At 53.1% G+C, this 56,566-nt stretch carries 55 protein-coding genes and 2 tRNA genes (1 of these 57 cut by a window edge); 25 read left to right on the top strand and 32 right to left on the bottom strand.

Annotated features, from left to right (window positions below; genetic code table 11):
• A partial coding sequence (gene cysC / locus WBP50_RS09710; RefSeq protein WP_423933942.1) for an adenylyl-sulfate kinase occupies positions 1-1,803 on the top strand: 1,803 nt, incomplete at its 5' end.
• 46 nt (positions 1,804-1,849) lie between these two features.
• Here the strand turns inward: cysC and add are convergent.
• The 3 genes from add to WBP50_RS09725 all read right to left on the bottom strand — a co-directional run bounded on the left by add (position 1,850) and on the right by WBP50_RS09725 (position 5,827).
• Positions 1,850-2,911 (bottom strand): adenosine deaminase, encoded by a 1,062-nt coding sequence (gene add, locus WBP50_RS09715; protein ID WP_423933944.1) that lies wholly within the window; start codon positions 2,909-2,911, stop codon positions 1,850-1,852.
• A 91-nt stretch (positions 2,912-3,002) separates the two neighbouring features.
• Positions 3,003-3,776 (bottom strand): class I SAM-dependent methyltransferase, encoded by a 774-nt coding sequence (locus tag WBP50_RS09720; protein WP_423933947.1) that lies wholly within the window; start codon positions 3,774-3,776, stop codon positions 3,003-3,005.
• 98 nt (positions 3,777-3,874) lie between these two features.
• Complete coding sequence (locus WBP50_RS09725; RefSeq protein WP_423933949.1) at positions 3,875-5,827, bottom strand: acetate--CoA ligase family protein; 1,953 nt, start codon at positions 5,825-5,827, stop codon at positions 3,875-3,877.
• Positions 5,828-6,255: 428 nt separating this feature from the next.
• Here WBP50_RS09725 and WBP50_RS09730 point away from each other — a divergent pair, with 428 nt between their 5' ends.
• The 3 genes from WBP50_RS09730 to WBP50_RS09740 all read left to right on the top strand — a co-directional run bounded on the left by WBP50_RS09730 (position 6,256) and on the right by WBP50_RS09740 (position 8,627).
• Positions 6,256-6,885 carry an outer membrane protein gene (locus WBP50_RS09730; protein WP_423933951.1) on the top strand — a complete coding sequence of 210 codons (630 nt, stop codon included), beginning with the start codon at positions 6,256-6,258 and terminating at the stop codon, positions 6,883-6,885.
• A gap of 255 nt (positions 6,886-7,140) precedes the next feature.
• Positions 7,141-7,770, top strand: coding sequence for an outer membrane protein (locus WBP50_RS09735; protein WP_423933952.1), 630 nt, complete (start codon positions 7,141-7,143; stop codon positions 7,768-7,770).
• 191 nt (positions 7,771-7,961) lie between these two features.
• Positions 7,962-8,627, top strand: a complete 666-nt coding sequence (locus tag WBP50_RS09740; protein WP_423933954.1) for an outer membrane protein — start codon at positions 7,962-7,964, stop codon at positions 8,625-8,627.
• 87 nt (positions 8,628-8,714) lie between these two features.
• On the opposite strand, the gene WBP50_RS09745 is transcribed toward WBP50_RS09740, so the two are convergent.
• From WBP50_RS09745 to rpsT, 9 genes are all read right to left on the bottom strand, one after another.
• Positions 8,715-9,311 (bottom strand): bifunctional nuclease domain-containing protein, encoded by a 597-nt coding sequence (locus tag WBP50_RS09745; RefSeq protein ID WP_423933956.1) that lies wholly within the window; start codon positions 9,309-9,311, stop codon positions 8,715-8,717.
• 162 nt (positions 9,312-9,473) lie between these two features.
• Positions 9,474-10,442 (bottom strand): electron transfer flavoprotein subunit alpha/FixB family protein, encoded by a 969-nt coding sequence (locus tag WBP50_RS09750; RefSeq protein ID WP_423933957.1) that lies wholly within the window; start codon positions 10,440-10,442, stop codon positions 9,474-9,476.
• On the bottom strand, positions 10,442-11,209 hold the full coding sequence (locus WBP50_RS09755) for an electron transfer flavoprotein subunit beta/FixA family protein (protein WP_423933960.1): 768 nt from the start codon (positions 11,207-11,209) through the stop codon (positions 10,442-10,444). Before WBP50_RS09755 ends, WBP50_RS09750 begins: the two co-directional genes overlap by 1 nt.
• Positions 11,210-11,282: 73 nt before the next feature.
• Positions 11,283-11,364 (bottom strand) — tRNA-Leu (locus WBP50_RS09760).
• Between the two features lie 29 nt (positions 11,365-11,393).
• Positions 11,394-11,466, bottom strand: a tRNA-Lys gene (locus tag WBP50_RS09765).
• Positions 11,467-11,695: 229 nt separating this feature from the next.
• Complete coding sequence (gene rho / locus WBP50_RS09770) at positions 11,696-12,985, bottom strand: transcription termination factor Rho (RefSeq protein WP_423933963.1); 1,290 nt, start codon at positions 12,983-12,985, stop codon at positions 11,696-11,698.
• Positions 12,986-13,310: 325 nt separating this feature from the next.
• A complete protein-coding gene (locus tag WBP50_RS09775; RefSeq protein ID WP_423933965.1) occupies positions 13,311-14,591 on the bottom strand; it encodes a bifunctional folylpolyglutamate synthase/dihydrofolate synthase in 1,281 nt (426 codons plus the stop codon).
• Between the two features lie 12 nt (positions 14,592-14,603).
• On the bottom strand, positions 14,604-15,209 hold the full coding sequence (ruvA, locus tag WBP50_RS09780; RefSeq protein WP_423933968.1) for a Holliday junction branch migration protein RuvA: 606 nt from the start codon (positions 15,207-15,209) through the stop codon (positions 14,604-14,606).
• Positions 15,210-15,317: 108 nt separating this feature from the next.
• Positions 15,318-15,593 (bottom strand): 30S ribosomal protein S20, encoded by a 276-nt coding sequence (gene rpsT / locus WBP50_RS09785; protein WP_292003476.1) that lies wholly within the window; start codon positions 15,591-15,593, stop codon positions 15,318-15,320.
• Between the two features lie 274 nt (positions 15,594-15,867).
• Here rpsT and glmM point away from each other — a divergent pair, with 274 nt between their 5' ends.
• Both glmM and WBP50_RS09795 read left to right on the top strand, forming a co-directional pair.
• Complete coding sequence (gene glmM / locus WBP50_RS09790) at positions 15,868-17,304, top strand: phosphoglucosamine mutase (RefSeq protein ID WP_423933971.1); 1,437 nt, start codon at positions 15,868-15,870, stop codon at positions 17,302-17,304.
• Between the two features lie 28 nt (positions 17,305-17,332).
• Positions 17,333-19,153, top strand: a complete 1,821-nt coding sequence (locus tag WBP50_RS09795) for an ABC transporter ATP-binding protein (RefSeq protein ID WP_423933973.1) — start codon at positions 17,333-17,335, stop codon at positions 19,151-19,153.
• A 137-nt stretch (positions 19,154-19,290) separates the two neighbouring features.
• On the opposite strand, the gene WBP50_RS09800 is transcribed toward WBP50_RS09795, so the two are convergent.
• On the bottom strand, positions 19,291-20,559 hold the full coding sequence (locus WBP50_RS09800; protein ID WP_423933975.1) for an ABC transporter permease: 1,269 nt from the start codon (positions 20,557-20,559) through the stop codon (positions 19,291-19,293).
• 102 nt (positions 20,560-20,661) lie between these two features.
• On the opposite strand from WBP50_RS09800, the gene fni reads away from it, so the two are divergent.
• The 7 genes from fni (at position 20,662) to WBP50_RS09835 (ending at position 26,340) form a co-directional block, all read left to right on the top strand.
• On the top strand, positions 20,662-21,744 hold the full coding sequence (gene fni, locus WBP50_RS09805) for a type 2 isopentenyl-diphosphate Delta-isomerase (RefSeq protein WP_423933977.1): 1,083 nt from the start codon (positions 20,662-20,664) through the stop codon (positions 21,742-21,744).
• Positions 21,744-22,742 carry a polyprenyl synthetase family protein gene (locus WBP50_RS09810; RefSeq protein ID WP_423933980.1) on the top strand — a complete coding sequence of 333 codons (999 nt, stop codon included), beginning with the start codon at positions 21,744-21,746 and terminating at the stop codon, positions 22,740-22,742. The genes fni and WBP50_RS09810 overlap by 1 nt, the downstream gene beginning before the upstream one ends.
• A gap of 10 nt (positions 22,743-22,752) precedes the next feature.
• Entirely contained in the window at positions 22,753-23,907 is a 1,155-nt protein-coding gene (dprA, locus tag WBP50_RS09815; protein ID WP_423933981.1) for a DNA-processing protein DprA, read from the top strand.
• A gap of 185 nt (positions 23,908-24,092) precedes the next feature.
• The gene (locus WBP50_RS09820) at positions 24,093-24,602 is read left to right on the top strand and encodes an OmpH family outer membrane protein (protein ID WP_423933983.1); all 510 of its coding nucleotides are present in this window, start codon (positions 24,093-24,095) and stop codon (positions 24,600-24,602) included.
• A gap of 18 nt (positions 24,603-24,620) precedes the next feature.
• Complete coding sequence (gene lptC / locus WBP50_RS09825; protein ID WP_423933984.1) at positions 24,621-25,166, top strand: LPS export ABC transporter periplasmic protein LptC; 546 nt, start codon at positions 24,621-24,623, stop codon at positions 25,164-25,166.
• Between the two features lie 16 nt (positions 25,167-25,182).
• Positions 25,183-25,569 carry an aspartate 1-decarboxylase gene (panD, locus tag WBP50_RS09830; RefSeq protein WP_423933986.1) on the top strand — a complete coding sequence of 129 codons (387 nt, stop codon included), beginning with the start codon at positions 25,183-25,185 and terminating at the stop codon, positions 25,567-25,569.
• Positions 25,570-25,602: 33 nt separating this feature from the next.
• Entirely contained in the window at positions 25,603-26,340 is a 738-nt protein-coding gene (locus tag WBP50_RS09835) for a sugar phosphate nucleotidyltransferase (protein ID WP_423933987.1), read from the top strand.
• 18 nt (positions 26,341-26,358) lie between these two features.
• Here WBP50_RS09835 and WBP50_RS09840 read toward each other — a convergent pair whose 3' ends face one another.
• From WBP50_RS09840 to WBP50_RS09920, 17 genes are all read right to left on the bottom strand, one after another.
• Complete coding sequence (locus tag WBP50_RS09840) at positions 26,359-26,856, bottom strand: VOC family protein (RefSeq protein ID WP_423934065.1); 498 nt, start codon at positions 26,854-26,856, stop codon at positions 26,359-26,361.
• Positions 26,834-27,187 carry a DNA-directed RNA polymerase subunit omega gene (locus WBP50_RS09845; RefSeq protein ID WP_423933989.1) on the bottom strand — a complete coding sequence of 118 codons (354 nt, stop codon included), beginning with the start codon at positions 27,185-27,187 and terminating at the stop codon, positions 26,834-26,836. Before WBP50_RS09845 ends, WBP50_RS09840 begins: the two co-directional genes overlap by 23 nt.
• A gap of 12 nt (positions 27,188-27,199) precedes the next feature.
• Positions 27,200-27,781: a guanylate kinase gene (gene gmk / locus WBP50_RS09850; protein ID WP_423934067.1), complete on the bottom strand. Its 582-nt coding sequence runs from the start codon at positions 27,779-27,781 to the stop codon at positions 27,200-27,202.
• Positions 27,782-27,788: 7 nt separating this feature from the next.
• Positions 27,789-28,676, bottom strand: coding sequence for a YicC/YloC family endoribonuclease (locus WBP50_RS09855; RefSeq protein WP_423933992.1), 888 nt, complete (start codon positions 28,674-28,676; stop codon positions 27,789-27,791).
• An 81-nt stretch (positions 28,677-28,757) separates the two neighbouring features.
• Entirely contained in the window at positions 28,758-29,027 is a 270-nt protein-coding gene (gene rpsO, locus WBP50_RS09860; protein ID WP_423933994.1) for a 30S ribosomal protein S15, read from the bottom strand.
• Positions 29,028-29,072: 45 nt separating this feature from the next.
• Complete coding sequence (locus tag WBP50_RS09865; RefSeq protein WP_423933996.1) at positions 29,073-30,038, bottom strand: bifunctional riboflavin kinase/FAD synthetase; 966 nt, start codon at positions 30,036-30,038, stop codon at positions 29,073-29,075.
• Positions 30,039-30,045: 7 nt separating this feature from the next.
• Positions 30,046-30,777 carry a tRNA pseudouridine(55) synthase TruB gene (truB, locus tag WBP50_RS09870; protein ID WP_423933998.1) on the bottom strand — a complete coding sequence of 244 codons (732 nt, stop codon included), beginning with the start codon at positions 30,775-30,777 and terminating at the stop codon, positions 30,046-30,048.
• 25 nt (positions 30,778-30,802) lie between these two features.
• Complete coding sequence (gene rbfA, locus WBP50_RS09875) at positions 30,803-31,162, bottom strand: 30S ribosome-binding factor RbfA (RefSeq protein ID WP_423933999.1); 360 nt, start codon at positions 31,160-31,162, stop codon at positions 30,803-30,805.
• Positions 31,163-31,180: 18 nt separating this feature from the next.
• Positions 31,181-33,952, bottom strand: a complete 2,772-nt coding sequence (infB, locus tag WBP50_RS09880; protein ID WP_423934000.1) for a translation initiation factor IF-2 — start codon at positions 33,950-33,952, stop codon at positions 31,181-31,183.
• A 65-nt stretch (positions 33,953-34,017) separates the two neighbouring features.
• Complete coding sequence (nusA, locus tag WBP50_RS09885; protein WP_423934002.1) at positions 34,018-35,562, bottom strand: transcription termination factor NusA; 1,545 nt, start codon at positions 35,560-35,562, stop codon at positions 34,018-34,020.
• 63 nt (positions 35,563-35,625) lie between these two features.
• A complete protein-coding gene (rimP, locus tag WBP50_RS09890; RefSeq protein WP_423934003.1) occupies positions 35,626-36,147 on the bottom strand; it encodes a ribosome maturation factor RimP in 522 nt (173 codons plus the stop codon).
• Positions 36,148-36,280: 133 nt separating this feature from the next.
• A complete protein-coding gene (locus WBP50_RS09895) occupies positions 36,281-36,493 on the bottom strand; it encodes a hypothetical protein (RefSeq protein ID WP_423934004.1) in 213 nt (70 codons plus the stop codon).
• 44 nt (positions 36,494-36,537) lie between these two features.
• Positions 36,538-36,792 (bottom strand): glutaredoxin family protein, encoded by a 255-nt coding sequence (locus WBP50_RS09900; RefSeq protein WP_423934006.1) that lies wholly within the window; start codon positions 36,790-36,792, stop codon positions 36,538-36,540.
• Complete coding sequence (gene hisS / locus WBP50_RS09905; protein WP_423934008.1) at positions 36,792-38,081, bottom strand: histidine--tRNA ligase; 1,290 nt, start codon at positions 38,079-38,081, stop codon at positions 36,792-36,794. Before hisS ends, WBP50_RS09900 begins: the two co-directional genes overlap by 1 nt.
• A gap of 36 nt (positions 38,082-38,117) precedes the next feature.
• Positions 38,118-38,588 carry a PTS sugar transporter subunit IIA gene (locus WBP50_RS09910; protein ID WP_423934010.1) on the bottom strand — a complete coding sequence of 157 codons (471 nt, stop codon included), beginning with the start codon at positions 38,586-38,588 and terminating at the stop codon, positions 38,118-38,120.
• Between the two features lie 286 nt (positions 38,589-38,874).
• A complete protein-coding gene (locus WBP50_RS09915; RefSeq protein ID WP_423934012.1) occupies positions 38,875-39,696 on the bottom strand; it encodes a phosphatidate cytidylyltransferase in 822 nt (273 codons plus the stop codon).
• Between the two features lie 36 nt (positions 39,697-39,732).
• A complete protein-coding gene (locus WBP50_RS09920; RefSeq protein WP_423934015.1) occupies positions 39,733-40,572 on the bottom strand; it encodes a CPBP family glutamic-type intramembrane protease in 840 nt (279 codons plus the stop codon).
• On the opposite strand from WBP50_RS09920, the gene WBP50_RS09925 reads away from it, so the two are divergent.
• The 3 genes from WBP50_RS09925 to WBP50_RS09935 all read left to right on the top strand — a co-directional run bounded on the left by WBP50_RS09925 (position 40,571) and on the right by WBP50_RS09935 (position 43,096).
• The gene (locus tag WBP50_RS09925; RefSeq protein ID WP_423934017.1) at positions 40,571-40,693 is read left to right on the top strand and encodes a hypothetical protein; all 123 of its coding nucleotides are present in this window, start codon (positions 40,571-40,573) and stop codon (positions 40,691-40,693) included. The genes WBP50_RS09920 and WBP50_RS09925 overlap by 2 nt on opposite strands.
• Before the next feature lie 244 nt (positions 40,694-40,937).
• Positions 40,938-42,020 carry a glycosyltransferase gene (locus WBP50_RS09930; protein WP_423934018.1) on the top strand — a complete coding sequence of 361 codons (1,083 nt, stop codon included), beginning with the start codon at positions 40,938-40,940 and terminating at the stop codon, positions 42,018-42,020.
• Entirely contained in the window at positions 42,017-43,096 is a 1,080-nt protein-coding gene (locus WBP50_RS09935) for a glycosyltransferase family 9 protein (protein ID WP_423934020.1), read from the top strand. Before WBP50_RS09930 ends, WBP50_RS09935 begins: the two co-directional genes overlap by 4 nt.
• Positions 43,097-43,235: 139 nt before the next feature.
• Here the strand turns inward: WBP50_RS09935 and WBP50_RS09940 are convergent, their stop codons facing one another.
• On the bottom strand, positions 43,236-44,006 hold the full coding sequence (locus tag WBP50_RS09940; protein ID WP_423934023.1) for a hypothetical protein: 771 nt from the start codon (positions 44,004-44,006) through the stop codon (positions 43,236-43,238).
• A 370-nt stretch (positions 44,007-44,376) separates the two neighbouring features.
• Here WBP50_RS09940 and WBP50_RS09945 point away from each other — a divergent pair, with 370 nt between their 5' ends.
• Positions 44,377-46,314 carry an ABC transporter ATP-binding protein gene (locus WBP50_RS09945; protein ID WP_423934026.1) on the top strand — a complete coding sequence of 646 codons (1,938 nt, stop codon included), beginning with the start codon at positions 44,377-44,379 and terminating at the stop codon, positions 46,312-46,314.
• 214 nt (positions 46,315-46,528) lie between these two features.
• On the opposite strand, the gene yrbL is transcribed toward WBP50_RS09945, so the two are convergent.
• Positions 46,529-47,083, bottom strand: coding sequence for a PhoP regulatory network protein YrbL (yrbL, locus tag WBP50_RS09950; RefSeq protein WP_423934029.1), 555 nt, complete (start codon positions 47,081-47,083; stop codon positions 46,529-46,531).
• 248 nt (positions 47,084-47,331) lie between these two features.
• On the opposite strand from yrbL, the gene WBP50_RS09955 reads away from it, so the two are divergent.
• The 8 genes from WBP50_RS09955 to WBP50_RS09990 all read left to right on the top strand — a co-directional run.
• Positions 47,332-48,414, top strand: coding sequence for a glycosyltransferase (locus WBP50_RS09955; RefSeq protein ID WP_423934032.1), 1,083 nt, complete (start codon positions 47,332-47,334; stop codon positions 48,412-48,414).
• Positions 48,411-49,523: a glycosyltransferase gene (locus tag WBP50_RS09960; protein ID WP_423934034.1), complete on the top strand. Its 1,113-nt coding sequence runs from the start codon at positions 48,411-48,413 to the stop codon at positions 49,521-49,523. Before WBP50_RS09955 ends, WBP50_RS09960 begins: the two co-directional genes overlap by 4 nt.
• The gene (locus WBP50_RS09965; RefSeq protein ID WP_423934037.1) at positions 49,520-50,752 is read left to right on the top strand and encodes a glycosyltransferase family 4 protein; all 1,233 of its coding nucleotides are present in this window, start codon (positions 49,520-49,522) and stop codon (positions 50,750-50,752) included. The genes WBP50_RS09960 and WBP50_RS09965 overlap by 4 nt, the downstream gene beginning before the upstream one ends.
• Positions 50,753-50,756: 4 nt before the next feature.
• Complete coding sequence (locus WBP50_RS09970) at positions 50,757-51,770, top strand: glycosyltransferase family 2 protein (RefSeq protein ID WP_423934039.1); 1,014 nt, start codon at positions 50,757-50,759, stop codon at positions 51,768-51,770.
• A gap of 9 nt (positions 51,771-51,779) precedes the next feature.
• Positions 51,780-52,820, top strand: a complete 1,041-nt coding sequence (locus WBP50_RS09975; protein ID WP_423934041.1) for a glycosyltransferase — start codon at positions 51,780-51,782, stop codon at positions 52,818-52,820.
• Between the two features lie 16 nt (positions 52,821-52,836).
• Entirely contained in the window at positions 52,837-53,895 is a 1,059-nt protein-coding gene (locus tag WBP50_RS09980) for a glycosyltransferase family 4 protein (RefSeq protein WP_423934043.1), read from the top strand.
• A 374-nt stretch (positions 53,896-54,269) separates the two neighbouring features.
• Complete coding sequence (locus WBP50_RS09985) at positions 54,270-55,262, top strand: glycosyltransferase (protein WP_423934045.1); 993 nt, start codon at positions 54,270-54,272, stop codon at positions 55,260-55,262.
• Positions 55,263-55,651: 389 nt separating this feature from the next.
• A protein-coding gene (locus WBP50_RS09990) for a hypothetical protein (RefSeq protein ID WP_423934048.1) crosses the window boundary here: on the top strand, positions 55,652-56,566 show its 5' portion. The gene runs 42 nt beyond the window's last position; 915 of the gene's 957 nt are visible here — the first part of the coding sequence; it begins with the start codon at positions 55,652-55,654; the stop codon falls past the right edge of the window.

Consider the following 56,566-nt stretch of genomic DNA (forward strand, 5'->3'; position numbering starts at 1 on the left):
GTTGACGATGGAAAGAGCACCCTGATCGGTCGACTGCTTTTTGAAAGCAAAAACATTTATGACGACCAGCTCTGTTCACTTGAAAGCGATTCCCGCCAGTACGGAACCCAGGGCGAGAAAATCGATCTGGCTCTTCTGGTTGACGGGCTGCAGGCGGAACGTGAGCAGGGCATCACGATAGACGTCGCCTACAGGTTTTTTGCGACCGACAGGCGACGCTTCATTGTGGCAGACACTCCCGGCCATGAACAGTATACCCGCAATATGGCAACCGGAGCCTCGACAGCCGATCTGGCTGTCATTCTTGTCGATGCGCGCAAGGGAGTTCTGAGGCAAACCCGCCGCCACAGCAGGATTGTGGCCATGATGGGAATCCGGCAGGTGGTGCTTGCCATAAACAAGATGGATCTGGTCGGTTTCGAAAAGAGGGTGTTCGATGAAATCGGGCAGGATTACCGGAAATTTGCAGAAGGCTTTGCGTTTCATGCCATTCAGGCCATTCCCCTTTCAGGGCTGGATGGCGACAATGTCGTCAGCATAAGCTCCCGTACACCCTGGTATAACGGGCCCAGCCTGATGGAGCATCTTGAAGGTGTACAGGTGGACGAGGCAACCGGCCGCAGTGTTTTCCGCATGCCGCTGCAATGGATCAACCGACCCAATCTTGATTTCAGGGGATATTGCGGACGAATTGCCGAAGGGGAAATCCGGCCGGGAGATTCTGTACATATCCTGCCTTCGGGCGTAAGGACAACGGTCAAATCGGTAATCAGGGGATTCGAGGAGGTCCCCTGTGCCGCACAAAGCGACAGCATCACCCTGACGCTTGTCGACGAAGTGGATGCAAGCCGGGGCGATGTGCTTGCGACATCCCTGAATCTTCCCGAATCCGCAGACCAGTTCGAGGCTCGCCTCCTGTGGATGGCCGAACACTCGATGAAGCCCGGCAGAGCATACCTGATAAGGCACGCCTGCCATGAAACAAGCGTAACCGTTACCGATATAAAATATCGTGAAGATGTCAATACCGGAGCGCATCTGGCAGCCAAAACACTCGGCATGAACGAAATCGGCACAGTCAATCTCTCGACAGCTGCTCCGCTCGTATTCGAACCGTACGGGCTCAACCGCATTCTGGGCAGTTTTGTCATGATAGACAAACTGACCTATGAGACGGTTGGTGCGGGAATGATCAATTTTGCGCTGCGCAGGGCCGACAACATCCACTGGCAGGCTCTCGAGATCGATAAAACGGCGCGCTCCGCACAAAAGCATCAGAAACCGCAGTGTATATGGTTTACAGGCCTGTCCGGATCGGGAAAATCCACGATAGCCAATCTTCTTGAAAAACAGCTCCATGCGGAAGGACGTCATACCTACCTGCTCGACGGCGATAATGTCCGTCATGGGCTGAACAGGGACCTGGGCTTTACCGAAGCGGACCGTGTGGAAAACATCCGGCGCGTGGCCGAGGTGGCCCGACTGATGGTCGATGCCGGTCTGATCGTTCTGGTCAGCTTTATCTCTCCATTCAAAAGCGAACGGACGATGGCCAGAAACCTCTTTGAGGAAGGTGATTTTGTGGAGGTATTCATCGATACGCCGCTGGCCGAATGCGAAAAACGGGATACGAAGGGGCTCTATGCAAAAGCCAGACGGGGCGAACTGAAAAATTTCACCGGAATCGACAGCCCCTATGAACCGCCTGAATCACCGGACATTCACATTGAGAATTCACTGGTCACGCCGGAATGCGCCCTCGATATGATCCTGAAATCGCTTGAAAAAGCTTCTGCGCCGTAACCCCGATACTCACTGCTCATAACCTTCAGGGCGGTGTCGTTTGGAGTTACTTCAAAAACCGGCTGTCCAGCTCTTCGAACGTTGCAGTAAAACTCCCCGTCATGCGGATTTTTTCGAAGTCCGGAAGATAGCTGACACGCAGGGCATTGAGAATCGCGGCCTTGATATCGTCGGGGCCGAGGCCGCACTCCCGGATAGCCACAGCATATTCATTCGTGAGCGAGGTCTGGAAAAGTACCGGATCGTCGGTGTTGATGGTCACGACACATCCGGCGTCGATGAGCCGTTTTAGAGGATGCGAAGCGTAGGATTTACAGACCCCGAGCCGGACATTACTTGTAGGACAAACCTCAAGAGGCAGTGCATCCCGAACCAGATGAGCGACAAGTTCCTGATCGTCAATGGCACTGACGCCGTGGCCGATGCGCACCGGGTTCAACTGTTCTATGGTCTGCCAGATGCTGGCGGCCCCCGCCCCTTCGCCTGCATGCGGATTAGCCGGCAGCCCGCATTGCCTTGCATAGCTGAACTGCGATGCAAAATTACCGGCCGGATACCCTGTTTCAGGTCCCCCGAGACCCAGAGCGACCACCCCCGCATCTGTTGATTCCTTACTTGCCGCCCACTCGGCAATAGCCGATGCCGGCTCGGGACGGCTTCTCACGATATCGGGAATCCAGCGGATCTCCAGACCGAAGCGTGCTGCAAGTTTGCTGCGGGCTTCGTTCATGGCGCCGAGAATTTCGCTGAGCGCACACCCACGATTCAGGTAAAACTGCGGCGTCCAGGTAATTTCAGCATACCGGATATTGTGCAGAACCAGGCCCTCTCCCATCGCCAGTATCACGTCGTGAAAATCCACCGGCCTGCGCAAACAGTAAACGCCCAGAAGAAGCATGTTCGAAAAGTCTTTGAACGAACTGTAGGCATACAGTTTACGGCACTGGGCGGCAGATGAAAACGGCAGTTTCAGCCTGTTTCTCTCGGCCAGCCTGAGCAGGAGCGACGGAGGAATGGAGCCCTCCATGTGAACATGCAGTTCCGCTTTGGGCAGCGCCATAAGATAGCGCTCGAGCCGTACCATCTTTCCGGAACTTTTTTCCTGCATTTTTTTATCGCTGAATGTTTGACTGCCACGGAGAGGCACTTCACTGAAATCTCCGACCCGAGAAGCTGAATGAGAAAAGAAACGAAAAGCCTCAATCCTTTGCGGCCTGAATGAACAGGTAGAGCGCCGCATGCTGCTTCCAGAAAGCGAGATTGGGAAGCTGCCTGCACATCTCCCGGGTAGGGCGCGGCTCGGTAAGGGACAGCAGACGCAATCCGGAACCAAGAATGGCCTCTACATAATCAGTTATCGTATAGGGATACCGGATCACGGTAAACGATCCCTCCTGCTGCTTCTGAAATTTCCAGCTTTCTTCATAGGGATCACCCGTAAAATAATTCGAAACGGTCAGCCCTGCACGATTTTGCCCGGCGTTACGGTAAACGGAAAACCCGGGAGTGAAAAAACAGGGATGACGAACCACGATCATCAACCTTCCTCCGGCTCTCAACACCCTGAAAAACTCCTGAAGTACCCCGGCAATTCCGGCCGTATCCATCAAGGCCATATATGAGGTAACCAGTTGAAAACTTTCATCCGGATACCGATTGAGAGCCGAACAGGAACTCACTTCATAACTTATGCCCAGAGGATTGAGGGTCTCTTTTCGAACGGCTTCCGCGATCATTCCAGGGGAAACATCCACTCCGGTCACTCTTGCACCCTTTGCCGCGAGATGACGGGAACTTCGGCCCTCTCCGCATCCGGCGTCAAGCACATCCAGACCGCCGATCTGACCAAGCCCGGCAAGAAAACAAGGGATACCGAAATGTTCGTTGATCAGGTCGTGCCCCTGCTGCATGCTCTCCGACCAGCTCACCGCATTCCGGTCCCAATGCTTGGCCACATCATGAATATCAGTCATAAGGGGTCTCTCCTTGCAGATCTTTTGTTTTCATTTCCGGAAAAACCACCGGCATCTCCGGCGTGAACAACCCGAACGATATGCTGCCAAACCGGGGATCATGAACCGGCAAGCAGCCAATCGACAACCCTCTTGGCCGTTGCGGCTTGTTGTTCTGTCCCGGCCCAGGAGGCGACTTCAAGCACGTTTTCGCAGCCGAACATCGCAGATGCCGCACTGTGGATTTCCGGCCCTGAATCTTCTATGCAGACGCACCGGGGACTCAGGGGTTCCGCTAAAGAGAGCCACTCCAGAGGAGAATATCCCTTGACCGGGCTTTCCGCCTGCCGGGTACCGACAAGCAGAACGTCGCAAAAATCAACAGGCCACCCTTTGCTCATGACCTGATTATCAGTAACGTGAATAATGAGCGCCTCGACGCTGTCGTCCACAGAAAGCATCAGCACGGCATCTAACGCTCCCGAACACTCTTTATTGATAAAGCGATCGCCGATTCTGACCTCCCGTCCGCTGAAATGCCCGGCATTGACTCCCCTTGCCCGGCATTCGCCATGAATTGACGTGCTGATGTTTTCAGCCACACATGCAGCTTCCACAATGATTGCTACGGGAATGCGTCCGTTCCCGCCCCTGAACATGCACTGGAGCATCGGCTTGTGCAGTGTAGTAAACATCTGTGGCTGACCGTTGACCTCACAGATAGAGGCTCCGGTTTCGAACCAGGAGCGTGCGATGTCCGGTATGAGCAGATCGATACCTGCCACATCCAGTTTCATCACTCTTGCTGCGCGAAGCACCAGATCGAGGTTGTCGGGATGCAGCTGCTGCAGAGGTACCGGTATCGGTATGCCTCCGCTTGCAACGTTGCAGGCCCCTCGAAGCCTCACGAACTGACCGTCGGCCGGAACCGAATCCCTGTTGAGGTTCTGGTCCGCAAGCTGCTCTTTCGCCTCATCGTCGAATGCCATCTGATGAAGGTAACGGCGATCATCTTCGGCAACGGCCCGCTGATGGTTCTGCTCTTCAAGCAGGAGCTGTACACTGTCCCGCCCGTTGCCGGTTACGCCACCCGGAACCCTCTCGAGCACTCCGTGCACCTCACCGTTCACCACATGAATACGATAGTCACGCCCTGGCACATGTTTTTCGACCAGCACGCGTTTCGAGAGCTTTTCAGCTTCCGAAAATGCTTTGATGACCGATTGGGCCGTCCGAAGGTTCGCCTTTACGCCGCGACCGCCATCCAGATCGGCCGGCTTTACGACCACCGGATAACCCATCTCTTCGGCGCGAAGAACCGCTTCTTCCCTGGTTTTGACGATAAAGTGCCGGGGAACCGGCAAACCTGAACTTTTCAGAAGAAGAGCCGCACCCGCTTTGTCACGGGCCAGACTTGAAAAAATGATCGGAGTTGCATCAGTATAGGAGCTCTCAAGCCATCGGGCTTTACATCCGAGACCGAACCTGAAAACGGGACCCCTTAAACGGTGCCATGCAATACCCAGCTCACTGGCTGCCTGTAAAAAATGCAGCTGGTTGAAACCCTGCAGTCCTATGGCAGAAAGATTCTTCAGCAATTGCTCGAAGGAGTGCTTCAGTTCCTTCAGCGGTTTCTGCGCCGGTCTCTCCTGAACGGCCGTTTTCAATAAATCCATAACAAAAGCTACCGCCGACAGCGCCGCGCGATGATCCATGCAGGGCTGGATAAGGGTGCGGCAATCCGGATTTTTAGCTGTCGGTTCCAGAATGCGGGCCGGCTCGAAAACCGGATGATTTGCCTGCTTCAGAATAGCGGAAGGCCAGTACTGAAGCCGTCTCAGAAACGGATAGTCATCAGCTTCTCCCGGAAAGTCTTTACAGACTATACCCAGGTCAGCGGCAACCATCCTGTCGATATCGGAAAGACCCGGCAGTTTGACCGATTCGCCATGAACCTGATAACGCAGGGTTGGCTGATGGAATCCGTAAACGTAGCCCTGAAAGAGGTGCGGCTTGCCCGTCAACGCAATTCCGGGCAAAGAAGATAGCGATACTGCAGCGTCTGGCGTCATAGTGTTTTACAGGAAAATAAGGGGGATAACCGAAAGCCTGAAGGAAAAAAGAAAAGGCCTGTTTTATCGATTGAATTTAGGCCCTTATTTCGGATATCCCAAAGCCCCGGCGTCATCTTGACACGCATCTTCCGGCATCCCGACAGATTCCACTCTATCTATACACGGGATTGCAGAGCGATCTGCTCTACTTCGCTGCGTGCTGCTCGGCCTGCGATTTCAGGCGTCCATTCTCTTGATAGCTCACCCTCGCCTCTCAAACAGAATCCCCCCGCAGGCCCTGGCGTATCATCGCGCCAATGTTGCTTTCGATTCAGACGTTCACGCAAAATCAAACACTGGTGTTACGAATTGAATAATCATTACGAAAGTGGTATATTCCATCATAGCTCAATCGATCATTTTCATAAACCTCCAACTGTATCAACATGAAAAAGAATCTCTCACTTTTAGCCGCATTTCTGGTTGTCGGCTTCTGCGCCACACCAGCTTCGGCTGCTGACCACTATGTCAGCGGCATGGGAGGCATCTCCTGGATGAACGACATTAAGGTTGATTATTCCGAGGCATCCAGTGAAAAGCTGGATATGAGCTCAGGCTTGACCCTGCTCGGCGCTATCGGCTGCGATTACGGCGACTACCGCCTCGAAGCTGAACTCGGTTACCAGCAGAACGATATCAAAAACTGGAAAGGCAATACGCCTGTTCAGAATGAGGTAGTCAGTGCATCTGTACCCATGGATGGTGACGTATCCATTCTCTCATTAATGGCAAACGGCTATTACGATGTCGATCTCGGTGGCGTTGAGCTCTATGCGACTGCCGGCGTCGGTGTTGCACAGGTCTCTTTCGATGATGTGAAGGCAGAGGACGAAACGGGGTCAACCACTGAGCATGAAACAACGCTTGCCTATCAGGTTGGTGCAGGTGTTGCTGCTCCTATTGCAGACAATATCAAGCTTGATCTCCGCTACCGTTACTTCGCCACAACCGATTTCTGGGAAGACACCAACGTTGCAAGCCACAGCGTGCTGCTCGGCCTGCGTGTAGGATTCTGAACCTCTTCTTCAGAACTGACAATGCAGAAAGTCCCTTTAGTGGGACTTTCTGCATTTCAGGCCCCCCACCCTTTTGATAGCTCACCCTCGCCTCCCAAACAGAATCCCCCCGCAGGCCCTGGCGTATCATTGCGCCAATGTTGCTTTCGATTCAGACGTTCACGCAAAATCAAACGCTTGCGTTACGAATTGAAAATTCTTACGAAAATGATATATTTGAACCGATCATTTCCGTAAACATCCAACTGTATCAACATGAAAAAGAATCTCTCACTTTTAGCCGCATTTCTGGTTGTCGGCTGCTGGGCCGCTCCTGCTTCCGCAGCTGATCACTATGTCAGCGGCATGGCGGGCATCTCCTGGATGAACGACATCAACACTGAATCTTCCTATAACTACGAAGGAGAAGATTCCAGCTCTGACATCGGCCTGGGTTCAGGACTCACCCTGCTCGGCGCTATCGGCTGCGACTACGGCGACTACCGCCTCGAAGCTGAAATCGGCTACCAGAAGAACGACGTCAAGGAGATGACAGAGGATTCCCTCAGCGAAGACTTCGACGGAGACGTCTCCGTGCTTTCGCTCATGGCGAACGGCTACTACGACGTCGATCTCGGCGGCGTTGAGCTCTACGCGACAGCCGGCGTCGGCGTTGCGCAGGTCGCGTTTGACGGTCTGGGCGAAGATGGTTCCGACTACTCGGAAGACCTGAACGAAACCACGCTTGCCTATCAGGTCGGTGCCGGCTTGGCCGCCCCGATCGCCGACAACGTGAAGCTCGACCTCCGTTACCGCTACTTCGCAACGACGGACTTCACCGTGTACTCCACCGACATGAATGTCGACAGCCACAGCGTGCTGCTCGGCCTGCGTGTAGGCTTCTGAGCCATTCGTTCATGGATGGGTGGTCCGGTTATTTACAGCAAAAGGCTTCGTTTCAGCGAAGCCTTTTGCTGTTTCCTGCGGCCAGCGCTGAATTTGCTTAAAACATTTTTTCGCCTGAAATCACTGCTTCAGTTACTGATTCGGGCATTTTCGGTCTCCCGGCAACACAACAACCATCAAAACACGTTTCTATGAAAAAGACACTGGCACTTCTCTTTGCGGGACTTGCCGTTGCCGGCCTTTCGGCAGCGCCTGCTTCCGCCGCAGACCATTACGTAAGCGGCAACGTCGGCCTCTCATGGATGAACGACTCCTCCATTGCCGCCGACGAGGTTTACGGCATCGATGAAATCAGTTTCGACGCAGGCCTTTCCCTGCTCGGCGCCGTCGGCTGCGACTACGGCGATTACCGCCTCGAAGCCGAAATCGGTTACCAGCAGAACGACATCGATGAAGTCAACATAATCAACGAACCTGAATTTGCCGTCACCTCCGGAGTGCCTTCCGAGGGAAACGTTTCCGTGCTTTCGCTCATGGCCAACGGCTACTATGACATCAATCTTGGCGGCGTTGACCTCTATGCCACGGCCGGCATGGGTGTAGCACAGGTCAGCTTTGAGGATTTCCGTTATGGCGATGCCATCGAGGAAGATGGAGGCAGCATGGATTTCAGTGAAACCACGCTTGCCTGGCAGGTTGGAGCTGGTCTTGCCGTACCGATCGGCACCAATATTGCGCTCGATGCCCGCTACCGTTACTTTGCAACCACCGATTTCTCCATTCCGCAAGGTAAATCGGACGCCAACATAAATATCGCGAGCCACAACGTCCTGCTCGGTCTCCGCGTAGGATTCTGAACGGACATTTCGGATATCAAACAGAAAAGGAGGCTTTTTTGCCTCCTTTTCTGTTTACGATACCAGGTGATATGTTTGATTCCGGTTTCAGCCAATACCTTTAAGGCGGGATATTTCATCCCTCAGCCGGGCGGCTTCTTCATAATTTTCACGATTCACGGCCTCTTCGAGACGCAGCTGAAGCTCTTCGAGTTTTGCTGCCGGAGATTTAGGCTCTGCCGCCTCTTCGAGTTCCGGGGGTGAAACAGCCTCATCTTCGTCCTCCTCCTCTTTCTGTTCCTCCCTTATACCGGCCTCGTCCATTATATCCTCCGTCACAAAGACCGGCGCGTTGAACCGCACGGCTATGGCAATGGCATCGCTGGGGCGGGCATCGATTTCATGAACCTCTCCTCCGAGCTCGCAGACAACCTTGGCATAGAAGGTTTCGTTGTGCAGTTCATCGATGATGATTTCGTTGACGTGAAGACTGAAAGCATCGGAGATATTCTTGAACAGGTCGTGGGTAAATGGCCTGGGGGGTTTGATGTTTTCAAGCTTGAGCGCTATGGCCTGGGCTTCGAAGCCGCCGATGATGATCGGAAGTTTTCGTTTTCCCTCGATTTCATAGAGAATAAGGGCATAAGCTCCGTTGGTATGGGGGCTTGTAGAAAGACCGAGTATATCTACCTGAAGTTTACGCATTGTTTTATCGTCATTAAGGCACCTCTTTGTTAAGTTGTTTCATCTGCATCTTCCCTGTTTGCAGAAACGCATGCCACCCACGACAAGTAATAGAGGCGCCCATTATTCATTGCCGGAGCATAGAGGAATCCGTGAGTTGCTATAACAGCAAATTACAGTTAATCATTTCTTCCGCAAAACATCCCTGACGGCATCTGTCAGCCGGGGAAGAACCTCCCTGACATCTCCCACAATGCCATAATCGGCCACATCGAAAACAGGCGCATACGGGTCGCTGTTGATTGCTACAATGGTTCGTGCCGAAGCGAGTCCGGCAAGATGCTGAACAGCTCCGGAAATACCGCAGGCAATATAGAGCTCCGGCGCTACCGACTTGCCGGTCTGCCCGATCTGCTGGCTGTGCGGACGCCACCCTTCATCGACGGCCGAACGGCTTGCCCCGACACTGCCACCCAGCAGGTTCGCCAGCTCCTCAAGCATCGCGAACCGGCCGGCATCGCCCATACCGCGACCTCCGGCAACGATAATTCCGGCTTCGGAAATATCTTCCGATGAACTAGTTGCAATAATGGCACGGATAAGAGGAGCCGCATCCCGGAGAATGCCCGGCGATTCCTGAAACGCGACACACCGGGGACGCTCCAGGGAACTGAAGGTTACCCGACGATGCTCGCGACCCTGCAGAACAATCCGGATTGCGGATTGCGGACGGTAAGCCGCCAGCACCGAACCTGAATGAATGTACCGCCGGCAGACCTTTTCATCCGGATAGGCGGAAGTGCATCCGGCAAGCAGCGAAGCAGGAAGCGTAGCTGCAATGGCGGGAGCAAGCCTCCTGCCTGCTGCAGTCGCCGCCATGAAGATGTCTGTGCACCCCTCTTTGCGGACAAGTTCCGAAAGCATGCGGCACAGCTCCATATCGGACGGAACGGCGGGGCGAGCAGAGAGTGCGTGATGAACTGTTCCGCTCCCCTGAAGCACATCGAGCGCTCCGGAGCTGAGGGAACCGGCGACAAAACCGGCAACACGGTCTCCTGAAAAAAGCTGTTCCTGAACCCTGTGCCAGACGTCTGCGGAAACTCCGGCGACAAGGCCGTTTCTCGGTTCCAGAAAAACCAGATAGTATGCCATCAGTCTTCTCCCGAAATGTGCCGGAAATGGCCGTCGGCATGCAGCATCCCCGCGAGTTCTTCCGGTGTGGCGGCAAAACGGCACCTTTTCTTTTTCGATACCGTCTCAACACTCTCGAGAGAGACCTTCGGGGGGGGCGGCTGTGATGCCTGCAGAATTTCAAGAGGCTTTTTCCGGGCCTCCATAACCTGCCTGATACCGGTTTTCCGGGGGGTGTTCAACCCCTTTTCAGTGCTGATCACAAGGGGCAGGCGCGCAACGAGAAGTTCCGTTCCGCCTTCGGTCTCCCTCTCCAGCTCAAGATGTTCTCCTTCCGCCCTGAGCGCCGATACCGGTCCGGTAAAGACCATGCCAAGCATGCCGGCAAGCATGGCGGGAACACTCGCGTTCTGAAAATCAAGGGACTCCCTGCCGCAGAGCACAAGATCGGGAAGCGCCTCCCCATAGAGATTGCGGAGAGCTTCGGCAAGAACCCAGGCTGTCTGGAACGGGTCCTGCAATGGTGAAAAGGAGCGAACATCGAAAGCCCTGTCCGCACCCATGGCAAGAGCCTTCTGCAGCAGATCTTTTCCGGATTCGGGAGAAGCGCCGAGCGCGGTAACCGTCGATCCCGGAAACCGATCCCTGAGCAGAATGGCTTCCTCGACAGCAAATTCATCGTAAGGGTTCATGACCCAGGCGGCCCTCGTCATATCGAGCGCCCCGTCGATAACGGCAACTGCGGAAGCTGAATCCGGAACCTGACAGATACAGACGGCGATGTTCATGTCAATGAAGAATCGTTGATAACTGCCGCTTAACAAAAAAGCCGCATAACAGCGGCTTTTACGTAAAAATATGTGCCCGAGAGGAGATTCGAACTCCTACACCTTTCGGCGCTACCCCCTCAAGATAGTGTGTCTACCAATTTCACCACTCGGGCATCGACTTAAAAAAGAACGTTCTGTAGAGTGAGAATAGAAGGACTCGAACCTTCGACCCTCTGCTTAAAAGGCAGATGCTCTACCGACTGAGCTATATTCTCGACCTGAAACAACAGTACGGATTAACAATCCGGAACTTACTTGTTCTGGTAGCGCAGGCGCTTCTTATGCCTGTTCTTCCGGCGCATTTTTTTGCGCTTGTGTACCGCCATCTTATGGCGTTTTCTCTTTTTTCCGCAGGGCATGTAGTAAAATTCCTCTTGTTTTAAAGGCTGATAATATAGGATTAATTTTCAAAACTGCAAACACCTGTTCATTTTTCTGTCCCCGTCAGGCGTTCATGTACTTGAAAAACTCCCGGTTATCCTTCGTATCGCTCATTTTCTCGCGCATGAACTCCATGCATTCGATCGGGTTCTTGTCTGCAAGGTATTTTCTCAGCAGCCAGGTCCTCGACAGCTCCTCCTGGCTGAAAAGCAGTTCCTCTTTCCGGGTACCCGACCGGAGAATATCGATGGCAGGAAAAATACGGCGTTCTGAAAGCCTGCGGTCAAGCACAAGCTCCATGTTGCCGGTTCCCTTGAACTCCTCGAAGATGACGTCATCCATGCGCGAGCCGGTATCGACAAGCGCCGTGGCGATGATGGTGAGGCTGCCGCCCTCCTCGATATTACGCGCTGCGCCGAAAAAACGTTTCGGTTTGGTCAACGCATTGGCGTCGATACCGCCGGAAAGAATCTTGCCCGAATGCGGAATGATGGTGTTGTGCGCACGGGCGAGCCTGGTGATGGAATCGAGCAGAATGACCACGTCCTGCCCCACTTCAACAAGTCTTTTGGCTTTTTCCAGCACCATATCGGCAACCTGGACGTGACGCTCGGGGTCCTCGTCGAAGGTCGAGCTGACTACCTCCGCCTCGACGCTGCGCGCCATGTCGGTCACCTCTTCGGGGCGTTCGTCGATCAGAAGGACAATCAGGTAGACTTCAGGATGGTTTTTGATGATCGCATTGGCAATCATCTGCAGAAGCATGGTCTTGCCGGTTTTCGGCTGAGCAACGATCAAACCGCGCTGCCCTTTGCCGATCGGGGTAAAGATATCCATGATCCTTCCGCAGTATTCCGTCTGCCGGGTTTCGAGCTTCAGCCGATCATGGGGAAAAAGCGGGGTGAGATTCTCGAAAAACGGACGTTCCCTGGTGATTTCCGGATCGGCGCCGTCGATGGTGTTGATTTTGAGCAGGGCAAAAAAGCGCTCCCCTTCTTTCGGAGCACGCACCTGGCCCGAAACCGTATCACCGGTACGCATGCTGAAGCGCTTGATCTGGGAGGGTGAAACATAAATATCGTCCGGGGAGGACAGGTAGTTGTAATTGGCAGAGCGCAGAAAGCCGTAACCCTCGGGAATAACCTGCAGAACACCGGTATTGACCATCACCTGGGAGCTTTCAGGATCGCTGGTTTTCTGCGACTGCGCCTCTATGATCTTGAATATCAGCTCTTCTTTCCGTAATCCGGCCGCAGATACTCCGAGCTCTTTTGCAAGAGCGTTCAACTCATAAACTTTCTTTTTCTGGAGTACATTGATGTCCAGACCCTTGGAAACCGAATTGTTCGACATGGTATTGGTAATTGTATTCAAATCATGGTAGTTAAAAAAGCAGCGGAATATCGCCGGAGCAGCGGAACGCTTCCGGCGGCAAAGAAACGGTAAAGAGCATTGACGCCAGCTGAGAGCTTTCCCGGTAAACCCCGGGTATTCGACATGGAATGAAATCTATAAACGGAAGAATACAGAGGAATACGGACTGAATGTGAAATAAGGAATGTAAATGGGATTTATCAAAAGGGACGTTCCCGATGGATACGCGAAGATTTCTTGTAGTTATCACAAATATATAATTTTTTCCGATAAAAAAGTACCGGAGCAACATGCAGCCGCAACCCTACCGCTGCTGAACCCCTTTTCGGCGAAGAATCTCTCCGGCAAGAAAAAAAGATCCGGTGACAAGAATCATGTCACGGGAGTCCGCATCTTCGAGCATCTGCCGGAGCCCTTCGAGAGGCGTATCGAAAACAAGCGGATCGACTCCCTCGTTCTTCAGGAGAGCGGCGAGCTCCGAAGCCGGGATGCTGCGCTCGGACGGAATCGTAACCGCTGCAAAACGGGCATCGAGAGGCAGGAGATGACGGATTACCTCTCCGGCCTCCTTGTCGGAAGCCAGACCGATCAGCACATGCATGGCGCGGTAACGATGCCGGAATACGGAAATTGCCGCAGCCGTCTCCCTCATGCCGTCAGCGTTGTGAGAAACATCGAGAAACACGTCGGGCATGGTGCCGATCTTCTCCAGCCGGGCCCGGTAACCGGTTTTCAGCAGGTTCAGAAACCCCCGGCGCACGGCATCCTCCCCAATGCCTGCAGCTTCGGCAACCATGACGGCAAGCGCAAGATTGGATGCATGAAAAGCCCCGGTAAGGGGAGCCCGCAGTGTATGGTAATGAGTTCCCGCTGTCGAAAGTGAAAATTCCAGCGCTCCCGGCTCGGCGCTTTCCACCCTCAGTGCAACATCCCTTTCAAGCCTGAAGAGCGGAACCCGGTTCAGTTCGGCGGCACGAACTATTTCCGCAAGAGCTTCGGAATCGGTGACTGCGGTAAACACCCGTGACTCCGGATTGATTATCGCGGCTTTTTCCCTGGCGATCATGGCGGGCGAAGTGCCGAGCCATGCGGTATGGTCACGGCCGATAGAGGTGATGACCGCATAATCGGACTTCACGACATTGGTGGCGTCAAGCCTGCCGCCCATACCGGTTTCGATAACGGTTACCTCAACCTGTTCATCGGCAAACCACGCAAAGGCAAGCGCTGTTGTCGCCTCAAAAAATGTTGCCCGAAGTTCGACAACCCTCTCCTTCATGGCAGAACAGTATGCCGCTACCCTGCCGGCAGAGATGGGCTGCCCGTCGATACGCATCCGTTCGGTAAAATCGACAAGATGCGGAGAGGTGTACAGGGCGGTCTTTTTTCCGGCGGCCTGAAACATCGCGGCCAGCGCCGATGCTGTGGTGCCTTTGCCGTTGGTGCCTGCGATATGGATAATGGTGCCGAGCCGCTTGTGCGGCATACCGAAAATATCGAGAAGAGCAGTTGCCCGCTCCAGGCCCGGCTTCATGCCGAACCGGTGGAGCGGGTAGAGAAAATCAAGGGCCTCCTGGTAATTCAACGTACGCTGCAGCTAACTGTTATGAATGGAAACAAGCGCGGATTTCAGCACCGCTTCGACACCGAAAGATGGATTGGCTTCGAGAATGCCCGTTACCGCTTTCTGCACCGCAGGCCGGGGAAAACCGAGGGTCACGAGGGCTGCGACGGCATCATCCCTGACGCTGGAACTCTGGCGGATACCTGAACCGGTCGGCTTTTCGGAAGCCGGAGAGAGCTTCAGAATTCTGTCTCTCAGTTCGAGAATGATCCTTGCCGCGGTTTTTTTCCCGACGCCGCTGATACCGTAAAGTTTTTCAGGAGCATTGGCCATGATGGCTTCATGCACCTCATGAACCTGCATTCCCGAGAGTACCGCCAAAGCGAGCTTCGGACCCACTCCTGTTGTCAGAATAAGCAGACGGAAAAGCTGGAGCTCGGCTTCGCTTGAAAAACCGTAAAGCTGCATGGCGTCCTCCCGGACGGAGAGATGCGAAAACAGCAGCACCTCTTCACCCGGCAAAGGAAGCTGACGATAGGTAAATGCGGAAATGAGGAGCCGGTACCCTACGCCGGATACATCGACAACCGCTTCTTCCGGCAGTGCTGAAAACAGCCTGCCGCGAAAATATGCAAACATGAGTGGAGTATCTGTACCCTTCCATTGTTCGCTGCATGTACAGCGGACAACGGAAGAATATCGTAACAATGAAAACCGGGCAGGTACCGGGTAACAGGAACGTCCGGCTTACTCGGCGTTGCCGTAACTGTTGAAAAGCCTGGTCAGCTGCGCTTTCTTGCGGGAAGCTTTATTGGCGTGGATGTAACGTTTGACGCCCAGACGGTCGAGCTTCTGGACAGCCGAACGGTAGGCGGTCTCAACTTCGCTCTTGTCTGCGCGGGAATCGATCAGCTTCTGCATGTTCTTCAGAAGCACTTTCAGTTCCTTTTTTCTTGCCCTGTTCCTGGCGTTTCTTCTCTCTGACTGACGGAGTCTTTTCTCAGCCGATTTGTGTAGAGGCATAAACGGATGCTGTTAGAGTATTGGTCTATTGTGTTCAATAAAGAAAAGGCATGCAATATACAAGAATAAGAGAAAAATCAAAAACAAAAAACGCCCCTTCCTTCTTTCATCCGACGACCTTCAACAGGTAAGGGCTTTGCGGATGAAGATAGCCGGAAGAGGGGGAAGGCGGAGAAGGAATGGCGGGTTTTTGTTATATTGCCTCAGCTTTTTTGACATTACGGAACAGTCAAAGCAATCCTGCACTCTTCTCAACGATAACCGTCCGACCGATATGAGCCTGATGATAAGCGTTTCCGGTATCAGAGGCGTGGTAGGCGAAAGCCTCACTCCGAAAAATCTCACAGCATTCGCTTCGGCTTTTGCCACATGGATACAACGTTCAAAGGAAACGGGCAATCCAGCTTCCGGCGGCCTCAGACCGCGTATCGTTATCGGAAGGGATACCCGCCCGACGGGAAAACAGATCGCAGGGCTTGTCGGCAACGTCCTGGCTCTTGGCGGCTGCGATGTCATTGACATCGGCGTAGCTACAACTCCCACGGTCGAAATGGCAACTACCGCCGAGAAGGCTGACGGAGGACTGATCATCACCGCTTCACACAACCCCGTCGAATGGAACGCCCTTAAAATGCTGAACCACCGGGGGGAATTCCTCACCGCTGAAGAGGTGGACAGCCTTCTGGCCATTGCCGCCGAAGAGGCCTTTCCCGCTGCTCCGTGGAACCGCATCGGCAGCATCAGCTGCAGCGAAAGCTACGACAGGCATCACATCGACGCCATTCTGGAAATGCCGTTTATCGATCCGGAGGCCATCGCCGGAGAAAATTACCGGGTACTCGTCGATTGCGTGGAAGGCGCCGGTTATGCAATCGTCCCCGAACTTTGCCGGAGACTCGGCATCGGCAATCTCACCCTCACCGCCTGCGAAGGCACCGGACTCTTCCCCCGCAATCCGGAACCAGTGGAAGAGAACCTTGCCGGAACCATCGACCTGATGCGCAGTTCCGGATGCGATTTCGGCCTGATCGTGGATCCCGATGTCGACCGCCTCGCCGTGATCTGCGAAGATGGCTCGCTTTTCGGTGAAGAGTACAGCCTGGTGGCCTGTGCCGATTTCTATCTCGGCATCAACAGGGGACCGGTTGTCAACAATCTTTCAAGCAGCCGGGCGCTGGCAGATATCGCCGGGCGCCATGAGGTGCCCTGTTACAGTGCAAAGGTCGGAGAAGCGAATGTCACGGCCATGATGAAAGAGGTCGGAGCATCCATAGGCGGCGAAGGCAACGGAGGCATCATCCTCCCCGAACTGCATTACGGAAGGGATGCCCTTGCCGGTATCGCTCTCTTCGTGCAGGCGTTTACCGGATGGCGCAGAAAAAACCGCGGGGGCGGACTCCGGGAATTCAGGCGGCAGTTCCCGGAATATGCCATGGCGAAAGAAAAAATACGGCTCGGCTCACTCAGTGCCGAAAAGCTCGACACCATGTTTCGTGAAATTGCAGCCGACTATCCTGAAGCCGCAGTCAGCCGGCTTGACGGACTGAAACTCGATTTCAGGGAAAGCTGGGCACATCTGCGCCCTTCGAATACCGAGCCGATCGTGAGAATTTATACCGAAGCTCCGACAAAGGAAAAAGCCGAAAGGCTTGCAGCTGAAATGATGGAACGTATCGGGAAAAAAAGTATCTCTCCGGAAGACGCTTCATGAACCACCGTTTCCAACCTGACAATTTCATATGAGTAATGCCTCAGGGGCTGCAGAAAGCTTCAGACCGCAGCAGGATGAAACACTGAAAAAAAACCGGAAGGGATCGATAGACCGCTTTATCGTATCAAAACTTCTGGCCTACATCAAGCCCTACAAAAGTCTCATAGCCGCCGCGGTATTCATCACGCTCGCCGGATCGGTCTTCGGGCCGATCCGGCCCTATCTCACCAAGATCGCCATTGACGACAACATTGCCGGAAACGACCTTCACGGGCTTGCCCTGACCAGCATGCTGCTTGCCGTGGTAATCCTTCTCGACGGCCTTAAACAGTATGGCGCGACCTGGATCACGCAGATTATCGGACAGAAAGCCGTTTTCAACATCAGAATGGATGTTTTCCGGCATCTGCAGAAACTTCCCGCCCGTTTCTACGACCGGAATCCCATAGGAAGGCTTATCACGAGAATCACCAATGATGTCGAATCGCTCAATGAAATGCTATCGAGCGGAATCATCTCCATTCTCGGCGATTTCGCGCAGCTGCTCTTTATCGTCGTGATCATGTTATGGCTCGACTGGCAGCTCACCCTTCTGGTGCTCGCCATCCTTCCGCTGATGCTCTACGCAACCCTCGCGTTCAAAAACAGGGTCCGCTCGGCGTTCATGGATGTACGCACCCATCTGGCAAGGCTGAACACTTTTTTTCAGGAACACATCGCAGGAATGAACATTGTGCAGCTTTTCGGGCGTGAGGAGAGCGCGTTTGCCGGTTATGCCGCCATCAATGCCGATCATCGCGACGCCAACATACGGACCGTTTTCTATTTTTCGCTCTACTACCCCATCATTGAACTGCTCAGCTCTGTTGCCGCAGGGCTGGTTATCTGGTACAGCGGCGTGCGGCTGCTGAAAGCCGATCTCACCATCGGGGTGGTCATTTCATTTGTACAGTACATCTGGCTTTTTTTCAGGCCGCTGCAGCACCTTTCCGATAAATTCAACATCATGCAGACCGCCGTTACCAGTTCCGACCGCATCTTCAGACTGCTTGAGGAGCCGGAGGAAAACTGCGGAAGCGAAGAGAACTCCCCCGAACTGTCGTTCGGAGAGTCCATCGCGTTCCGGAATGTCTGGTTTGCCTATGACAATGAGAACTGGGTGCTCAAAGACCTTTCGATGGAGATCCGGCATGGCGAAAAAATAGCTATCGTCGGCGCCACAGGCAGCGGGAAAACCACCATTATCAATATTCTTTCCGGCCTCTACCCATACAGCAGGGGCTCGGTACAGCTCGATGGCGTTGAACTGAACACCATTGCCGGCAGCTCGCTGCGCAGGCTCATCGGAGTGGTCATGCAGGATGTCCTTCTCTTTTCAGGAACACTCAGGGAGAATCTCGCATTCGGCAATCCCGGCATCAGCGACAGCCAGATTACCGAAGCCGCCCGGATCGTCGGGGCGGACCGGTTTATCAGCCAGCTTCCCGGAGGCTATCAGTACAGAGTCAGGGAAAACGGCACAGGGTTGTCCACAGGGCAGAAACAGCTGATTGCCTTTGTACGCGCGCTGCTCTACAATCCCCGGATTCTCGTGCTCGACGAAGCCACCAGCTCCATCGATACCGAAACCGAACAGCTTATCGAGGCGGCAACAGCCGAGATCATGCAGGGAAGGACATCGATCATGATCGCCCACCGGCTCTCGACCATCCAGAAAGCAGACCGGATCATCGTGCTGCACAAGGGTCTGATCAGGGAAACCGGCACGCATCAGGAACTGCTTGCCATGAGGGGGCTCTACTACAAGCTCTACCTGCTGCAGCATCCCGAAGGAAAACAGGATCAGTGAACAGCTGAAAATCGTCGAGAGAGCAGCAAAAGCAAGGCGGACGGAGCGCGGGAACCGGAGTGTACAAAAGGCACATGAGGATTACGAGCACCGCCCAACGCAGCAATTGAGGCTCAAAGCAGATATGCAGCTGTTCACTACAGACTGCTGTCGCGCAGCACCTGAACCGGTTCGAGTCTGGCGGCTTTTGCCGAAGGAAGGATCGCTGAAATGGTGCTGATGAAAACGGTCACTCCGATTACATAGACAAAATAGAGCGGATTCTGGGACATGCTGAATCCCGTTTTCGTCAGGGGTCCCTGTGAATTCTCCACCGGAATGCTGGCAAACAGATTGATGGAACCCACGGCAAGCACCCCACCGGCAAGAGCTCCGGCCAGACCTACCATAAAACCTTCGAGAATGAACATGCCTACCAGCTGCAGGGCGGAAAATCCGAAGGATTTCATGATGGCTATGTCACGACTTTTCTCGAAAACCGTTGTTACCAGAATGTTGGCCACTCCGAACCCTGAAACAACTCCCACAAAGGCAACAAGCGAAAACACGATGTAGCCGATTCTGGCAAAAAGCGAAAGGACGCTTGCGTTCTGCTCCTGCCAGGTTACCGCGCGGTAACCGGTCACCTTTTCCAGCTCGCGGGCAAGCAGTCCGTTCTCGAACGGCTCCCTTACCTTGAGGGCAATACCGGTAACCTTGCTGGAGGGCAGTCCCTCGATGATCTGGCCGAGCTTCAGCGAACCCACGACACTGTTGTCCACGACATTGACGCCGGTAAAGAAAATACCGGCCACCTTGCACTGTCGGCTCTGGCCTGAAGCCGGAATGATGATGATCTCGTCGTTCACCTTGAGTTTCATGTCACGGGCTATGGTCCTGCCGACAAGAAGGGCATTGGCGGTTTTTTTGAACGCGCCGAGATCGCCGCTCTGCAGTTTGCTGCCGATACCGCTGATTCTGTCCTCTTTTTCGATATCCACACCCTTAAAAAGAAGCGGTTCGTTGCGGTTTCCCTTGACCGCCATGACCTGCGACTCGACATACGGGGATACGGCAAGCAGCTCTCTCCTGTAGAGTGGCGAATCGAAAACGACCTGCATCTGCCGGTAGTTCCTTACCTCTTCCCGCTCCTGTTTTTTGATATTATCTTCAACAACGGCAACCGAAGCGCCTCCCGGCGTGCTGAGAATGTCAACCGGCACAGGATTTATTTTTTCACCTTTCAGGGTGATATGAGGCGCAACATTGACGATGGTATCGACAAACGAGTCAAGAAGACCTCTGGTAAGGGAGATCGTGGTAATGAGCACCATGGTGCTGACCGCTACGCCGGCAATGGTGGTGAAGGTCTGCCTGCGTCGACCCGAAAGGTGGCGCAGGGCAATATCAAACAGCGTTTTCAGCATGACGGAGAGCCATTGACCGGCTAAAAAGTTGGGATATTTTTATTAAGTTATAGTTTTAAACTCAGGTACACGAAAACCTGAAGGAAACCGATACAGGGCGGTATGAGTGACGAACTCTCCAATATAACAATTGAACGGAAGCATAACCATGTGGAGCTCTGCCTGCATGATGATGTCTGTTTCGACCTGAAAACCTCGGGGTTCGAACAATTCGAATTCCTGCACAACGCCCTGCCGGAGCTGCGCTTTTCCGATATCGATCTGTCCACACCCTTTCTCGGCCGCCGGATAGGCGCGCCGCTCATGATCTCGTCCATGACCGGGGGATTTGGCGAAGCCGTAACGCTCAACCGACGCTTTGCCGAAGCAGCCGAACATTTCAGGATTCCGCTCGGCATCGGCAGTATGCGTCAGGCGCTTGAAAACAGCTCCCAGCGGGAAAGCTTTTCGGTTGTCAGAAAATATGCTCCGTCCGTTCAGGTTTTCGCCAATATCGGAGCCCCTGAAGTAGCCAGGGGGTTGAGTGCGACAGCTATTCATACCCTGCTTGAACTGATAGAAGCAGACGCCCTGATTGTACATCTCAATGCCGCCCAGGAGATGTTCCAGCCGGAAGGAGATACCGATTTCCGTCGTGTGCTCGAAGAACTCGCCCGACTTACGGCATCACTCCCTGTACCGGTCATTGTCAAAGAGGTCGGCTGCGGTATATCCGGAGAGTGTGCCCGAAAGCTGCTGGATGCCGGGGTACAGGTTATCGACGTTGCGGGCGCCGGCGGCATCAGCTGGCAGAAAGTCGAAGAGTGCCGCTACCTGCGCCGGACCGGCAGGGAAAACCGGTTCAGCCCCGAAGCTCTCGGGGAGCTGCTGAACTGGGGCATTCCCACTGCCCGATGCCTTATCGAGGTGGCCGGTCTCAGAGAAATACCGGCATATGAACATGCGTCCATTATCGCTTCCGGAGGCATCGTGAGCGGCATGGATATTGCAAAGGCCCTTGCTCTGGGCGCAAACATCGCCGCATCGGCTGGTCGCCTGCTCAAGGCCCTGCACGAAGAAAGACTCGAAGAGACTATTGAAACCTGGCTCAACGATCTCAGGGCCGTCATGTTTCTGACCGGAACCGCCTCTCCGGAAAAGCTCCAGAAAAAGCATCTTGCCAATAAACATCGACTGTTTTTGTAATGACTACCACCCTCACTCCGGCGCTCGTCGACGAGAAATACCGCAGCTACCATAAGCGGATCAACGAGGCTCTCTCGGGATGCTTCAGTGCAGACAATCCGGTCACGCTTTATGCTCCGGCCCGATACATCCTTGAGGGAAAAGGCAAGCGAATCCGGCCGTTTCTGACCCTGCTTGCCGCGGAAGCCGTCTCCGGCACAGCAGACGAGGCCCTCAACGCAGCACTTGCCGTGGAAATCCTGCATAACTTCACCCTCATGCATGACGACATCATGGACGAGGCTGACCTCAGGCACGGTCGACCTACCGTCCACAAACAGTGGAACACCAATGCCGCCATTCTTTCAGGCGACATGATGATCGCCTATGCCTACGAACTTGCACTGCAATCGAAAACAGAACGGCACCGGGAGCTGATTCACATCCTCAATCACGCAAATATCACGATCTGTGAAGGCCAGGCGCTCGACATGGAACTCGAGGAGAAAAAAAACGCCTCGATTGCCGATTATCTCGATATGATTGCAAAAAAAACCGGGCGACTGATTTCCGCTGCTCTTGAAGCCGGCGGTGTTGCCGGAAACGCCACCGGGGAACAGCTTCAGGCGCTGGTAACCTTCGGGGAGAAGATCGGAAGGGCGTTCCAGATCCAGGACGATTATCTCGATATCATGGCAGATGACGGCAAATCGGGTAAAATACCCGGAGGAGATGTCATCAAGGGCAAAAAAACCTATCTGCTGCTTCGCTCGATCGAACTCACCTCGGGAGAAGACCACCGGCTGCTTCGTTCGATCATCGACAATAACGGCATAGGCGCCGAGCGGGTCAACGAAGTAAGGGAGATTTTCGAACGGTGCGGAGTACTCGACGAAACCCGCGAACTGATACACCGCGAAACAGCGGAAGCGCTGGCGGCTATCGAACAACTTCCGTTTGCTGAAGGACGGGAATACCTGAAAGGGTTTGCCGGCATCCTCGTGAAGAGGGACTTCTGAAAATCCGGAGATGACCACCCTGCCGGCCGGCAGAGAAGCCGCGTTCCTCATGCTTGTGCTTTCCCGGATTCCGGGTCTCGGACCGGCCAGAATCAATGCCATAATCAGTCGCTTCGGAGGATCACCCGATCTGCTTCACGCCGGAGCAGACGACTTTCAGAGGATTACAGGAATCGGAGAACAGCTCTCGGGCGAGATTGCCGGTTTTCTTCGTCAGCCTGAAAAACGCCGGGCGGCCGAACAGGAAGCCATCGGCCAGTTTGAGGCGCTCGAACGGTGCAATGCCCGACTCGTCACCATTCTTGATCCGGGCTATCCCTCACTGCTCAAAGAGATCTATGACCCTCCGCCCGTTCTGTTTATACGGGGATCTCTCCCGAACCCGGAACAGCCGTCCATTGCGGTGGTCGGCACCAGAAAAGCTTCTGCTTACGGAAAACAGGCATCAATGGAAATCTCGGGAGAACTGGCTCTCCGGGGTGTTCTCGTCGTCAGCGGTCTGGCCTACGGCATCGACAGCGCCGCTCATGAAGCCGCACTCCGGGCCGGAGGAAAAACCGTTGCCGTGCTTGCCGGCGGTGTGGACGACATCTATACAGACCCGAGAGGAAGGCTTTGGCCGAAAATCATCGAGCAAGGCGCACTTGTTTCCGAAGAGTGGTTTGGTTCGGAAATGCTGCCTGCAAAGTTTCCGAAAAGAAACCGGATTATTTCTGGTATGACGCAGGGCACTCTTGTCGTCGAATCCGATCTGAAAGGCGGTGCCCTTATTACCGCTTCATACGCTCTCGAACAGAACCGTGAAGTGTTCGCCGTACCGGGAAGCATCTATTCGGGAAATTCGAGGGGCACGAACAGGCTGATCCAGACCGGCCAGGCCAAGGCCGTTCTCTCGGTTGATGATATTCTTGAAGAACTGCCGGCTCCTCCCATCGACACCGTCAAGCAGCAGCAGGAACCCGCGATCGTCCGGGCGGAACTTTCCAGGGAGGAAAATGAACTGATGAGGTTCATCGGTGAGGAACCGGTACATCTCGACACGCTTGCCCTGAGGAGCGGACTGGACATCTCCGTACTGCTTGTCCTGCTCTTCGAACTCGAACTTAAAAAAACCGTCAGGCAGCTGCCTGGCCAGTTTTTTCAGAAAACGCGACGGCATCCGTAACGGAGGGAACATGTCGGAACGGCAAAGATTCCCCGGTTTTTATGGATTTTATCAGGGAATTCTTACCTTTGAGAGGTATAAAATCAAGTTATACCTCGCGTACAAGGTTATCAACAACTAAAATGAAAAGATACATGATGAAAATGATGCATGGAGCCGGGCGTATGATGAACATGTCCCGCAGAATGATAACAGCTGTGATCCTCGGCGTTCTCCTTGTATTCCCGGCTACGTTTGTCGCACAGGGAGCTGAAAAAATCGGCGTCGTGGATTTCAGCAAAATCATTCAGCAGATGCCTGAAACGAAAAAAGCTGAAACCACCCTGCAGGCAACCGCAGCTCCGCTTCAGAAGGAGCTCGACCGTCTCAAGCAGGATTTCGAAAAATCACTTGCCGCCTATAAACAGCAGGCTCCAACCATGACGAAAGCGGCACGAGAGCAGAAGGAAAAAGAACTGAACCTTAAAGGCCAGGCTGTCCAGAAGTACCAGCAGGAAAAGTTCGGACGTGGAGGAATGGTTGACAAGAAAGAGCAGGAACTGATTGCCCCGATCCGCCAGAAAGCACTTTCTGCAGTGCAGGCACAGGCACAGAAAGACGGGTTCAGCCTTGTTCTTGACAAGTCGGTCATGGTTTACGGCTCCCAGGAACATGACCTGACGGCCAAGGTTATGAATCAGCTGAATATCAAATAATACCGTTACAGGCCACCATTGAAACTGCCTCTCTTTTTTCTGCTTCTGGCGGTTATGCTGTCTTCAGGCGGCTGCGGCGCTCCCGGCGGGGAGCGTCGTTCGCTTGAACCCGATTTCAACACAGAAAACCATCCTGCACAGGAAAGCTGGAACATGACGCTTTATCTTACGGATGCCGGCATCCGCAAGGGATCTGTAAAGGCCGGCCATGCTGCAGAATACCGCAACAGGGAAAAAAATACCTACTATCTCGACCGCGGCGTTACGGTTGTCTTTTACGGCAGGAAAGGAAACCCTCCGACAACCATCAGGGCCGACAAGGCGGTTATCCATGAGAACCAGGACATCGATGCTTCCGGCAATGTCGTCGTCACGGCAGGGAACAATACCGTTATCAGAACCGCATATCTCAGGCGAACGGCAAAAGACGCGATGATACGCTCAAACCGGCATGTAACGATTACCCGTGAGGACGGAACCATACAGGGACAAGGTTTTGAAAGCGATCAGTCCCTGAAACGGTACCGGATATTCCAGGGAAGCGGCGAAGGATTAATCAAATAAACAGTTCACTCTCTTCATGAAATTACATCTGCTCAAATCAAAAATACATAACGCAATCGTAACAAGTGGCGACCTTGAATATGAAGGCAGTATCACTATCGACAGCGAACTGCTCGACATGGTGGAAATGATTCCGAATGAAAAGGTACTCGTGGTCAATAACAATAACGGTGAGCGCTTTGAAACCTACATCATAAAAGGCGTTCACGGCTCAAGGGTGATCCAGCTCAACGGTGCAGCGGCACGATGCGCCCTGCCTGGCGATGAAATCATTATCATGACCTTCGCGATCATGGATGCAGAGGAAGCCCGCGCGCACAAGCCGATGGTCCTGATCGTCGACCGTGAAAACAACCCCAAGCGCAGGCACCGGGTAGGCGAAGAAGACGAACAGCTCGGTTGAACGGTTACAACCACTTTCATTCAATAGCGACACATGGCTCTTGCAATACTGATCATGGCTGCCGGCAAAGGCACCCGGATGAAATCCGACCTCCCGAAGGTACTGCACCAGGCAAACGGCAAACCGGTGATCGAGCATGTACTCGATACGGCAGGCCGACTGAATCCGGATAAAACCGTACTGATTGTCGGCCATCAGGCCGAACTGGTCTCAGAGGCCACCCGAAGTTATCCCGTTACACCGGTAGTGCAGGAGCCGCAGCTCGGTACCGGTCATGCCGTCATGCAGGCGGAAGCGCCACTGCGCTCTTTTTCCGGAGAGGTTCTGGTTCTCTCGGGAGATGCCCCTCTTGTCAGAAGCCGGACCCTCGAAGAGCTTCTGGCTTTCCACCGCAGGGAAAAGGCTTCCGCCACGGTGCTTACTGCAGAACTCGACGACCCGACAGGATACGGAAGAATCGTCAGAGACCGGCTGTCCGGAGACGTTCTGCGAATTGTCGAACAGAAGGATGCATCTCCTGAAGAACGACTGGTGCGTGAAACCAATTCGGGTATTTATGTATTCGACTCGAAAGTGCTTTTTGAGGCACTGGGAGAACTTCGGACGGACAATGCACAACAGGAGTATTATCTGACCGATGTCTTCGGTATCTGTTTCGGCAAAGGGGAAAAAGTCAGCGCCTGGCGGGTTGAGGACGCAGACGAAATACGTGGAATCAATACTCCGGAGCAACTCCGTGAAGCCGAGGAGCTGCTGAAACTGTCCAGATAGAGCAGTGAGGCTCCTGCCTCACTTTCTGGAGCGGCGGGGTTTTCTGGTTTCGGATTCATCGGCTATCTTCTGCCGGCTTCCGGCTGCAAGCACTGATGGAGAGGCATCATCAAGGCTTGCCTCGTCTTTCTGGATCCCGGTGGAACGCATGGAGTAGAACTCGATAAGATTTCCGTCGGGATCCATAACGAAAAATGCCCGGCCTTCGCGTCTGTGCGCCGGATGAGTGACGAGATGGACCCCACGGTCATCGAGATAGACGGCAGCTTCATCGACTTCGCCGTCGGAGGCAAGCCTGAAACCGAAATGGTCAACCCTGATATCCCTTGCTTCAGGAGCACCCGGCGTTTCCGCCTTTACCAGCACCAGCATATCGGAATTGAGACGCAGATAGGTTATGTTCGCCCCCACCCTGTGATCGATTTTCAGCCCGAGAGTGCCTGCATAAAAATCCTCGGCAAGCCTGAGGTCATTGACTCTCAGGGTGATCTGGCTAATCCCCGTCAGTTTCATCATCATCTTCAGCCTGAACCGTTTTTGTTTCCATGGATTTCTCGACAGTGTAGTCGTATTTTCCTGCAAGATACTCGGCAACCGATTTGTGCGAAGCTTTCTCACGGCCTTCGAATTCAAGGCTGATCGCTATCTGTTCAGGGAAAATCCGGTCCGATTCGGACTCGCTGGCAGGGTTCCGGATCATCTCCTTGTAGGGAAGCAGTTTTTCTTCAAGCTCGGACCGCTCCTCTTCATGTATCTGGCGCGCTCTTTTTGAAATAGCGACAACCGTTTCGTACAAATTGGCGTGCGCGCTCCTGAGCGTATTCAAATCAACAGGTTTAACCGACATATGTCTTTAGATTTACGTAGTTGAAAGGAATCTCGTAATTTTCTCTGTAATCTCTCCGACCGCTCTCTCCAGAGTGTCGTTCACAACAGTTTCATCGAACTCGCCGGCATGCGCAAGCTCGAGTGAGGCCCGGTCAAGCCGTTCCTGAAGACCGTCCTGATCTGCTCCACCCCTCTTTATAAGTCGCTCCCTGAGCGTATCCATATCGGGAGGCTTGATAAAGACAAGCAACGCACTGTCCGGAAAGAGTTTTTTCAGGTTCAGGGCGCCTTTGACGTCGAGATCGAGAAGCAGGTTTCGACCCGCGTCAATTGCTTCACGGGTCTTGTCGAGCAATGTCCCGTAGTAATTACCGAAAAAAAATTCATATTCGATAAAACCGCCCTGCCGTATCCGCTCTTCGAAATCCTGCCTGTCGAGAAAATAGTAGTGAATACCATGCTCTTCACCGGGACGTTTCTGGCGAGTGGTTGCAGAAACGGAAAATGCAAGATCCCCTACCCGCTCGAGCACCTCCCGGGCAATGGTGGACTTGCCGGTACCCGACGGCGCTGAAAAAACAATCAGCTTTCCTTTGGGAGCGTGTTCCTCCATGATCGTCTCACTCAATATTCTGCAGCTGCTCGCGGATTTTTTCAAGCTCCTCCTTGATGTGAACGATCTGCTGGGAGATTTCCGCATTCTGCGACTTCGAGGCGATGGTATTTGCCTCGCGAAGCTGCTCCTGAAGAAGGAAATTCAGTTTTCTGCCGGTACCGCTTTCGTTGTTGTGCAGCTCTTCGAGAAAAAACTTGTTGTGACTGGCAAAACGGATCAGCTCTTCGGTAATGTCGAGCTTCTCGGCGGCAAGCACAAGCTCCATTTCAAGACGGTCTCGGCTATAGGCAATATCCCGGCCTGCAACGCTCTCGACCTTTGCGGCAAGCCGCTTGCGGACCAGTTCGACATTTTCCTGTGAGAGCCGGCTGATACCGGCCAGAGTGGTTTCAATGCCTGCAATCCGGGCAGCAAAGTCCAGCGAGAGTTCTTCACCCTCCCTGCGGCGCATGGCCTTAAGGGCTTCGACGGCCTCGGGAAGCACGGAACGGACAGCGGGCCACAACCATTCGGCGTTTTCGTCCCGGCCTGTTTCGTTATCGAATATTTCGGAAAACTTCAGAATGTGTTCGAGCGCCACAGGCGCTTCTATGCCTGCTTCAAGTCTGACCGTTTCGAGAAGTTCCCTGTACGCTTTCACCCGCGAAGGGTTCACGACAACCGGAATCTGCTGGTCCCGTTCGGTCTGAAGCTGAATCAACAGCGATATTTTTCCCCGCTGAAAGCGGGAACGGATGAGATCCCTTACCTCCAGCTCATAGCTCGACAGCTGACGGGGAAGCTTTACACTGATTTCCGCAAACCGGTTGTTAACCGAACGAAGCTCGGCAAGAATCCTCACACCATTTTCCACACGTTCCGCACTGCCATACCCGGTCATACTTTCCAACATAGCATCTCCCTTGCTGCGTTCTCTGTTTGAAGAAAAGCTGCAGGATCATTTCCCGCAGAAATCAGGCAACAATAAAACAGCTTACTTGCGAAGATCAAGTTCGGCAATCACTTTGCGGTAGCGGTCAATATCTACGTTCTTCAGGTAGTTCAGCACTTTTTTGCGTTTGCCGACCAGCATGAGCAGGCCGCGGCGGGAGTGCTTGTCTTTGGGATGCTGCTGAAGATGGCCGGTAAGATCGGTGATTCTGCGGCTGAACAGGGCAACCTGGACTTCGGCTTTTCCGGTATTCTGGCCGGCTCCGCCGAACTGCGTGACGATTTCGCTCTTGTTCTCTTTAGTCAAACTCATATCGATGCATTTAGTATGTTAAATCAAATGACCTTTAATATAATATTATTCAAAAAACAACTCCATCGTTTTTTTATCTTTTTCAAGCTGCTCCCGAAGCGCCTCGAGCGAATCGAATTTTTTCTCGTCCCGGATAAATCCGTGCAGGCTGAAACGAAGCTCATTGCCATAGAGTGAGCCTGAGAAGCCCGAAATATGCGCCTCAACAATTACTCCCGCATCCTGAAGACAGAGTGTTGGCCGGGTGCCGATATTCATCATTGCCCTGTAGGTTTCCCCTTCGATCTGCGTGGTCGCCATATAGACCCCTCTGCGTGGAAGAAGTTTCGCCGGATCGAAAAGCTTCAGATTGACGGTTGGAAACCCGAGCTCGCGCCCGAGTTTACGTCCTTCCACCACAGCGCCGCTTATAACATAGGGCGCTCCGAGAAAGCTGTTTGCCTCCCTGATCTGCCCGTTTTTCAGCAGACTCCTTATCCTCGTACTCGATATATGCTCGCTGTCGATACGAAGCTCTTCAACCACCTGCACCGAAAAACCCAACCGCTCCCCAAGCCCGGCAAGCGTCGCACCGCTCCCGCTTCTGCCTTTTCCGAACCCGTGATCGTAACCGACCGTGACACTTTTTGCCGAAAGCGTTCCGGCAAGAAGCTCCTCTATGAATTTCCCGGAACTCCACCCCGCAAGTTCGGGGGTAAAACGCACAACAATCAGCAGATCGACACCCAGACCGGCAATCTGCTCGATCTTTTCGTCGAGTGTCGTAAGCACCTCGATCCGGTCGCCGGCATCGGCGTTCAGTACAAGCCGCGGATGTGGATCAAAGGTCACCACCACGCTTCTGAAAGAGTGCCGGCGTGCGGTTTCGAGCATGCTCGAAATTATTTTCCGGTGTCCGCAGTGCACGCCGTCGAATGAGCCGATTGTGACTGCCGAATCAACAGGCTCCAGCATGGCAGGCGCACCGTCGGCGTACCGGAGTCTGTGGTTATGGTATAAAATAACCTGCATCCTGATGTTAACTCCTTTGGCCGGACGAAAGAGAACGCCCTGAGAGAATGGCATCAACTGTTTCCTGAACGCTTCGTGATGCACTGACTTCATAGGAACCTATCGCTGTCCTTCGAAGCGAGGCAAGGTATCCGCCAACCCCGAGAGTCCTGCCGAACTCATGGGCAATGACCCGGATATAGGCGCCCTTTGAAACTTCCAGAACAAACGAAACATGCGGAAGCTCTATGGCCGTTATCTCAAACCGGTGAACCATGATCTCCCTCTCCCTTCGCTCCCTGACGACCTCGCCTTTACGGGCGAACTCGTAAAGCCGTCTGCCGTTATGCCAGACTGCGGAATGCATCGGAGGCTGCTGCAGGGAGGGACCGATAAATGATGCGGCAGCTTCCCGTATCTGCTGCGGTGTCAGATGGCCTGTATCACAATGTCCGTACTCGGCGGTCTCCGTATCGTGACTCTGTGTCAACGCGCCAAGCCTTATTGATCCTTCATAAACCTTGTCGAGAACCTCGAGGCTTGAAATTTCACGGGTCTTGCGTCCGGTTGCAAGAATCAGGAGCCCGGATGCTTTCGGGTCGAGAGTTCCGCAATGTCCAACCTTGCGCTTCAGGCCGCTTTTCCCGTAGGCATTCCTTACTTTGGCCACCACGTCAAACGAAGTCCAGTCTACCGGTTTATCAACCAGCAGAAACGCGCCGTCGTCGCAGCATGCCTGTTCAATACCCTGTTCCTGCATTCATTAACCTTATGCCGGATATCCGTCAATCGTGCTCTTCCGGCGTTTTTCTCACCTCTCGGAGCAGCTGCTCGATACGGCTGGCCTTTTCGTAGAGGCGATCTTCATAAAATTCAACCTCGGGAATTCTTCTGAAATGGTGACGAATACCAGCCGAAAGCAGCTTTCTGAGATACCTGGTCTCTTCGTGCAGCCATGCCATCACCTCAACCTGCTGCTTTTCAGTACCGATGATAGAGACATAGAAGCGGGCAATACTGAGATCGGCAGTTACCTTGACCGCAACAACCGTCACGAGGCCGCCACTCCGGGGAAGTTCTTTTTCAAGAATCGAACCCATTTCATGCTGAAGCAGCGAAGCTACTTTTTCAGTGCGTATCGACATAACCTCTCGCTCCGCTGTTCAGAGTTTCCGTTTCTTTTCAACAATCTTGTAAGCTTCAACAATATCTCCAACCTTGATATCATCATAATTTTTCAGGGAGACGCCGCACTCATAGCCGGCATCGACCTCCTTGACGTCGTCCTTGAAGCGCCTGAGCGCGTCGAGCTGTCCGTCATAGATCTGAACCCCCTCGCGCAGCAGGCGGACCTTGGAATCCCGGAATACTTTACCCTCAAGCACGTAACATCCGCCGACATTGCCGGCCTTCGGCACCCGGAAAACCTGACGGACTTCGAGCGAGCCGAGGCTTTCCTCGTGAAGTTCCGGCGACAGCATTCCTTCAAGCGCTTTTTCGACATCCTCAAGCACATGATAGATGACGCTGTAGAACCGGATATCGAGATCCTCCTTTTCGGCGAGCTTCTTTGCGTTGACGTTGGGCCTTACCCTGAAACCGATAATAATGGCATCTGAGGCTGCGGCAAGAAGCACGTCGGTCTCGGTAATCTGACCAACTCCCTGGTGAATGATCTGCACCTTCACCTCTTCGTTATGGATCTTCATGAGGCCGTCAGCCAGCGCCTGGATCGAACCGTCGGTATCGGCCTTGATGATCACGCTCAACTCCTTCATGAGGCCCTCCTTGATCTGACGGGCGATACTGTCGAGCTTGACCCTGGTGCTTCTGCGGAACTCGTGTTCACGGCGGATAACCTGGCGTTTCTGTGCAAGATCACGGGCATCCCTGTCGGAAACCATGACGGTCAGGGCGTCTCCTGACTGGGGAAGATCCTCGAAACCGAGCACCCTGACCGGCTGCGAAGGCCCGGCGAACAGAATGCGCTTTCCCCTTTCGTCCATCAGGGCGCGAACCTTGCCCATCGTATTGCCGGCCACGAACGGATCACCGACCTTCAGAAATCCGCGCTGTACCAGCACGGTGGAGATAACACCCTTGCCCTTGTCGAGTTCGGATTCCACAATGATGCCACTTGCTCTCACATCATGTGAAAAATTCCCTTTCAGCTCCCTGATTTCAGCCTCGGTCAGCACCTTTTCCATCAGTTCGGAAATACCGATACCTTTTTTCGCGGAAATCTCCTGGCACTGATGTTCACCGCCCCACTCCTCGACAAGCACTCCGGCTTCCGAGAGCTGGCTCTTGATTTTTTCCGGGTTCGCTTCAGGCTTGTCCATCTTGTTGACGGCCACGACAATCGGCACACCTGCTGCCTTGGCATGGTTGATTGCCTCGATGGTCTGCGGCATGACGCTGTCGTCGGCCGCAACGACGAGAATGACGATATCGGTTACCTGGGCGCCCCTGGCTCTCATGGCGGTGAACGCCTCATGGCCTGGAGTATCCAGAAAGGTGATTTTTCTCTGGCCGCCAACGGTTACCTCATAGGCGCCGATATGCTGGGTAATACCGCCCGACTCACCGGCAACGACTTTACTGTTGCGGATATAGTCGAGCAGCGAGGTTTTACCGTGATCAACATGGCCCATGATCGTCACCACCGGTGGACGTATCTGCAGATCTTCCGGCTCATCCTCCTCCACGACCACGGCCGTCGCTTCAACCTCTGAAATGAATTCGGCTTCAAAACCGAACTCAAGGGCGATAAGCTCGATCGCCTCTTTATCGAGACGCTGGTTGATGGTTACGAACTTGCCGAGTGCAAAGCATTTCTGGATGATATCCTTGGCGGTCACACCCATCAGGTCGGCAAGTTCATGCGGAGAAGCGTACTCGGTAACCCTGACGATCGCCTGCTGCGATTCACGAAACGCCTCAGCGGCTTCAAGTTCACGCTCACGCTCGATCTTGCGCATCTTTCGGAATTTCTGACGCGATCCCGTGCCTCCGCTGTCATCCATACCGCTGATGGTTGTCCTGATATTGGCCGAAATCACTTTATCGTCGACTTCCGGCTTTTTCTTTTTCTTGCCTTTCTTCTTTTTGGCGGCATCGTCAGCGGCGGTTGAAGCACCGGCTTCACCTGCCGGCTTCGCCGGCTTTTTGGCGGCAGTCTCGGCGCCGGCCTCATCCTTTACGCCTGTATCGAATTCATCCTTCAGCGCATCCGCCTGCTCCTGGAAATTCTTTTTGCGCGCCTTCTTTTTTCTATCCCCGTCACTGCCTCGTTCGAAACCGGAATGCATGTCAAGGGTGCCGATAACCGTCAGACCTCCGATGTTCTTGGGCGTTTCAAAGGAAACGAGCTGTTCGTTCACCGAAGGCTCCTCCCTGACCGGTATTTCCGGCTGCAGAGGCTCTTTTGCCAGCTCTTCGACCGGCTGCAGTTCAGCCTGAACAGGCTGCACGGACCGCTCGGACTGCTCGGGCTGATCGGAAACCTCCGGAAGATGAATGCCGGCGGCCGGAACAGGCTGATCCTCCGCTTGAAGCGGCTCGGCAGCAGCAATTTTCGGTGCCTGCGGGGCGGGATCCTTTCTCGTCTCGGAAACCACGGAAGCCGGAGACGCACTGCTGAGGGTTTCCTTCAGTTGCCGCTCCTTTTCATAGGTTTTTCTGGACTGCTCTTCGAGCCTTGTGAGCCTGCGCTGTTTCTCCTGCCTGATTTTCAAGGTCTCATCGACCATTTTCTTCTCGACACTGAAATGACCGAAAATCATTTCACGCATACCCTGATCAACCATGGAGGATGTAGAGGCCACTTTGCCCCCTTCCTGTTTGACAAACTGCAGGACTTCCTGCGGACTGACCTGAAGCTCTCTTGCTATGTCGCTGATACGGTATCTCTTTTCCATCTCCTCAATGGCCATTACATCCTCCTGTCGATTTTATAAGCTCTTTATCCTTCTCTGTTTTCTCTGAGGGTCTGCTCCATTCATGCATCAGCTTCCGTTGTACCGGGCTCCTCCTGACCGCTCTCGTCAAACAGGTCATGCAGATCCGCATCAGAGAACTGCTCCTTGACCGTCCGGTAGATATTGTCGGCAATCTTTGCCCAGTACCGCTTCTCCTCATCCGTAACTTTCCGTTCCCTCGGCTTGATCGGGGGTTTGCGCGACGGTTTTCCGAAAACAAGAATCTCCTCGTTCTTTACCGGCCCGACAAGAGCCTGCTCTATCTCCTCGACTCCTGCTTTAAGTACCTTTTTAGCGGTATCGAGACCGGCATCGAGAAGCTGGTAGATCATATCGTCACCAAACTCCTCACGGAACTCGATGATATCGATATCAGTCGGGTCCTCCATCGATTTGTCGATCACATCGCGATAGACATCGATTTCATAACCGGTAAGTTTTTCCGCCAGATGAATATTGTTGCCGTTCTTGCCGATTGCGTATTTGATCTGATCCGGCTTGAGCATGACTCTTGCCTTGCGGGTTTTCATATCGGCATGAACCGTCAGCGGATCGATCTTTGCCGGCTGCAGTGCCCTGGCAATATAAATCTGCGGTTCGTCGGTGTAGTAAATGACATCGATATTCTCGTTGTTGAGTTCCTTTACGATGCTCTGGATGCGCTTTCCGCGATAACCGACACTCGCTCCCACAGGATCGATCCGGGCGCTGGTCGACTCCACGGAAACTTTCGCCCTTTCGCCGGGCACCCGGGCAATTCCCTTGATGACAATGAGACCGTCAAGTATTTCGGGAACCTCGTGTTCAAAAAGCTTGTAGAGAAACCGGTCGTCTACCCGAGATACGATAACCTTCATGCCGCCATCGGGTTTTTCCCGCTCGACCATAGATCCGTCATCGAGACGCACCTTCACTTTTTCCCGTTCGATCCTCTTGACATAGAGCTTCATCCGGGGGGTTCTGCGGGGGTTGTCTTTTTTCATCATCTCCGCTTTCGGCAGCACCAGTTCAACCCGGTGGTCTTTCGAGGTATTGTAGGTAAAAATCACCTCGTTTGAACGCACCTGATAGACCTCGCCGGCAACTACCTCACCGACTTTTTCAAGGCACTCTTCATACACGACAAGCCGTTCAAGATCGCGAACCTTTTTCTGTACGGACTGCTTGATAATCTGTATCGATTTCCTGCTCAGATAATCCTCAAGACGAATCGGCCCCTCCTCATAATAATCCCCCAGATCAAGTGATTCATCGATTTTGCGGACTTCGTCGAGACTGATTTCAATAGCCGGAATATCGACTTCACTGACAATCTTCCTGAGAAGATAGACCTCGAAATCGCCCCGTTCCGGATTGATGAAAATATTGGATTCAACTTCCGGATCATAGTCCTTGCGAAGCTGCTTCTGAATGATATCCTTGAGAAGGTCGGCAATATCCATCTTTACCGCCGCACTCTCCGTTTTCTTGTCAAGAAAAATCTTCGACTGCTCGATTTCACCGAACGCGCTGGCAATCTGCGCCCGCCTGTCCTGACCTTCCGCTTTTACCTGCTTTCTCGCCATCTCTTTGCTGATTGTGCTTTTGATAAAAAGAAAAATTTCCTGGATACCCTGTCTCTCTCTCTGCTACCACTCCACTTCCGGAACAGCCCTGACGATTCGCTCAAGAGGAAGCTCAACGACTGCACCTCCGCTGCGGGAACCCTTTTTTCCGGCAGTGACCGGAACCAGCTCCAGCGCGGTAATGGTATCTCCGGATTTCAGAACCCTCTGCAGGCGGCCGGTCATTACCGTCTCTTCCTGCTGTTCACCCTTGTAGACAACCTTCAGCAATCTGCCCGTATGCCGGATATACTGCCTCGACATCAGTACAGGCTCGCCAAGCCCCGGCGATGAAACCACGAGATCGAAATCCTCGCCGGCAAGCACCGGCGGCTCGGTGTCAATTTCAATCTGTTCGCGGATCCGTCGACCGAAAAAAGAGCACTGATCGATCCGGATTCCGGCGTCACTGTCAAGCAGAACCTCGATTTTCCTGTGTTTTCCGGGGCCTTTCACCTGCAGGCGAACAAGATAGACCCCCTCACCTTTCGTACCCTGAGACAGTTCCAGCACCCGAAGAACACAACGTTTAATTTTCTCTTCCATTATCACCGGATCATCTGTTCTTTTTTTCGGAAAACAAAAAAGTGGGGAAAGCCCCACTTCTCCTTCAGTCAACCGCCGCCCATTCGAACCCCGTTTTTGAATGTACTAAAAAAAGGCTCAATAGTCAAACATACTAACGCTCCGGCCGCTCGTCATCCTTGAGCTGCGTGTCGATCACTTCGTAATCGGCTTCCTCCACCTCCCTGCGGGAAGCGGAAGGAGGAACCCTGCCTCCGGCGGGGTGATCATCGCCTTTGTACCTTATGAAAAACCCTCCTCCCAGCGTTTTGAGCACCAGACGAAAAACAAGGTAGAGCAGCAGGGCAAGAAGAATGAATTTCAGCATCGTCACAGCCTGTCATCGTAAAAAAAACCTTTCAGGAAAACGCTCTATGGAACCGGCAGAGCCAGAAGGGCGGCGAGACGGTCTTCCCGGATCCGGTAGCGGAAAACCTCGATACCGTCAACAAGTATGACAGGAATCTGTCTTCCGTATTTCTCGAGGAGATCGGGCTGCGAAGCGATGTCGATCTTCTCGAGAACAAAAGGTTCGGCAGCCTGAGCCTTGTGGAGAACGGCCATTGCCTGGTCACAGAGACAGCACTCCTTTTTTCCGTAAAGGGTAACGGTATGAAGCCTGTTCATCACAAACTCCCTTTTACCGCAGCCTGCCGCTGCAGGAGAGCGATCACGCCGTCAAGAGAAAAGGTCTCCTGGCTCGACGTTACAAGGTTCTTCAGCGGATAGAGCCCTGAAGCAAGTTCGTCGCCGCCGACAAAAAGCGCCGATGCCGCATGCATCCTGTTGGCTTCGCGAAGCTGCGCTTTCATGCTTCTGCGGGCAAGATCGATAACCGTGCTGATTCCTGCACGGCGGAGCTTGTCGGCAATTTCGAATGCCCGGTCAAAATGCTCCGGCTGCTGCACGACAACAAAAACCGAGGGACCCTCAGGAGTCTGCTGGAGAAAGAGACCCTGCTTCTGCATGGCAATCAGAAGACGCTCCATGCCGACGGCAAAACCTGCTGCAGGAACCTCAGACGGACTGCCAAGCTCGAGGGCGAGCGAATCATACCGGCCACCCCCGCCGAGAGCATCCTGGGCGCCGAGTTCGGAACTGGTCACCTCGAATGCCGTGTAGCTGTAATAGTCGAGCCCCCTCACCAGAAGATGGTCGATCTGAAAGTCGATACCCCTGCCGGAAAGGTATGCAAGCACCTTTTCAAAATCATCGACAGCCTCGCGTCCCAGATAGTCATGCAGTTTCGGCGCTCCGGCAACAATATCCTGCATCTCGGGATTTTTCGAATCGAGTATCCTCAGGGGATTTTTTTCGAACCGCTCCCGTGATGCTTCGTCAAGCCGCGAGTAACAGGGCGCAAGGTAGGCCCTGAGCGCCTCCCTGTATTTTTTGCGGTCAAGGCTGTTCCCCAGCGTATTGATTCTCAGGCGAAGCCCACTGAGGCCGAGCGACTCGAAAACATGCATCATGAAAATGATCACCTCGGCAACCGCAGCAGGCGAAGACGCCCCGAGCAGCTCAGCTCCGAACTGCGAAAACTGCCGCTGCCGCCCGGCCTGGGGACGCTCCTTGCGAAACAGCTCGCTGATGTAGTACAGTTTCTGTACCGGAGAGGCCGCCAAAAGGTTTTTCTGCAGCACCGCCCTCATGACCCCTGCGGTCATTTCCGGACGAAGCGTAATCGAACGGCCCCCGGGATCGGGCTGAAATGAAAACATCTCCTTGCCGACGATATCGGTTGAAGCTCCTATACTGCGCTGAAAAAGCTCCGTGTATTCAAAGACGGGGGTCCGGATTTCGCTGAAACCGTATATCGCGGCAAGCCTGCTTACAACCTCCTCGATATGTTTCCATTGAACCATTTCATCGGGAAAAACATCCCTTGCCCCCTTGACAGCCTGATAGTGCGACATACTCTGCGGTAAACCTCTCCTGTTAAACTGATTGCGTTATATCTGAGGGAAATCCTTTTCCTCCTCCCGGAACAGATCGAGCACCTCGGAGGGCGATTTCGATGCAATCAGACGCTCGCGGAAATCGGCACGTCCGGCAAGCCTGGTAATGCGACCAAGCAGCTTCAGGTGCTCGGCGAGCATCGTTTCCGGAGTGGCGAGAAGAAAAATAATCCGGACCGGTTCATTATCGATCGAATCGAAATTGAGTTCTTGCTTCAAGGTGGCAAGAGCCAGAACCGGTTGACTGACTGCCGGCGTTTTCGCATGGGGAAGCGCTATTTTTTTTCCGATCCCGGTTGACATTTCCTGTTCCCGCCTGAGTACATCATCCCGTAACCGAAGAGCGTCTCTGATACCGGCGTGACCGGACACAATCGAGAGCATTTTATCGATGACCTGGTTTTTTGTTTCCAGTTCGAGATCCAGGGCAATACAGCCTGCAGAAAGAAGACTTTCGATTTTCATTATCACAAGACCTTGCGTTAACCCTCTCCGCCGAAGAAGAGCCGGCATCTTTTCAGAGTGAAAAGATGCGGTAATATAAAAAAATTTGATCCCGCACGGCACTACCCTTTCCACACAATGCCGGTATTGCAGGAACCCTGCGATTACTTGTCATGGCTCTCCCCTTTCCTGTCCGGAAAAGAGCCCTGACTTTTGCCTGCATGCCGCTTATGCCGGATCAGGCGCGTTTCAGAGAACCAGAGTGCGAAGCGAACATGCTGAACGCATGAATCCCCGGCGAACAAGACTAAAGCCGGGAAGATAAAAAATAAACGATCGGAGCAACAAACATGATGGTATCGAATCGGTCAAGTACACCGCCATGACCGGGAATGAGGGCGGAAGAATCCTTGACTCCTGCATCGCGCTTGAACATCGATTCGATAAGATCCCCGGCGGGACTGACAGCACCGATAAGCACACCGGTCAGAAAGACAGGCAGCACCGAAAGAGAGGGCATCTGCTGAAAACAGAACGCGGAAGCCGCAATGCTGCCGGCAAGTCCCGATAGATAACCCTCCCAGGTTTTATGCGGGCTCAGACGCTCGAACAGTTTGCGCCGGATAAGACGCCCGCCGAGCATGCTGCCACCGAAATAAGCCGATATATCGGCAGCCCAGACACAAATGAACATCAGAAGAACCAGCGACTCCCCCTCCCCGTTGTGACCGTGACGGCGAAGCTGCAGAAGCGCTCCGAAAGAGAGATTCACATACAGGAGCGCCGTCAGGACGGAGCCGAGATTAAGCAGGGGCGAGCCCTCCTTCCGGAACAGCTCGATCACAAAAAGCAGCAGTACGACACCAAGCAGCAGCTCCCAGGTTTCGATGGCGGCCGCATAAAAATTCAGCTGGATCAGCACCGTAAGAACCAGTACGAGCCAGAGGGGAGGCGGAACGGCTTTGTGGAGGGCGAGCCGGTAAAATTCGTAGGTGGCGGCAAGCGCGAGCACGAAAAGCAGCATGAAAAAAGGAAGCCCCCCGAGCCTGATAATCCAGACCAGAAGAGGAATACCGACAACGGCTACAAGTACCCGCTGCAGCAGATTGAAACTCAGGAGCTTACCCATAACAGAAAGTTGTGTATCGAGCCTACCGCTTCAGGCCTAGGAACAGGCGGCCCTGAACCGGTGCATAAAAAAAACAAAGAGCAGCAGGCTGCCGGCAACCGCAGGCCACCACCAGAGCGAAAAAACAACACTTGCGCCCGTAACCTCCGGCGTTGATCCGGCAGCATGAAGAAAAACAAGAGCCGCAAGGTTATTGAGCAGATGTACGAAAAACGGCACGGCAAGACTGCCGCTTTTCATGAAAATATAGCCAATATACCACCCCAGCAGCGTAAGAGGAACAAGATTGGCCGCACTCAGGTGAAAAAACGCAAAAACAAAACCGGTAAAGAAAACCGAACCGGCCGGAGAGAGCGCCTTGTAATAATTCTGCTGCAGATAACCCCGAAAGAAAAGCTCTTCACAGCAAGCCGGGGTAAAGGCAAGAACACCGGTTACGGCAAGAGCTTCCGGAAAAGAATGGATGCCGCCAAGCACTCCTATCAGGGCATCCATCAAACGGCGGCTTTCGAGAACCGCTTCGCCAGACGGACCGAGTGCGGGCCAGAGAAACAGGTCCTGCAGCTCCGTAACGGAATGGAGCAGCGGCTGAAGGCTCATCATACCGAGCACGGCAAACAGAACCTGTCGCCACGCAACATGTTGTGCGATGCCGAGAAAGGCGAGCGGTTTCCCTGAATGGAACCCCCCGCCGGCATGCAGGCGGGCGAGCAGCACTGCCGGCAGGGCAAGCACAAGTATCTGACCGGCAACCTGGGCAACACGCATGGCGGCAACCATTGAAGCATCGTACTGCAGGGGATCAAGTCCGGCCGCTTCCTTCCCTCCCGGTATAACCAGAAGCAGCAGCGTCCCGGTAATAGTATAAAGCAGCATGATCCCGATCAGCACGATGGAGCTGAAAAAAAAAGAGGGCCTGGCCAGAGACAGCTGCCCTGAAGGAAGAAAGCGCTGCATCATCGTCTACTCTCTCTCTCTCTGTGGAAAACAGGGCTGATATTGATTAATTTCAATTATTTTTCCCGAAATACAACCGGGAACCGGATGCTGATTATACGAAAATACGCAGGAAACGGCTGAAAATCCTTTACTTACTTTCCAAAAAACCTGTTCCGGGCATCCCTCGATGAAAAACAGATCCGGATGGTCGGTCAGAAGAAGGGAAAATCGCACGGCCGATGACGGGTATCCGCTGAATAATAAAAATCTTCCTCGCTTCACAAGTCCTGAACAACGGCGGCATGAAAATTCTTTTGATGAACTCCGCAAGGAGCTGGGGCGGAACGGAAAAATGGACCCGGATGGCTGCGGAAACCCTTGCCGAGGAACATGAGGTCTGCCTTGCCTACCGACGCGAAGTTATCGGGCGTCGTTTCACGGTAAGAAAATACCGCCTCCCCTGCGTCAGCCACATCGACCTGTACACCCTTTTCAGGCTCATACAAATTATCCGGAAAGAGCGGATCGAGGTCATCATCCCGACCAAGCGCAAGGACTACCTGCTCGCAGGCCTTGCCTCCAGAATATGCGGGATAACAAACATTCTGCGGCTCGGCATCCAGAGACGCCTCAGCATACCGGTTCTGCACCGCCTGATCTACCATACCCTCTCGGACGGCATTATCGTCAATGCCATAAAGATCAGAAAAAGTCTGCTCGAAGCGCCGTATATGGATGCTGAAAAGATCAGGGTCATATACAACGGTATCGACACCCAGACCATCGACCGCCAACTCCCGGCTGGAATCCCGGACAAACCCTCTGGATTCACGGTCACCTCGATGGGAATCCTCACCGGAAGAAAAGGATTCGACTTCCTGATGCGCGGTTTCGCACGCTTCATCGAAATCTCCGGAGCCGACGACGCACGCCTCGTCATCATAGGGAGCGGACCGGAGGAAACCGCACTCAAGGCTCTTGCCGACAAACTCGGCATCGGCAACCATGCGCAGCTGATCGGCTTCATCCAAAACCCCGCGCCCCATCTTGCCGAAAGCCATGTCTTCGCCATGGTTTCGAAAAACGAAGGCATCTCCAACGCCCTCCTCGAAGGCATGTATCTCGGCAACGCCCCTGTCAGCTCGAAAGCCGGTGGTACGGATGAAGTCATCAGGGACGGCGACAACGGGTTCCTGATCGATTACGGCGATGTGGAGGTGCTTGCCCGTACGCTCGGGAAGCTCCATTCCGATCCCATCCTTCGTACAGCAGTCGCGCAGCGCGCCAGAGAACAAGTGATCAGGCAATTTTCGCTGCAGCGCATGCACGAAGAACTCATCTCATTCTGCCGACAACAGGCAGCCACACGTAACCGCTCCCAATGACAAAACCCGTCACACCGACAGCGCCCGCGAAGGACTGGAAAAAGAAACGCCGCTTCCGCCAGGCATTCGCCCGCATGCTGCAAAAGGTCGGAAAAAGATCTGCACGCCATGCAGACTTTGATGGCCGCCTCGAATCGGTCGCCATCCTCGCCCAGGAAAAACTTGGCGACGCCATACTGCTCACGCCGCTCATCGGCAACCTGCGCAGGGCATTTCCCGAACTCTCCATCCATGTCATCGTGTTCTCCAAAGCGGTTTTCGACTTTTTCAGCTCCGACCGGAACGTCACGGCTGTCCATAACGCCAAAAGAGCCACTCCCGGCTACATAAGGGATGTACTCCTTCACCGGTTCGACCTTCTCTACAACACCAAAGACCACCCGTCGACCCATTTCCTGATCCAGTCGATCCTCATCCCTGCCCGTATCAAGGCCGGCATCGCCAACCCTTTTCACGAAGGGCTTTACGACCAGCTGCTCGACATAACCTACCATACCCACATCGTCACCAAGAACTGTGCACTACTCGGCCTGCTCGGCATCGATGCGCCACCTGAAACCTGCCGCCCCTACATCCCCGAGATGCGTGTCCAGCCGGAACTGCAGTCTTTCGCCGACTCGATGCCCGACCGAAAATTCATCGGCATCAACATCAGCGCCGGAGGACCTCTTCGCTACTGGACAGAAGAAAAATGGTCCGCCCTGATCGACCGTTTTCCTGACAGACAATTCATCATTTTCTCCGCACCGCAGGATAGAGCAACAAAGCTCCGTCTCGAAACACGCACCAATGTCCGTCCCTCGGTCTCGACCCGCAACATCTACGAGGTCGGGCTGCTGGTGCGGAAACTCCGGCTACTCGTTACCCCGGACACTTCGCTCATCCACGTCGCATCCTGTTTTGCCGTCCCGCTCATTGGCCTCTACCGTGAAGCCCTGCAAGATCTGACGCGTTTCGCGCCCTACATCACCGACCACACCCTGATAGCGTCCCCGACCAGGAAGGTGTGCGATATCTATGTAGATGATGTAGCAAGAGCGGTCGAGGCAAGGCTGGACGTCCGGCAGGAAATCTGACATTTCAGAACGTCATCAGGGACAGCAACACTCCTCCCTGATCCAAACCGGAAGCACAAGGGAAAAACAGAACCAGGGCGCTCGCATTGCGCCAGACAGCCAGCGAGCCGTTTCTGTTTCCCCATTGGCAACATGCGCATCAACCGAACCTGCCATTACCTTCCAGCGGAGCGATGATCTTCATGAGTTCCGGCTCAGTAGTATACATGGAGTAGCGCCGAGCCAGATGACGAAGAATTTTGATATCCGCAAAAACATGCGGCCGCAAATCTCTCTGCCGCATGTTTTTACCGTCACAATAGTCCCCTCTGTTCTCCACACCGATACCGCTTATGATATATTCGGCATCATGCCCGTACTCATCTATTGCGCAAACAACGGACAGCACCCCTGTCGAAGGCCTGAAAGTCGAGCCGCAATCTTTCCGTTTATTGATAATCCTTTTCAGGTATGTACTTGCCAGAGATCCTGCGTAACGAACTTTCAGATCGACGGGCAACCGAAAAAAGTCCCCGGTAAGTATGGGATCGTAACATCCGCTTATTCTGCCGACAAGCATGCGGCGCTCATAGGCGGAAATCCCGGAAACAGGGACACTGAATCCGGCTTCCTTAAGGATACCGGTCAACAGTGAGATGCTGGTAGTCCTTGTCAGGATCATTTTATCAGGCCTTGAATTGACTATCGCCTCCCACTGTCTCTGATAAAAATCTTTTCTCGACGCTCCATCCCTCCTCTTTTTGGGATGGATGAGGTCAGGGTTCAAGACACTTACCGTTCTCCGGAATCGTTTGACACTTTCCGCATAATAGCCAATAGCGCCATTGGCACAGTAAAGCGCATCTCCGTCAGGGATATCTGCATTCGGCTTGGAACCCACAATCACTACTCGTTTGGTATTTTTATCCATAAATCGGTGCTTACTGAAAACGAATCCCTGTTTTTACTTTCGTCAGGGATAACAATCCCCGGACTTTTCCCATGCAGACCATCTCTTCAGTTTACATTTTTTTCACCATTCATTCCAACGGGCTTTACCATGGGACTCGAATCAACAGGCAGGACATTGCATCCAACAGTGCACGTCAGATATGTCCGTGACTATCAGAATCGGTTGCTGACCGCATCCAAACCCTGCGGAATCTCCGCAGGTATGCAAAGTTTGAAAAATGGTGTACATTGCCTGCACAGCCATGCCCTCGGAATCGCTAACCATCCGGAAGGCAAGAGGCTTTTCAGATGGCCAGACCGCCAGCGCTCTCCAGTAACCAGCGTTTCTCATGAACCCGTATCTCAGGCTTCTCACATATCTTGCCCCCTCCAAAGGGAAAATCCTGCTCGTCTTTTTCGTCAGCATGCTGACCTCGCTGTTCAGCGTCATCTCCATCTATTCCGTATTGCCGCTGCTCAACGCAGTCTTCGCCTCCGATGAAAGCGCCAGGACATCTGCAGTCGCAAACGAACAGACCGTCCCCGACGCAAAGTTGTTCGGCATGGCTGCTTCGAAAATAAAAACCGAAAGCCCGAAGGCTGCACCCGATGTGTTTCCCAAAGATCTCTCCGACTCCAAACAGATCAAAGCCTGGGCCATGAACAGGTTTCAGCGCGTGTTCTCCGGAGCGACAAAACAGGAGACACTGCTCAGGATCTGCATTTTTCTCATCGTGGCGTTCTTCTTCAAAAACCTGTTCAGTTACATCAACGGCCAGCTCATCTTCCGAATACAGACCCGTACGGCTAAAAAACTCAGGGATGACGTTTTCGGCAGCATTATCGAGATGCAGCTCGACTATTTCAATCACAACAGGGTAGGCACCCTGATGAACTATGTGCACAACGAAGTCAGCACGGTCAACAGCACGATCAACTCAACCTTCATCAACTTCCTGCAAAACCCTTTTTCCATACTGGTCTATATCGGCGTCCTGCTGCTGCTGAGCTGGAAGCTGACGCTGTTCGCCTCGGTCACCTCGCTGGCGATATTCATGTTGATCCGTATCATCGGGAAACGGGTCAGGAAACTCGCAAAAAAACTGCGCTGGATGATGGGCGACATGAACTCCATCCTGCAGGAGAAGTTCAGCGGCATCAAAGTCATCAAATCGAGCGTATTCGAGGACATGGAACTCGTAAAGTTCAAGAAGTTCACCCGCGACTACAGAAAGCTTGACATCCGGATCAACCGCCTGAAAAACATCATCAACCCTCTTAACGAAACGCTTCTCATCGCGGCAATTGCGCTGGTACTCTGGTTCGGCGGCCTGCAGGTCTTCGATGGGCGCATGACCTCAACAGAGCTGCTGCTCTTTGCATTCACCCTGTATTCGGTAATGGGCCCGCTGAAGACTTTCAGTAATGTAAGCACACAGCTGCAGGTCGGCATGGTCTCTGCGGAACGCCTGTTCGAACTCCTCGACACGCCTCCTGAGATCAAAAACGGCAACAGGCAGATCAGCAGATTTTCACATACGATAAAGTTTGAAAACGTCTCCTTCAAATATCGCAGGGAACCGGAAGCTCCCATGGTGCTCGATAACGTGAGCTTCGAAATCAGGAAAGGAGAGATGGTCGCCCTCGTTGGCCAGTCCGGATCCGGCAAATCAACCACCGTTGACCTGCTCCTGCGCTTTTATGACGTGGACTCGGGAAAAATCACCATCGACGGTGTCGACATACGCGAGTACGACTACAAACAGCTTCGCCGTCTTATCGGGGTAGTCAGCCAGGAGGTAATCCTTTTCAACGACACCATTGAGCAGAACATCGCCTACGGCATGCGGGATGGCATCGATCACGAACGCATCGAACGGGCTGCCAGGCTTGCCAACGCTCACGATTTCATCATGGAAAAGCCGGACCTGTACCAGACCCAGATAGGGGACCGCGGCATCCAGCTTTCGGGCGGCCAGCGCCAGCGGCTTGCCATAGCCAGAGCCATGGCAAGAAACCCGGAACTGCTCATTTTCGACGAAGCCACCAGCGCGCTTGACAACGAATCCGAAAAAGTGGTTCAGGAAGCGATCGACAACGCAATGGCAGACCGCACTGCGCTTGTCGTCGCCCACCGGCTCTCCACGGTCAGAAATGCCGACAGGATTATCGTCATGGAACGAGGCAAGGTACTGGAGTTCGGAAACCACGAGGAACTGCTCGCCCTCGACGGCGCGTATAAAAAGCTTCACGACATCCAGTTCACCGCAAAGCAGAAAGAGGCCTGACCCCCTCCTGTTTCAAACCGGTAACTCCAGACAGTTCCACGATCATAACGCCGGCTCAATGCCCGTAAAGACCGGCTGATGCTGACAAAACGCCCAGCGTATCATCCCGGAACTTCGTGAATGACAGGAACGAACTGAAGTTCAACATACCGGAAAGAGCACTGCCTGAAGCAAGGCAAATCGACAAGCCCGGCCTAACCGTATAGCTCAACAGCTATGTATTGAGTAACTGTTCGAATTTGGCCCATTTCTTTTTGAGCAGGTGGCGGACAAAAATGCGGGAGTAATTGGCAATGGGCAGGAACTGGTTGTTGCCGACACCGTCAATGAGAACAAGGCGGCCTGACTCAGGGGAGATGCGCTGGTAGACGACGTTATCGGGTTTGAGCTCCCTCAGAACGATCCTCTCGCGGAAAAGATAGGCCCTGAAAACCTCAAGAGCAGCTCGAAGCTCTCCTTCGAAAGCAGACCCCCGCATCACCGGAAGATACCGGTCAAGCGTCAGCGATATCTCTCCGTCGAAATCTCGCGCAAGACCGAAAACCGCACCATCGCCCATATTGGTGTGCACGATACCGTACGACCGGGCAAGCATATCCCACGAAACGCCACGCCGCTCGTATTGGCGATAATATTTGAGCTCTTCCTCGATGATCTCCTTCCTGCGCGTATAGACCACCTTGACACACTTTCTCTCGTCATCGGGGTGAACGTAGCAAAGCCTCGAAGATCCTTTGCCAAGCACCCGGGCTCGAGTCAGATCAACCATCAGCAACACATACAGTTATTCCGAAAAAGGATTCCGGTCGGAATGTTGACACAATATTTTCATAATCGTAACACAATCGTAACAAAAAAAAAAGTCCGTCAGCAAAAATTCGTCAAATCCGCAGGTTCAAACAGAGCCGCAACATCGTGTTAGGCGAGGTGAGGTTTTTTTGTAACTTTGGTTCAGAACCAGAGGACTGCACACCCGGTTATCGGGCTATGCAGCTTGAACGTACCGGGATGTACTGCATGAATTTCCTTTTCCTGAACTCGGCCGGCAGAGGCTGGGGCGGTAACGAAAAATGGACAAAGCTCGCTGCTGAATCGCTCAGTGGAAAGCACCGTGCAATCCTCGCCTACCGGGACCCGCGAATCGGTGACCGTTTCTGCATCGAAAAAGTTCGCCTGCCTTTCCTCATGGAACTCGATCCGATCACCATCTCGGGTCTGGTAAGGATCATCCGCAGGGAAAAAGTCGATGTCGTCATTCCCACAAAACGAAAAGACTACGTGCTCGCCGGTATCGCCTGTCGAATCACCGGGGCCGCCAACATTCTCAGGCTCGGCATCGACCGGCCACTTCAAGACACCGCCATTCAGAAACTGGTCTACGGCCTTTTCGCTGATGGAATTGTCGTCAACGCAGCAAGAATACGGGAGACGCTCTCCCGCACTCCATGGCTCGATACGTCAAAGATCAGAGTGATTTACAACGGAATCGACCGGAAGGCACTTGATCAGGGATCGAAGGCCCCTTACTCCAGATCGTTCGGGTTCATGATCGCCGCAGCGGGCGCGCTCATTCCCCGCAAGGGCTTCGACTTCCTCCTCCGCTCGTTTGCCCGATTCATAGAAACATGCGCTGAATCCACCGGGGCAGGACTCGTCATTGCCGGAGAGGGGCCTGAACGGGAATCACTCGAACGACTGGCCAGTAAACTCGGCATAACAGACAAGGTCCACTTCGCAGGCAATCTCGACAACCCCTATCCCATGCTGCTCGCCTGCGACCTGTTTGTATCTTCATCCACCTCCGAAGGAATAGCCAACGCTCTTCTGGAGAGCATGGCGCTAGGGAGCGTACCGGTCAGTACCTTCTCCGGAGGCGCCGACGAACTCATCAGCGATGGCCGAAACGGCTTCCTTGTCCATTATGGTGACGAAGCACACCTTGCATCCATCTTCAGCGACCTCCTCCGAAACCCGGAGGAGCGGCAACGGCTTGCTGCGAATGCCTGCGAAACCGTCACGCAGCAATTTTCGACCGAGCGGATGCGCACAGATCTGCTCGAATTCTGCAGCGAGATCCTCACGAAGAGGAGGGCAGCATGAACATCCTCTTCATCAACTCTATCGGGCGAAACAAATTCGGCGGTGGCGAAAAATGGATGGTCAACGCCGCTAAAGGACTCACGGAGAAGGGGCACAACGTCGTGCTTGCCAGCAAGAAAAACTCCAAAATCCTTCGATACGCCGCGGAAAAAGGGGTTGGAACCGATGTGTTTGAAATACGGGGGGACATCGCGCCCTTCACCACGCTCAAGATCGCCGCATGGCTGAAAAAGCATAAAACCGATATTCTTATCTGTAACCTGAACAAGGATGTCAGAGTGGCAGGCCTTGCAGCAAGACTCGCAGGAACGCCTGTCGTGCTCGCCCGGCACGGCATGCTGCTCTGCAGCCGCAAATGGAAACACAAGCTCACGCTCACGAACCTCACCGACGGCATCATAACCAACAGCGGAACAATCAGGGCCGCCTATGCCGAATACGGATGGTTCGACCGAAACTTCGTCAAAGTCATTTACAATGGCCTCGACATCCCGGACCATGTCGAAGCGCATGACTTCACACAACGCTTTCCGGGAAAAAAAATCATTTACAGCGCTGGCCGCCTCTCCGACCAGAAAGGGTTCACCTACCTGATCGAGGCTGCCGCCATCCTGCGGACACAGCGCAGCGACCTCGTCTTCGCAGTTTCCGGCGAAGGCAAACTTGAACCGGAACTGAAAGCCCAGGCGAAATCAGCCGGACTCGAAGACTCCTTCATCTTCCTCGGCTTCACTGCAGATATCTACCCATTGCTCAGGGGTTGCGACATTTTCGTCCTTGCATCGCTTTTCGAAGGTATGCCCAATGTCGTCATGGAGGCCATGGCCATGCAAAAACCGGTCATTGCCACCGATGTCAACGGGGCCCGTGAACTGATGGGCGCGACCGCAACCGACCCTGCCTGCGCCACAGGCATCATCATCCCGTCAAAAAACCCGCAGGCCATCGCCAATGCCGTCAATATCCTCATCGACGACCCTTTACGCATGGCCGCCTTCGGGAAAGCCGGATATGAACGGGTATCCAGGGAATTCACCATCGGAGCCATGGTCAGGAACCTTGAACTGCACCTTCAGGAGCAACTCGAACAAAAAAGAGGCCGCGCATGACCAGCAAAAAACCGAAAAACAGGGTCTCTCCGCCGACTGCTGAAGAAAATGCAGCACAACCCCGGTTCATTATCCTTGCTTCCGAATTCCCGCCGGAAAAGTACGGGGGCATCGCGTTCTGGGCAAAAAACCTGCTCGACACCCTCACCGCCAACGGCTACCCTGCCATTGTGCTCACGCATCGAACACGGACGCATAAGCGCCTGAAGGCAAAATCCACGGATCAGGTTCGCTACATCCGGGGACGCGACTGGAAAAAACTCCACTGGCTCTACCGCCTGCCCCAACTCCTTCGGGAGCTCGCTTCGCAACGAAACTGCATACTCGTAGCGGCAACCTGGGACGAATTGCAGGTCATCTACCGCCTGAAAGCGCTCTTCGGCTTCAGGATCTTCTGTTCCTCGCACGGCACAGACATCACCAGGCATGTCTTCCCAAATAAGAAAGGCTCGCTTCGAAAAATCAACCGTATACTCGGCACCGTAGACCTTTTCATGCCGGTCAGCCGGTCGCTCGACAAGCTCGCGCGCTCGATGTACCCAGCGCTTTCCTGCCGAAGCCTTGTCCTTGGCTGCAACGTCGATACCCGCATCTTCAGGCCCGAACCTGAACCCGGGAAAAAAACCGAACTGAGACGGCAGTTCGGCATCGAGCCTGACAGCGCCCTCATCATTACCGTCGGCAGGATGATGGCGGTCAAAGGTTTTCGCCACGTTATCATGGCTCTGCCGGCCATCATCAAAGTGGTTCCTGAGGCTCGTTACATGATTGTCAGCCACCCACTGGAACCGGAAATCCTGCTGATTGAACACCTGGTAAGGGAACTCGGCCTCGATGGTCGCGTCATCATAAAAGCGCCTGTCGCCAACGAAGAGCTCCCGAAGCTCCTCCATGCCGCGGATCTCTTTGCATTGACCTCCGAACCGGTCTATTTTCCTTACTATCAGGAGGAAGGCCTGCCAAGGGTTATCCCCGAAGCGAGCGCATGCGGCCTGCCGGTCGTGGTCAGTACAACCGGAGGCCTTGCAGAAGCGGTCGTTGACGGTCGAACAGGTTTCGTGGTTCACCACGGCGATCACGCCGCCCTCGTCGAAAGGATCGTCACGCTTCTGACCGACAAGGCACTTGCCGCTTCGATGGGCGAATGCGGACGCAAACATGTCGAGGATCACTTTTCCGACCATTCGATGGCAGGCACCATTCTTACGATGGCCAATAACGAAACGTAAGCCGATGGCATCACCAAGAGTCAGCATCCTCATGCCCGTACACAACGGCGAGCGCTACCTCAGGGAGGCGATCGACAGCATGCTGCTCCAGACCTTCCGGGATTTCGAGTTTCTCATTATCGACGATGGCTCCTCTGACCGGAGCGTCGAGATAATCGAATCATACCGGGACCCGCGGATCGTGCTGAAACGGTTCCCGACCAACCGAGGCACCGTCCATGCCCTGAATGCAGGACTTCTGGCGGCAGCGGGCGAATACATCGTGCGCATGGACTGCGATGACATAAGCCTCCCGCAGAGGCTTGAAACCCAGGTGCGTTTCATGGACAGCCATCCCGATACCGGTGTCTCCGGCACCGCCATGCGCCTGATCAAGAAGGGAAAACTCAAAAATACGAGAATACAGCCCGAATCGGACGAGGAGCTCAAAATCGCCCTGCTTTTCAATACCTGTTTTTTTCACCCGACCGTTATCATGAGAACCGGACTGGTGAAAGAGCACCCCTACCCCGCCGATCTCGTGTACACTCAGGACTACAACTACTGGACATCCCTTGCACCGAAAACCCGCTTTGCCAATCTCACTGATACATTGCTATACTTCAGGGAACACGATGGACAGATAAGCAGCAAAAAGGCGAATCTTCAAATAACCAATGCACGCAGAATCAGGGAAGCTTACCTGCTCCGGTTCACCGGAAAAATAACTTCGCAGGAACTTGACACCCACCAGCGGATCGCTGATAACCGCAGAGATATAGACCTTGTGAACGCGAAGGCATGGCTTGAACGCCTCGTAAAAATCAACAGTGAAACACAGCAGTTCTCCCCTGAAGGGTTCAAAATAGCGATGGGCAGAAAATGGTGGTACTGCTGCAGGAAAAACGCACAGCAAGGAAAAAAAACGCTGCAGATATACCATTCATCAGTCCTGCAGAAGTACTACAAACCCGCAGCCTCAAAATTCATGAAATTCACGCTCAAGTGCCTGGTATCGATCAACAGTGCAACGTCATAAACGATTGATATGACCAAACTCCTCTGGTGCCCGAAAAGCTGGAAAGAATTCAGGTCCCACCCTGAAATGGTTTACAGAACCTCAAATCGGTTACGCGCCTTCAATCACCATGAAATTCTTAAAAGCGTAACCGGCATATCCTCCGAGGTGCTTGGCTGTTCCGTAACGGATCCGGATTTCAATGCATACGACACCCTGATCTTTCAGAAGCACATTCACAGCATCAAAAAAGTCCAAAAATTCAGGAATAAAGCCGATAAACTGGCTATTCTTGATCTATGCGATTCCATCAGCAAAGAAGAAACCCTGAATCTTAATTCCCTGGTCGATCTCGTTATCTGCTCAAACCATGAGCTGGAAGACAGACTGATCAGCAACGGCCTGAACATTCCGAGCGCAACAGTGCCGGATTCTCATGAAGCTGATCCGGATTTTATCAAGGTTCATCGTGAAACAGAGAGGCCCAGTGTAACATGGTACGGCATCGGAGTCAATTATTACAAATTCGTTGAGCCATTACACAGGATCCTCCAGCAGGGAAATTACGCATTCAGATGGGCTGCCGAGGAAAACCCGAAATGGAATAATGAATGGGGATTCCAAAAAGGGGTTGCCTGGCAGCTTTCGGTGAAGGATGCCTGGAGCAACCCCTGCTCGTGGCAGCAGTTCATACAGAAATCCGATATCGGGATCGTCCCCGTCCTTGAAGCCGTCAAGTCACCGCACAAAGTATTGAACTACATGGCCTACGGCATACCGGTAATATGCAGCCCTACCGATGCCCACAAAAGGGTCATCACACACGCCGAAAATGGATTCTTCGCTTCGACTGCCGATGAATGGCAGTACTGCCTGGAACTGCTGAAAGATCCGGAAACCAGAAAAAAAATCGGAAATCGCGCCAGACAAAGCGTATTGAAGCGCTATTCACAAGAAACCATCGCCACTGAATATTATCAGGCCATCACAAAATGGCACGACCATAAAATGGCCGGGCATAAAAACATGTCATTCATCAAAAAAATCAGAAAAGGCTTTTTCGGCCCATAAAACTCAATACCGATCATTGAAAAACATCACATACAGTCTACAATCGCTGTTCTGGAAACCATACAGCAAACTGTTCATCAAGGGCGATCGTGCCAATTGGAGCCTCTACTGGGATGCCGTAGAACTTGGGGCTCTGTGCGGGATGCTCGGTATCGATGTAGTCAGCAGCTGCAAGCGCAGACTCATGAAAAACCAGTGTTTTTTCAACATGAGCCGATACGAAATCCTTGAACACTGGCAAAAACCCTGCTGCCGCATCGCATTCCCTTACTACCATGGCAACCCTGAACACGATGAAAGCTCAAGAAAAATGCTGAAGACCATCAGTCAGCACCACAAGGAGATCGACCGTATCCAGGTAAGCTGCCGGTTCATGGAAGAGGTGGTGCTCGACACCGGAATCGGGCGCTCCAAAGTATTCAGAATCCCCATCGGCATCAATCCCGGCTATTTCAGGAAAACAACTTCCGAACTGAGAACCGCAGCAAGAAAAGAACTTGGCATTCCCGAGCAGGCCGTGGTCATAGGTTCTTTCCAGAAAGACGGCAACGGATGGAAGGAAGGCCTTGAACCGAAACTTGTCAAAGGTCCTGACATCTTCCTGAAAACCGTTGAAATTCTTAAGGCCTCCATCCCGGAACTCTTTGTGCTCCTGACCGGGCCGGCGAGAGGTTATGTGCGTAAAGGGCTGGAATCGATGCAACTACCCTATGTCCACAAATTTCTCGACGACTATACCGCAATAGGCACCTATTACAATGCGCTGGATGCGTACATTATAACATCAAGAGACGAAGGCGGTCCGAAAGCCGTTCTCGAATCGATGGCAAGCGGCATTCCCCTGATAAGCACGACTGTCGGACAGGCCACTGATCTCATAGCTCATGGCAGGAACGGATTTCTGGCAAACATCGGAGATGCTGAAGCGCTGGCGGAATGTACGCTCGGAGTCATGAACGACAGCCGGTTACGCTTTTCTGTCATTGAAAACGCTCTTGCGACTGCAGCGGAAAACGAATATGCGAGCCAGTTGCCGCTCTGGAAAGAGTTCATGTCCGATTTTGTGCTTTTCTGACATTACCCGGAAAACCCTGGAATGCCGCATGCCCGTAAAGATCTGATAGATGTTGAGGAAATCTGTAAATACATCATCGATCCGGACGCTTATATTACCTCCTCAGCGAATAAACAAGACCTGAAGGCTATCCTGAACCGCAGGACTGGCGGAATTCCGCCTGTAAGCCTTATGCTGGCTGGAAAAAACCGTTCTCTGGCACAGGGGACGGATTTCGAGGCTAAAATCCCCAGGACCGCCATGGTTTTTCGGAACAGGGCGATCAAGAACAGGAACAAGGAAACTGCATCGGCAAATGACCAGGTACACCGACGGCCTCACCTGAAAATCTTTACGGCTGCACCTGAAAAATATCAGTAAAAAACCGAATAAAGATGCCCATACACAGACATGCGATTGAATACATTGACAAAACGTATAGATCGATACTTTTCCGCGGTTTTCACCACCAGCCAGAACAACAGGCCCATCACGGATGGGTATACTGGCTTCCAAAGTACATGCATACCCATACCTCCCTGAAGATCTATTTTCACACCAATAAAAACGAACTCTGTTTCCTTGATGAAACCGGGGCCATACAACCTCTGGAAAAACAGGCACTCCAGCATATCGATATCTTTTTCGGAAGAACACTCGGCAGCTTCAATCCGGATGATCCGCTACAGAATACAGCAACGCTGAAAATACTCTATCCGGTCGGCAATCGAATCCCGAAATCATTTCATAAACATGGACTTGCCATCATTGAAGACCGTACCTTTGTCAAACCCATCCCCGAATACGACCGGCAGTTTTTTTATTGCAGGAATACACGAAGAGAGAACATTCTGCTTTATCCTGCAGCCATACACAACAGAAAAGGACAGCTCAGATTCGCCAAAAAAGTTACCCGACAAGCGCTTAAAGGAAAAAAAATATTATTCTGCGGAACGATCAAATCAGAAAACTATGCAGAGGAATGCTTCGATATTCTTAGAAAAAAGAACATTGATTTCGAGTATCTGAACAAGCTCGGCAAGCATGACCTTGGCGAACTTTACAGAAAAACTGCAATGACCCTGATTTTTTCTCACAACGACTGGAATCCGAGAACTTTTTATGAAAGCATGGCCTGCGGAACGCCCAGTTTTATTTCGGGAAACGTCAAACTTGCCGAAACAGTAAAAAACCATGCATTCAGAGCCTCCCCATTTCTGTTCAACAAGTCATTGTGCAAAAGCCTGGACTACCCCATAAAAATGCACACACAACTTGCAGATTTCTCATTAAACCTTTCTGAGGAATTTTGTTACAACCAGCTCTTTGCAAATGTATTAGCTACGCTCCCGGTAAACGGGGAAAACGGAAAACGGGTACAGCCATGAAACTCGCCTTTCTTATCAATCGGGCAAATAATTTCAGGCATTTTGCATCCATCATTGAAACTGCTCTGAAAAGAGGCCATACCGTAGAATGCTGGCATGATTATTATTCCACGTCAAAAGACAGTGCAAAAGGGTACATCTTCCCGGAAATCAGCAAGTCTCCCTTTGCGGGGCTGAACGATAAGAACTTTACTGCAAGAGCATTCACAGCAGAATCTGAACATAATCGTGCAGTCACAGCTCGAACCGATATTGATTATTTCATCTCACTCAGTCCGCCGGAATTCATCCTCGACAAGGCATTTCTTGACAGCTTCAGGGGAAACTGGGTTATGATAATGCATGGCCCGGACAGCTTCAAGGAAATAAAGAATATAAAGCCAGGCGAGATGGGCCATGGATTCAGAAGAATTTTTTCTCCCTACACGGAAAACTTTTTCAACGAAGGACTTGCTTTTTTTAAAAGCCATGTCAAAAATGGACTTACCTACTTCGCTCCGGAACACACCGAAATACACCCTGCCGGCTGTACGATGTTCGGACCGGAACTTTTGACCATAAACAAGAGCGCGATACGCAGAAAATTCGGCATTCCTCCACTGAAAAACATACTTGTTTACCTGCCGTATACATACAGCGATTCAAAAAAACATAAAAAAAGCTTTGCCTGGCAGGCTGCATTTGCCGGACTGCATATAAAGCGGCGAATCCGGAAGGAATTTGAAAACAATGCGTTTACAATCGATCCGCTGTTGCGGAGGTTTTCAAGAAATCTCTCAGCTCTGCAAAGGATACTGCAGGAACCGGTAGGCCGGAAATGGCTTTTCAACGGATGGAATGAACCTGCCGTCATCACAGCGGTGAGAGCTTTCTGTGATGCAAACAATCTGCATCTTGTCGTCAAGCCCAGAAGAAAATTTGATTTCAGCGAAGCGGTCTACGAAAAAGCCGACCTCATCATCGATGACGATGAATCCCAGCAGTACCCGTCAAAACTGCAGGAGCTCCTTTCCATTGCCGAGCTTTGCATGGGCTATTTCTCAACCGCAGTTATCGAATCAATCTACTGCGGAACTCCCTTCATCAACCTCCAGTGTCCGGATGAACTCTTTTATGACCCTCACCAGCATTTCTGGTGTCCGACCTCCGAGGGAAGCCTGTTTTCCCTGAATGGCGCCGTATGGGGCCATAAAATACCGGATTTCATCAGGGATTTCGGTTCAGCACCGCTGAAAAAATATCAGATGACTGAAATGAAAAGAGAGGAATACATGAAAAAATTCACCGGCATGATTACACCTTCA

The sequence above is a fragment of the Chlorobium sp. genome (genome assembly GCF_049593655.1).
GTDB lineage: Bacteria > Bacteroidota > Chlorobiia > Chlorobiales > Chlorobiaceae > Chlorobium.

What these genes read in the sequence shown, in the direction of transcription:
- add (WP_423933944.1), bottom strand. Translation starts at nt 2,911, where the DNA reads ATGCAGGAAAAAAGTTCCGGAAAGATGGTACGGCTCGAGCGCTATCTT.
- WBP50_RS09720 (WP_423933947.1), bottom strand. Translation starts at nt 3,776, where the DNA reads ATGACTGATATTCATGATGTGGCCAAGCATTGGGACCGGAATGCGGTG.
- WBP50_RS09725 (WP_423933949.1), bottom strand. Translation starts at nt 5,827, where the DNA reads ATGACGCCAGACGCTGCAGTATCGCTATCTTCTTTGCCCGGAATTGCG.
- WBP50_RS09730 (WP_423933951.1), top strand. Translation starts at nt 6,256, where the DNA reads ATGAAAAAGAATCTCTCACTTTTAGCCGCATTTCTGGTTGTCGGCTTC.
- WBP50_RS09735 (WP_423933952.1), top strand. Translation starts at nt 7,141, where the DNA reads ATGAAAAAGAATCTCTCACTTTTAGCCGCATTTCTGGTTGTCGGCTGC.
- WBP50_RS09740 (WP_423933954.1), top strand. Translation starts at nt 7,962, where the DNA reads ATGAAAAAGACACTGGCACTTCTCTTTGCGGGACTTGCCGTTGCCGGC.
- WBP50_RS09745 (WP_423933956.1), bottom strand. Translation starts at nt 9,311, where the DNA reads ATGCGTAAACTTCAGGTAGATATACTCGGTCTTTCTACAAGCCCCCAT.
- WBP50_RS09750 (WP_423933957.1), bottom strand. Translation starts at nt 10,442, where the DNA reads ATGGCATACTATCTGGTTTTTCTGGAACCGAGAAACGGCCTTGTCGCC.
- WBP50_RS09755 (WP_423933960.1), bottom strand. Translation starts at nt 11,209, where the DNA reads ATGAACATCGCCGTCTGTATCTGTCAGGTTCCGGATTCAGCTTCCGCA.
- rho (WP_423933963.1), bottom strand. Translation starts at nt 12,985, where the DNA reads ATGTCGAACAATTCGGTTTCCAAGGGTCTGGACATCAATGTACTCCAG.
- ruvA (WP_423933968.1), bottom strand. Translation starts at nt 15,209, where the DNA reads ATGTTTGCATATTTTCGCGGCAGGCTGTTTTCAGCACTGCCGGAAGAA.
- rpsT (WP_292003476.1), bottom strand. Translation starts at nt 15,593, where the DNA reads ATGCCTCTACACAAATCGGCTGAGAAAAGACTCCGTCAGTCAGAGAGA.
- glmM (WP_423933971.1), top strand. Translation starts at nt 15,868, where the DNA reads ATGAGCCTGATGATAAGCGTTTCCGGTATCAGAGGCGTGGTAGGCGAA.
- WBP50_RS09795 (WP_423933973.1), top strand. Translation starts at nt 17,333, where the DNA reads ATGAGTAATGCCTCAGGGGCTGCAGAAAGCTTCAGACCGCAGCAGGAT.
- WBP50_RS09800 (WP_423933975.1), bottom strand. Translation starts at nt 20,559, where the DNA reads ATGCTGAAAACGCTGTTTGATATTGCCCTGCGCCACCTTTCGGGTCGA.
- fni (WP_423933977.1), top strand. Translation starts at nt 20,662, where the DNA reads ATGAGTGACGAACTCTCCAATATAACAATTGAACGGAAGCATAACCAT.
- WBP50_RS09810 (WP_423933980.1), top strand. Translation starts at nt 21,744, where the DNA reads ATGACTACCACCCTCACTCCGGCGCTCGTCGACGAGAAATACCGCAGC.
- dprA (WP_423933981.1), top strand. Translation starts at nt 22,753, where the DNA reads ATGACCACCCTGCCGGCCGGCAGAGAAGCCGCGTTCCTCATGCTTGTG.
- WBP50_RS09820 (WP_423933983.1), top strand. Translation starts at nt 24,093, where the DNA reads ATGATAACAGCTGTGATCCTCGGCGTTCTCCTTGTATTCCCGGCTACG.
- panD (WP_423933986.1), top strand. Translation starts at nt 25,183, where the DNA reads ATGAAATTACATCTGCTCAAATCAAAAATACATAACGCAATCGTAACA.
- WBP50_RS09835 (WP_423933987.1), top strand. Translation starts at nt 25,603, where the DNA reads ATGGCTCTTGCAATACTGATCATGGCTGCCGGCAAAGGCACCCGGATG.
- WBP50_RS09840 (WP_423934065.1), bottom strand. Translation starts at nt 26,856, where the DNA reads ATGATGAAACTGACGGGGATTAGCCAGATCACCCTGAGAGTCAATGAC.
- WBP50_RS09845 (WP_423933989.1), bottom strand. Translation starts at nt 27,187, where the DNA reads ATGTCGGTTAAACCTGTTGATTTGAATACGCTCAGGAGCGCGCACGCC.
- gmk (WP_423934067.1), bottom strand. Translation starts at nt 27,781, where the DNA reads ATGGAGGAACACGCTCCCAAAGGAAAGCTGATTGTTTTTTCAGCGCCG.
- WBP50_RS09855 (WP_423933992.1), bottom strand. Translation starts at nt 28,676, where the DNA reads ATGTTGGAAAGTATGACCGGGTATGGCAGTGCGGAACGTGTGGAAAAT.
- rpsO (WP_423933994.1), bottom strand. Translation starts at nt 29,027, where the DNA reads ATGAGTTTGACTAAAGAGAACAAGAGCGAAATCGTCACGCAGTTCGGC.
- WBP50_RS09865 (WP_423933996.1), bottom strand. Translation starts at nt 30,038, where the DNA reads ATGCAGGTTATTTTATACCATAACCACAGACTCCGGTACGCCGACGGT.
- truB (WP_423933998.1), bottom strand. Translation starts at nt 30,777, where the DNA reads ATGCAGGAACAGGGTATTGAACAGGCATGCTGCGACGACGGCGCGTTT.
- rbfA (WP_423933999.1), bottom strand. Translation starts at nt 31,162, where the DNA reads ATGTCGATACGCACTGAAAAAGTAGCTTCGCTGCTTCAGCATGAAATG.
- infB (WP_423934000.1), bottom strand. Translation starts at nt 33,952, where the DNA reads ATGGCCATTGAGGAGATGGAAAAGAGATACCGTATCAGCGACATAGCA.
- nusA (WP_423934002.1), bottom strand. Translation starts at nt 35,562, where the DNA reads ATGGCGAGAAAGCAGGTAAAAGCGGAAGGTCAGGACAGGCGGGCGCAG.
- rimP (WP_423934003.1), bottom strand. Translation starts at nt 36,147, where the DNA reads ATGGAAGAGAAAATTAAACGTTGTGTTCTTCGGGTGCTGGAACTGTCT.
- WBP50_RS09895 (WP_423934004.1), bottom strand. Translation starts at nt 36,493, where the DNA reads ATGCTGAAATTCATTCTTCTTGCCCTGCTGCTCTACCTTGTTTTTCGT.
- WBP50_RS09900 (WP_423934006.1), bottom strand. Translation starts at nt 36,792, where the DNA reads ATGAACAGGCTTCATACCGTTACCCTTTACGGAAAAAAGGAGTGCTGT.
- hisS (WP_423934008.1), bottom strand. Translation starts at nt 38,081, where the DNA reads ATGTCGCACTATCAGGCTGTCAAGGGGGCAAGGGATGTTTTTCCCGAT.
- WBP50_RS09910 (WP_423934010.1), bottom strand. Translation starts at nt 38,588, where the DNA reads ATGAAAATCGAAAGTCTTCTTTCTGCAGGCTGTATTGCCCTGGATCTC.
- WBP50_RS09915 (WP_423934012.1), bottom strand. Translation starts at nt 39,696, where the DNA reads ATGGGTAAGCTCCTGAGTTTCAATCTGCTGCAGCGGGTACTTGTAGCC.
- WBP50_RS09925 (WP_423934017.1), top strand. Translation starts at nt 40,571, where the DNA reads ATGATCCCGATCAGCACGATGGAGCTGAAAAAAAAAGAGGGCCTGGCC.
- WBP50_RS09920 (WP_423934015.1), bottom strand. Translation starts at nt 40,572, where the DNA reads ATGCTGCTTTATACTATTACCGGGACGCTGCTGCTTCTGGTTATACCG.
- WBP50_RS09930 (WP_423934018.1), top strand. Translation starts at nt 40,938, where the DNA reads ATGAAAATTCTTTTGATGAACTCCGCAAGGAGCTGGGGCGGAACGGAA.
- WBP50_RS09935 (WP_423934020.1), top strand. Translation starts at nt 42,017, where the DNA reads ATGACAAAACCCGTCACACCGACAGCGCCCGCGAAGGACTGGAAAAAG.
- WBP50_RS09940 (WP_423934023.1), bottom strand. Translation starts at nt 44,006, where the DNA reads ATGGATAAAAATACCAAACGAGTAGTGATTGTGGGTTCCAAGCCGAAT.
- WBP50_RS09945 (WP_423934026.1), top strand. Translation starts at nt 44,377, where the DNA reads ATGAACCCGTATCTCAGGCTTCTCACATATCTTGCCCCCTCCAAAGGG.
- yrbL (WP_423934029.1), bottom strand. Translation starts at nt 47,083, where the DNA reads ATGGTTGATCTGACTCGAGCCCGGGTGCTTGGCAAAGGATCTTCGAGG.
- WBP50_RS09955 (WP_423934032.1), top strand. Translation starts at nt 47,332, where the DNA reads ATGAATTTCCTTTTCCTGAACTCGGCCGGCAGAGGCTGGGGCGGTAAC.
- WBP50_RS09960 (WP_423934034.1), top strand. Translation starts at nt 48,411, where the DNA reads ATGAACATCCTCTTCATCAACTCTATCGGGCGAAACAAATTCGGCGGT.
- WBP50_RS09965 (WP_423934037.1), top strand. Translation starts at nt 49,520, where the DNA reads ATGACCAGCAAAAAACCGAAAAACAGGGTCTCTCCGCCGACTGCTGAA.
- WBP50_RS09970 (WP_423934039.1), top strand. Translation starts at nt 50,757, where the DNA reads ATGGCATCACCAAGAGTCAGCATCCTCATGCCCGTACACAACGGCGAG.
- WBP50_RS09975 (WP_423934041.1), top strand. Translation starts at nt 51,780, where the DNA reads ATGACCAAACTCCTCTGGTGCCCGAAAAGCTGGAAAGAATTCAGGTCC.
- WBP50_RS09985 (WP_423934045.1), top strand. Translation starts at nt 54,270, where the DNA reads ATGCCCATACACAGACATGCGATTGAATACATTGACAAAACGTATAGA.